Origin of the sequence: Pseudidiomarina insulisalsae, from assembly GCF_003987065.1 — a bacterium.
In the GTDB taxonomy this organism is placed as follows: domain Bacteria; phylum Pseudomonadota; class Gammaproteobacteria; order Enterobacterales; family Alteromonadaceae; genus Pseudidiomarina; species Pseudidiomarina insulisalsae.
In genome coordinates this window covers 288358-344694 of sequence record NZ_PIPY01000001.1, presented here as the reverse complement: position 1 = coordinate 344694, position 56337 = coordinate 288358, and the positions used below count along the sequence as shown (strand labels likewise).

The window sequence follows — 56337 nt, the reverse complement described above, 5'->3', positions numbered from 1 at the left end:
GTTTACCGATGTTTAAGCTGAAAGTAATGCCTCCGATCATTGTAGCAGCTAGCTTAAGTCTGGTCGCCTGTGGACAGAAAGGTCCGCTGGAAATGCCGGCACCGGCAGAAAAGAATCAGCCAGCAGCGGTAGCCCCGGTGACGCAAGCACAGGATAGCAACGTAAAATTATGAGTTTTCACTATAAAGAGACTGAACTGTTCGCAGAAGATTGTGCGGTGACGGACCTTGCTGCAAAGTACGGTACGCCGCTGTTCGTCTACTCTAAAGCTGCGATCAAAGCAAACTGGGAGCAGTTTGCCCAACATTGGCCGGCACCTCATAAGCTTTGTTATGCGGTAAAAGCCAACTCGAACCTGGCAGTGTTAAATTTACTCGCGCGTTTGGGCGCTGGTTTTGACATTGTCTCCGGCGGTGAGCTGGCACGCGTTTTGGCCGCCGGCGGTAAAGCGCAAGATGTGGTGTTTTCGGGGGTAGCGAAAAGCCACGACGAAATTGCTTATGCGCTGGAACAAGGCATTGGCTGTTTCAATGTCGAGTCGACCGCCGAACTGGAGCGCATTCAGACGATTGCCGCAGAAAAGGGCGTGAAGGCACCTGTATCGCTGCGGGTCAACCCTGATGTCGACGCACAAACCCACCCGTACATTGCTACCGGACTGAAAGCCAATAAGTTTGGTATTGCCATGAGCGAAGCGCGCGAGGTATTTCGTCGTGCCGCGCAAATGCCAAACCTCAATGTCTGTGGTGCCGACTGCCACATTGGCTCACAGATTCTGAGTCCACAACCCTTTTTAGATGCTGCTGAGCGGATGTTTGCGTTGGTGCGTGATTTGCGCGCCGAAGGTATCGCCATCAAGCATCTGGACATGGGCGGCGGCTTTGGCATTCCTTACCAACAGGAAGAGAAGCTGGAAGTAAGTGGTTACTTACGTGAGTTGCAACGTAAGGCAGACGAAGTGGGCGATCTTAAGCTCATGCTCGAGCCGGGCCGCTCCATTGTCGGTAATGCCGGCATCATGGTCACCAAAGTCGAGTACTACAAACCTGGTAGCGAGAAGAACTTTCTGCTGGTCGACGCTGGCATGAATGACCTACTGCGCCCGGCGCTTTACAACGCCTACCATGCCATTCAACCAGTGCAACGGCACGACGGTCTGGATGAGCAGCTGGTCGATGTGGTGGGTCCGGTGTGCGAAACCGGTGACTTTTTCGGTCATGCCCGGCACCTCGCGGCACAAGAAGGTGATTTGCTGGCGGTAATGAATGCGGGTGCCTATGGTTTCACTATGGCCTCTAATTACAATACCCGACCACGCGCGGCCGAAGTGATGGTCCATGGTGACACAGCAACACTTATTCGCGAGCGTGAACCGCTCGAGAGTTTATGGCAGGGTGAACACTTACTCGGAGACAACGTGTGAACTTCAGTAAGATGCACGGCTTAGGCAATGACTTTATGGTCATTGATAACGTGACCCAGAATATTTACCTTAACCCTGAGCAGATCCGACGCTGGTCGGATCGCTACCGGGGCATCGGCTTTGATCAGTTGCTGCTGGTCGAGCCGCCTTATGATCCCGATCTCGACTTTCACTACCGCATATTTAATGCCGATGGCAGTGAAGTCTCGCAATGTGGCAATGGCGCACGCTGTTTCGCTCTGTTTGTTAAATTAAAAGGTCTCAGCAATAAGCAGCATCTGAAAGTCAGCACCAAAACTGGCACGATGGTCTTGCATCATGAACGCGATGGGCGTATTACAGTAGAAATGGGCGAGCCCACTTTTACACCTGCCGAAGTGCCCTTCAAAGCTAATAAAGAAGAGCAGACTTATGTGCTACGGGTGCAGGATCAAACCGTGCTGTGTGGCGTAATGGGCATTGGCAATCCGCATTGTGTGATGGAGGTCGATGACATTCATCATGCCCCGGTCGGCACTCTGGGGCGCGCGCTTGCCACGCATGAGCGTTTTCCCGAGGGTGTGAATGTTGGCTTTATGCAGATCATCAATCGCGAACATATTAAACTGCGGGTGTTCGAGCGTGGTACCGGCGAGACTCAGGCCTGTGGCAGTGGCGCCTGCGCGGCCGCGGTCATTGGCATGAGTCAGGGTAAGCTTGACGAAGAAGTAAAGGTACACCTGCCAGGTGGCCAGCTAACCATACGCTGGCGGCCCGGACAAACTATACGCATGACCGGGCCTGCGGAACATGTTTTTGACGGACATTTGAAACTATGAGCAACGAAGCAAAAAAACAAGCTCAGACAACGGTAGTAGATGACACGCTGATTGCCGCCTATCTGGACGAGAACCCGGATTTTTTTGAACGTCACCCGCAATTACTGCAGCGCTTAACAGTGCGCCATCAAACCAAAGGCGCGGTTTCGTTAGTTGAGCGCCAACAGCAGATGCTACGTCAGCGTGTGCAGCAGCTTGAAGAAGAAATTACCGAACTGATGGTGACCGCACGACGTAACGAAGAATTGTTTCGTTACTTCAGTGAGCTGTACGTGAAGTTGCTGCAAAGTGAGAGCCTGAGCGATGTGATGGAGAGTCTGCAGGAAACGTTTTCCACACAGTTGCAGATGCCTGCGCTCAGCATGAAGTTTTTTGACAGCCCGTTGGAATTGGAGGAACAGTTTACTTTTGCGGCCGATACCCATAAGCAATTACTCAGCAAGCGTTTTCAGGACGAAACTATTTATCTGGGACGGCTGACAGCGAATGAGCAAAAACTACTTTTCCCTGATGAAACGATCGCCTCGGTCGTGCTGTTGTTGCTGGGTGAAAAAGGCGAATTAGGCATGCTGGCGATTGGTAATCATGATGCCGGCCATTTTGAGCCAGCGATGGACACCTTGTTCGTGAAACAGTTACAAGTGCTGTTGAGTCAGGTGCTGCCGCCGCTGTTACACCATCATGCATCTGCTTGAGGCGCGACAAAAGTTTTTAAACCACCTTGCCGGTGAGCGCGGCCTTGCCGAGCATACGCTGGCTAACTACGGCCGTGTACTGCAGCGCGATATCGATCACCTCAGCGAATTAGGCGCACAGCAAGTCGCGGATATTTCATTGACTGTGTTCGAACGGTTATTTATGCATTGGCGTCATCAGGGGCTGGGTGACGCGTCATTAGCGCTGCGTCTTGCCGCCTGGCGTTCCTGCTTCGATTATTGCATGCGCGAAGGTTGGCGGCTGGATAATCCGGCGCGGCAAACCAGAGCTCCAAAGCCCGCGAAGCGCTTACCGAAGAACCTGGATGTAGACAGCATCAGTCAGTTACTGCAATTACCCGAAGACGATGAGCTGGCGCTACGTGACGCCGCCATGATGGAGTTACTCTACGGTAGCGGCCTGCGCCTGGCAGAGCTGGTAGCGCTGGATATTGACGCGATTAATCCGCGTCATCAGGAGCTGCGGGTATTAGGTAAAGGCGGTAAGACGCGCATTGTGCCTTATGGTCGCTGCGCCGCTGAGGCTCTGCGTAAATGGCTACCGGTGCGCAGTCAGTGGTTACGGGGCAGTCTGACAGAAGTGGCGCTGTTTATCAGCCAGCGGCAACGGCGCATCAGCCCCCGCACCGTGCAACAGCGTCTGAATTACTGGGGCCAGCGCCAGGGACTGAACGGCAACCTGCATCCGCACAAACTACGGCACTCCTTTGCCTCACATATGTTAGAATCGAGTGGTGATTTGCGCGCGGTGCAGGAGTTATTAGGGCATGCCAATCTGAGCACTACTCAGGTTTATACCCACCTCGATTTCCAGCATCTGGCCAAAGTCTATGACGCGGCCCACCCGCGCGCGCGTAAGAAATAACGAACGGGAGCGCTATGCAGTTTTATCGTCGACCCCAGCCGGTAGCGGCGATCAGTTTTGATCTTGATGACACCCTGTACGACAATTTTCCGGTAATGCAGCAAGCAGAAGCCGAGGGTTATCGCGCACTTTGCGAACGCTTTCCGCAAGCGCAACAGTGGACGCAGCAGCAATGGGCTCAGCGCCGTTGGCAGCTCATGCAAAGCGACGCTGAACTTGGCAGCGACATGACTGCGCTGCGTTTAGAAACGATTCGCCGGGGACTGTGTGAACTTGGGCTCAGCGACAGTCAGGCGCGTTCCGGTGCCGACGAAGTTTTTGCTGTTTTTCTTGAGCATCGCAATCGTGTGCAGGTGCCGCCAGCGAGCCATGAGTTGTTACGCGCGCTTGGCGAGCGCTACCCGCTGGTAGCCATCAGTAATGGCAATGTTGATACCGGTGTGATTGGTCTCAAAGATTACTTTGATTGGGTGGTTCAGCCTGCCAAAGGCGTGCGTGGTAAACCCCACAGCGATATGTTTGCCGCTGTCGAAAAACGTTACCCGAAACTGCCGGCCAGCGCCTGGTTGCATGTTGGCGATAGTCCGCTAGCGGATATCCTCGGTGCCCAGCGTATGGGCTGGCAAACCGCATGGTTCCGCCAGGGATTATATAGCGGCGACAGCCTGGAAGTTCTCCCGACACTGGCCTTTGACGCGCTGCCACAGCTGCAGCAGTGGCTACTCAGGTAACTGGTTGCATATACAGTAGTGGCGCTTTAAACTGTCAGTCTATACCGCCCGACCCCGCACTGGCAGAAAAACGGAAAAGTGTATGACACAGCACCCCTTGCTTGAGCAATTAAACGATAAACAACGCGCCGCCGTCAGCGCGCCTGAACGCCATATGCTGGTGCTGGCAGGTGCCGGTAGTGGTAAAACCCGGGTGTTAGTGCATCGCATTGCCTGGCTGTTGCAGGAATTTCATTTATCGCCTTACAGCGTAATGGCTGTTACGTTTACCAACAAAGCTGCGGCGGAAATGCGTGGCCGGGTGGAAGAGCTGGTTGGCAGTTCAACCCGCGCCATGTGGATCGGTACTTTCCATGGTCTGGCACACCGGTTACTGCGCGCCCACTACATGGATGTCGACCTGCCACAGAACTTTCAAATTCTCGACAGTGATGATCAGCAACGTATGCTTAAACGCATCATGCGTAGCATGAACCTTGATGAGAAGCGTTGGTCGCCAAAACAGGCGCAGTGGTTCATCAATGCCAAGAAAGACGAGGGTCTGCGCGCCCACCATCTGGACGGGCACGATTTTAATGAGCGTACCTACAAAGAAATCTACGATGCCTATCAGGTCGCCTGTGATCGCGCCGGTCTGGTGGACTTTGCTGAGCTGCTTTTACGCGCGCATGAACTGCTACGTGACAACCGCATTGTTCGTGAACATTATCAACGCCGTTTCCGGCACATTCTGGTCGACGAATTCCAGGACACCAATGCCATTCAGTATGCCTGGGTGAAGCTGCTCTCTGGCGGCGGTGGCGATCATGAGAACTATGTCACTATTGTCGGTGACGATGACCAGTCGATTTACGGCTGGCGCGGTGCAAAAATTGAGAATATTCATCAGTTTACCCGAGACTATCCCAGCGTTGAGACGATCCGTCTGGAGCAAAATTACCGCTCGACCAATACCATTCTCAGTGCCGCCAATAGTGTCATTGCGAATAATAACGATCGCCTCGGCAAAGAGCTCTGGACCGATGGCAGCCATGGTGAGCCGATTGACTTGTACGCGGCTTACAATGAGCTTGATGAAGCGCGTTACATCGCCAGCCAGATTGAAAGCTGGCATGAGAAAGGCAATGCCTTACAAGACGTGGCGCTGCTGTATCGCAGTAACGCCCAGTCGCGGGTGCTCGAGGAAGCTTTGCTGCACGCGCGCATTCCCTATCGTATTTATGGTGGCCTGCGCTTCTTCGACCGCCAGGAAGTGAAAGACGCACTCGCGTACCTGCGCTTGCTCGCGAACCGCAATGATGACGCCGCCTTAGAGCGGGTGATTAATACCCCGACACGCGGCATCGGTGCCCGTACCCTGGAGATTATTCGCGATGGCGCGCGGCAGCGGGGCACCTCACTTTGGGACGCGGCAAAACAACTGGCCAGCGAAAAGGTGCTGACCGGACGCGCGGCAAATGCGGTACTGGCCTTTACCGATCTCATTCAGCAACTTGAAGATGAGACCGGCGAATACAGTCTGGGACGGCAGGTCGACACGGTCATTAAAAGCAGTGGCCTGATGGCCATGTATCAGGCCGAAAAGGGTGAGAAAGCTGAAACCCGCGTGGAAAACTTAAAAGAGCTGGTGAACGCCTGTGACAATTTTGACCAGCTGGATAACGAGCAGCCAGAGGACATGACCCCGCTCAACGCCTTTTTAGCGCACGCCGCGCTGGAATCGGGTGAAGAGCAGGCCGATGAGTACCAGGACGCGGTGCAGTTAATGACGTTACACAGTGCTAAAGGCCTGGAGTTTCCGTTGGTGTTTATGTGTGGCGTTGAGGAAGGTTTATTCCCGTCACAACAGTCGCTGGATGAGGCTGGCCGCTTAGCCGAAGAGCGTCGTTTGTGTTATGTCGGCATGACCCGCGCCATGCAAAAGCTGGTGATCACCTATGCCGAGCAGCGACGGGTATACGGGCAAGAGAAGCTACATCGTGCCAGTCGCTTCATTGCGGAAATTCCGCCGGAGAACCTGCACCATGTGCGAATGCAATCGCGTTCGCGCCCGGCTGACGACTTTGCTGGTACCCAGCAGAGCTATGGGCGTTTCCATAGTGGCGCGAGCCACGAAGCATTCGCCGAAAGTGGCTATCAACTGGGTCAGCGGGTGCGGCATAGCAAGTTTGGTGAGGGGACCGTGCTCAATTACGAAGGCAGCGGTCCGCAAAGCCGTATTCAGGTCAACTTTGATGACCTTGGCAGCAAGTGGTTGGTGGTGGCTTACGCCCGTCTTGAGCGCTGCTGATGCAGCAGCGTATCAAGGCTATACAGTGCCAATGCCGACCAGATAATGGCAAAGGTCACCAGTTTGTCAGCCGCCAGCGGCTCGCCATAGACCCACACTGCCAGAATAAACATTAAGCTGGGGCCGATATACTGAAAGAACCCAAGCGTGGCATAACGAATGCGTTGCGCGGCGGCGGTAAAGCACAACAGCGGAGCGGTGGTGACGATACCGGCTGCCATGAGCAGCAAATTGAGCTGCCAGGTGTTGGTCGTCATGTCACTCGCTGCAGAGTCGGCAAAGAAGAACAGGTAAATTACCATCAATGGCAGCAAGATGGTCGTTTCCAGCCATAGTCCCGTCATCGAGTCGACCGGCAAGCGTTTGCGAATGGCGCCATAGGTCGCAAAGCTACAGGCCAGTGCCAAAGCCACCCAAGGCACCGAACCAAACGAAACAATCTGAATCAGTACGCCCGTGACCGCAAGGCCAATGGCGACAATTTGCATGCGGCGCATGCGCTCGGCAAAAACAACAATGCCAATGGCGACATTTAATAACGGGTTAATGTAATACCCGAGACTAGCGTCAAGAATGTGATCGTTGTTAATCGCCCAGATAAATAAAAACCAGTTTCCGGCCAGCAAAAAGGTCGCTATGGTCAGTCGCAACATTTGCGCGCGATTGGTCACCACAGGTTTGATGCGATGCCAGCGGCGCAGACCCATGATCAGCATCAGCACCAGTACGAACGACCAGATAATGCGATGGGCAAGAATTTCAAACGCAGGTACCTGCTGCAGCCATTTAAAGTAAATAGGAGCAACGCCCCACATGGTGTAAGCGGCAATCGCAAACATAACACCATGGCGACTGCGCGTAGCATCATCGGTCATTCATCAGCTCTCTTTTTGAATCGTTTTTAGAAATAGTGCGAAAAATAACCAGTTACCACGGCGATTTGTCGGAAAAGCCGGCTTGGCGGTGGTGCTGGCCGCGCAGGATGCATACAATAGAACGTATTCACCTTTTCCGCAATCGGAGCCCCCGTTAATGACTGCTATTGCGCTGTCAAAAGTACTTGCCGATGTCTTTGGCTACGCCGCTTTCCGGCCCGGCCAGGAGCAGGTCATTGGTGCGGTGCAGCAAGGGCAGGACGCGCTGGTGCTAATGCCCACCGGTGGCGGTAAGTCGCTGTGTTATCAGTTGCCGGCACTGATGGCCGAGGGTGTCAGCCTGGTGGTCTCTCCGCTCATTTCACTGATGCAGGATCAGGTAGAGAGCTTAAAGACCATGGGCGTGGCTGCCGCGGCGCTGCATAATGGCCTTGCACCCGAGCAGCAACAGCAGGTGTTACAACAAGCAGCCACAGGCCAGTTAAAGCTTCTGTATGTAAGCCCTGAGCGAGCCCTGCAAGGGTACTTTATGCGTCAGTTGCAACAGTGGCAGGTGACGTTGGTCGCGATTGATGAGGCACACTGCATTTCGCAGTGGGGACATGACTTTCGCCCCGAATACGGGCAGCTGGCGCAGCTCCGTGAGGCGTTGCCGCAGGTGCCGTTTATGGCGCTCACCGCGACTGCCGATGCCGCGACCGAGGCGGATATTATTCAGCGTCTGCACCTGCACCAGCCGGAAGTGTTTAAAAGCTCTTTTGATCGGCCGAATATTCGTTACATTGTTGAAGAGAAATTTAAGCCGCAGAAGCAGTTGCGTGACTACATTGCGAAACAAAAAGGCGCTTCCGGCATCGTTTATTGTGGTAGCCGCAAGCGCGTTGATGAATTAGCCGAGCGTCTGCGTCAGGATGGTATTCGTGCCGCGGGTTATCATGCTGGCATGGCGCATGACGAGCGTGATCTGATTTTACGCGGCTTTGTGCGTGATGATATTGACGTGGTCGTGGCGACGGTCGCCTTTGGGATGGGAATCAACAAGCCCAATGTGCGTTTTGTTGTTCATTTTGATGTTCCCCGCAGTATTGAAGCCTACTATCAGGAAACCGGTCGCGCCGGACGTGACGGTCTGCCCGCCGAAGCAGTGCTGTTGTATGACCCAAGCGACGCTGGCTGGATCCGCAGTATGATCAACGAACACCCTGACGAGCAGCGACGCCAGGTCGAGTTGCATAAATTTGGTGCCATGCAGGCGCTTGGTGAAGCGCAAACCTGTCGTCGGCTGGTATTACTGAATTACTTTAATGAGTTTCGCGACGAAGCCTGTGGTAACTGCGATATCTGTCTCGATCCGCCACGCCAGTACGATGGCACGGTCGACGCGCAAAAGGTTCTAAGCTGCATTTACCGCGTGGGGCAACGCTTTGGTGCCAATCATGTCATAGATGTCTTGCGTGGCAGTCAGTCGCAGCGCCTCACCGCGTTAGGACATGAACAATTGTCGACCTTTGGCATTGGCGCTGAGCAAAGCCAAAGCTACTGGCTGGGTATTATTCGCCAGCTAATTCACCGTGGTCTGGTGATTCAGAATATTCAGCATTACGGCACCTTGCAGTTGACCGCGGCTGCCCGCCCGGTATTGCGGGGCGAAGTGGCGCTGCAACTGGCCGAGCCGCGGATGAACCTGGCGGTAAGCAAGCCGAAAGTAACCGACCGCGCCGACTACGACAAACTCCTGTTTCGCCGCTTGCGCGCCCTGCGTAAGAGCATCGCTGAAGCGGAGGACAAGCCGCCGTTTGTGGTATTCAGCGACGCGACTCTGGTCGAAATGGCCGTGCATTACCCCACCGACGAGCAAAGCATGATGCTGATCAGCGGCGTCGGGCAAACCAAATATGCCCGTTATGGTGAGGCGTTTATTGCCGCCATTACCGCGTATCTGGATGCAGAGGAAGAGCCGCTACTGCAGTTTTAAGCGGATCGGGCGAAGTAAAATTGCCACAGGTCCTGCAATACAGGAACAATTGACGCGACCAGAATCAGCCCCATGGTCACGTTAAACACACGCTGAAACACTGAGTTTGCCAGTAGCTTCCGTAATAGACGCCCAAAAAGTAACCAAATACCGACACAGGGAAACGCCATCAGCAAAAACGCCAGGGTAATGGCCAGCACTTCAGTCACCGGGTTACCGTGCACCGTGGTATAGGCGGCAACAGCGCCCGAGGCCATCATCCAGGCTTTGGCATTCACCCACTGAAATGCCGCCGCCTGCCAGAAATTAAAAGGTTTCCTCTCGCCGCGCTTAATGGCTTTGGGTTCGGCGCTGGCAATGTGCCAAGCCAGCCACAGTAAATAAAGCACCCCAACGACCTTAATCAGCTGGTGCAGATTGGGAAACTTTTCGAACACCACCCCAAAACCAAAACCGACCAGTAAGACCATCAGCGGGAATCCCAGACAAATGCCGAGAAAGTGCCGCATGCTGGCGCGAACACCGTAATTGACGCCAGATGACATGATCATGACATTATTTGGCCCGGGCGTGATAGTTGTTGAAAAAGCAAAAAACAGTACCGCGATGAAAATTTCCATAGTGAACTCATTTTCCGTGAGATCTGTATACTTAGAATAAGTGTGCCCCGAGAAGCAAGTGAAAAACAAGGAGATCTGATGCACAAATTGACAATGAAACTGACAATGGCGCTCTGTGTCTGGTCATTGCTGGCCGTGCTTACCGCCTCTGCCACGCCGCTTACCGCTCAGGCCGATAGTGCCAACCCCGCCGCCGCGCCACTGGATGTCGCGGTACGCGTCAGCCCGCCGTTCGTGACCAAAGACGAACAAGGGCAGTTCCGCGGGCTGACCATTGAACTGTGGGAGCATATCGCGACAGTGAACGGCTATGACTATAACTATCGTGAGGTTGGCCTGGATGCGCTGATTTCCGGCGTTGCGCTTGCAGATTATGACGTCGGCTTAGGAGCAGTATCAGTGACCGCCGACCGGGAAAGCATGATTGACTTTACGCTGCCGTTTTATAACGCCGGCCTGGGGATTGCGGTACCGGCTGCCGAGGGCGCTGGCTGGTGGCCAACCATCAAACGTTTTCTCAGCTTCGAGTTTATGACAGTCATGCTGGCGCTCATCGGTATTTTACTGATTGCCGGCTGGTTGGTCTGGCTGGCCGAGCGGCGGCATAACCCCGACGAGTTCAAAAACGCTTCGGTGCGCGGCATTGGTGCAGGCTTCTGGTGGGCGGCAGTGACGATGACTACCGTCGGTTATGGTGACAAGTCACCCCGTAGTTCGTTAGGCCGGCTGATCGCCCTGGTGTGGATGTTTACAAGTGTCATTATTATTTCCAGTTTTACCGCATCGATTACCTCAGCGCTAACCATTAACAAACTGTCGACCCGGGTACAGAGCAAAGATGACCTGGTCAGCGTACGCGTCGCCAGTGTGCCGAACTCATACAGCGCGTACTGGCTCGATCGCGAGAATATTGGTTATCAGGAGTACGAGAACCTGCGCGAGGCATTGTTGGCGGTGCAGCAGGGCCGGGCCGATGCCGTTGTGTATGACGCGCCATTACTGAAATATCAGTTGCGCAAAGGTTTTAAAGGCTTAATCGTACTGCCGGAAACCTTCGCCCCGCAAGACTATGCCATTGTGTTACCACAACGTGCGGAACACCGCGAAGAGGTCAACGGCGCATTATTGCGTTATGTGCGTAGTGCCGAATGGCGTGAAGCGGTCAGTCGTTATCTGGGAGATTCGCTATAATCTAAGCGTCTACCTAAAGGAGGATAAACCATGCTAGGTTTAACGTTTGCTGTACTGATGGCGGGGGCATCGGCCCCCGCGACCGTTACGATTAACGAGTGGCAGGTGCCCTGGCCCGACTCGCGACCGCGCGATCCTTACGTACAAAATGCTGAACATGTCTGGTTTGTCGGGCAACGTGCCGATTACGCCGCAATTCTGAACCCGCAGACCGGTGAGTTTCAACGCATTGACCTGCCGGCTGGCGCCGGACCGCACAATATTATCGTCGATGAGCGTGGTGCCTGGTATGCCGGTAACAAAGCCGCACATATCGGTCGGATTGATCATGCTACTTATGAAATTACCCAGTATCCGCTACCGGGCGATGGCCGCCGGGACGTGCATACCATGCAGTTTACTGAGGAGGGTGACATCTGGTTCACCGCGCAGGGCGCCAATCAGCTCGGCTTTTTCGACGTCAGCGCTAATGAGATTGAGCTCTATGACGTGGCGACACCACGGGCGCGCCCCTACGGTCTGATCATGGTCGATGGCCAGCCTTGGGCTACGTTGTTTGGCAGCCACAAACTGGTGACCTTCCGTGATGGCGCCCTCCATGAAATTGAATTGCCTCGCCCGCAAGCCAACCGACCCCGTCGTCTGGCCGAAGGCACCGATGGTGCTATCTGGTACGTGGATTATGCTGGCGGTCATCTGGGTCGCTATGACCGCGACACTGGCGAGGTGCAGGAATGGCCAATGCCGGCGGGCAACGGCTCACTACCTTACGCCATGGCAGCCGATGATCAGGGCTATCTCTGGTTTGCCGAGACCGGACCGCAACCGAACCGCTTCGTCGGCTTTCATATTGACAGCGAAGAATTCACGGAGCCCGTGCCGGTGCCTAGCGGCGGTGGCACCGTGCGCCATATGGTATTTGATAAGGCCAGCCAGAGCCTGTGGTTTGGCACCGATGCCAACACCGTTGGTCAGGCGCGTATTGAGTACGCCGACAATTAACCGAGCCACTGCGTGATCTGCGGCCACAATACCGTGGCCCAGATCACGCCAATCAACACCAGACTAAACATGACGGCGGTCGAGGCAATGTCCTTGGCTTTGCCGCTAAGTTCGTGAAGGTCAGGGCTAATGCGATCGACGGTTGCTTCAACGGCTGAATTTAACAGCTCAACAATCAGCAGAATAAAGACCGGCAGCATCAATAACGCCCGTTCGACTGCTTGATCGGTCAGCCACCAGGCTAGTGGCAGGAGTATTGCAGCCAACAACATGTCCTGGCGGAATGCGGCCTCGCTGCGCAGCGCAATGCGCAGACCACGGTAAGAGTTCACGGTAGCGCGGACAATGCGCAGCAGTCCTTTTTGCGGTGGTTTCATCGTATTACTTTTCGTTTCAGTCAGATGGTGTACAGTGTAATACATCAGTGAACTTAAGGATCGCTTAACTTTATGGCTCCTCACAATCATTGGCAACTGATTGCGCTTGATGACTTTGAACGCCCTTCAGCACCGGCCAGCACCATGGTGCAGAAAACCTGGCTACGCCTGCAGAATATGCTCGGGCTGACCCGCGATGAAGATGCCACGCCAGAAGAGCAGGACTTTCCTCATTATCGTGAATTTGACCTCGAACCTGGCGTAGCCGCTGTTGAGCAAGCCTGGGAAGACAGTGACAGCGCGCCAAGCGTACGTTTTGTCGTCAGCCCACCGTTTAGCGGCTCCGGTGCCATTCTGCGCGCCTGGGCGAAAAAGCATGGCTATCAACAATTAGATTTACCTGACAAAGAACAGCTGCAAAGCGCCGAAACGCAAAGCTGGTGGAAGCCGCAGCAATGCGAGCGCTGGTTACTCGATGAATTTTCTTCATTCTGGTTGCGTACGACCTCGCACATGCAGTTTATCCGTGCTTTATTGCCACGTCTGCTGCGCGGTGAATTAGGGCAGGGAGTCGTCGTGGTAGATAGCTGGACCTTTGCCTTTTTACAACGTGCCTGGCCGCTTAGCTTGCCACACTGTTACTGCTTTGCTGCCGCCACGCCAGAGCTGCTGCGGCAGGTCGGCATAGAAGCCAGTGATAAAGTACTGCGTAAACTCAACGCCAAGGCACGCGGCAATGTTGCCGTCGCCCTTGCCCTGTGGGCCTTAGAGCAGGAAAGCGAGAGAACATCACCGCAAATGCCCAGTGAGGCAGATGACGGCACTGCTTTCATCTTGTACGCGTTATTGCTGCACCACGGCCTGAAGGGCGAGCACCTACAGCTGGTATTGCCCATGCTGGCGCCGGATCAGCTGGACGTGCAGTTACTTAGACTGCAACAAAACGGTGTAATTGAATTTGATGACGACAATGTCTGGCGGGTCACGGTCTATGCCTATGTCGATGTGCGTGACTTCCTAGCCGGCCGCGGTTACTGGTTAGACGCATTTTAACGGGAGCGTCATGGATACGGAAAAGTTTTTAAGCATTTTCAAAGATATCGATAGCGCCGCCCTGCTTGAGATCGGCATTGTTATTGTCCTGTCCTGGGTGGTTATCTGGTGCAGCCAGAAGCTCTTACCTATGCTGGCCGACCATTTTCATGGTAAGCAAAGGTTGTTTGTGCTGGCGCTTATTCCCACGGTACGGGTTGTGGTGCTTATTGCTGCCATTGTTTGGGTCATACCGCTGATTATTGAACCAAGCGCGCGCAATATGGTAGCCATTATTGGCGCGGCAGGTTTGGCCATTGGCTTTGCGCTAAAAGACTATGTCAGCAGTGTGGTGGCCGGGGTCGTTGCGGTCTACGAAGTGCCCTATCGTCCGGGTGATTGGATCTGTGTCGAAGGTACCTACGGCGAAGTGAAGCATATCGGCATGCGCGCCGTCGAAATTGTCACTCCCGATGACACTGTGGTTTTCATTCCGCATATGAAACTGTGGTCGGCGCTGATACATAACGCCAATAACGGTGGCCCGAGCCTGATGTGCGTGGCCGACTTTTACCTGCACCCTGAACATGATGCTAATCAGGTCAAGCACTTGCTTGAGGACGTAGCACTGACCAGTCCCTATGTGCAACTGGCGAAACCTATTGTCGTGGTCAGCAACGAAGAGCCCTGGGGTACGCATTATAAACTGAAAGCCTACCCCATTGACCCGCGTCAGCAATTCCAGTTTCTGACGGACCTGACCGCGCGAGGCAAATCCTGCCTGCGTGCGTTACCGGTTAGTTTCGCCCGGCTGTCACCAGAGCACGCTGCTCAGCTAAACCCATAGACAAAACGTAGGGCACGTCTGCTTGCGTCTGGCGTTCGCTAAAGTCAGCTTTGCTGCGCAAACCCTGCCAGTTGATGGCAATCAGTGATTGCGCCACCGCGCCGCCAAGACCGCTGCCGGGGCCGAGCAGGATAATATGATCCGGCGCATACTCTTTCACCGCCACCTGCACTGCCTTGGTAAAATCAAAGGTTTCTGTGACCTGGTGGCCCAGCGTATAACGCTGCAAGGCGGTGCGATCGGTCTCAGGTGAAAGCCATTGCTGGCCGCGACCGTCGATGAGCGGCGTTTGTGGCGGCTGGAATGCTGCCACCGGCCAGGTTTCCTGTGCTTGCGCGGCAGCGGCAGCCATTAACCTGGTGTGAAATGCCGCATGGCCGGGAAGTAACAACGGAAAACGCTCATCTGCCACGGGCAGCGCTTTCATTGCTGCTGCACAGGCCTCTTCGGTACCCGCCAGAACCGCATAGCCGCCATAATTGATCGAGCGCATCAACTGGCCCTGGTGTGCGGCCAGTTGTTCCTCAACTAAGGCGATGCGCTGTGCATCAGGGCGCCATTCACTGTCCACCACCGGGTAGATAAATTGCGCACCCGCGCCGCCAGCGGTCAACAGCGCCATACTGGTGACTAAACGGGTGCTGGTTGCGACCGACCAGGCGCCGCCACACGCCATGGCGGTATACCAACCCATTGAATTCCCGGTAATGGCGGCAATATCGTAGCGCTCCCGGTCGATGCTCAGATAATCAAGATAACCGGCCGCATAGATGAGTGCGGCCGCATGCTCAGGTTTTTGGTGCAGCGACGTTTTAAACAGTTTGGCCTGATCTAATTCGCTGACCGTCGCCAGGCCTGACTGGGCGCGCTCAGCGTCTATCTGGCTAAGTACAGATTGCAAATCTTCTTTTATTTTCGGCGAAGATGCACCTAGATTCGCGGAAATAGAGCCAAGTTCAGGTTTATTATAAGTGCCACGTCCCGGGCAGATGACTAAAGCGGTTTTCTTCATTTTTGTGCTTCCTGTAACATCTTTTCGGCCGCTGTAACGATACCCTCAGCTGAGGGTAAAACCGCATAAGCCGCTTTGCCCAGCGGAATGAAGCTGTCCTCGGCGGTGAGCCGCTGCACGGTAAAGCGCCCCGGGTAGTCCTCGCACAAAGCGGTGGTCAGCTCTTCACTCAGTGAGCCGCGGCGGCGACACTCATCGACAATCAATACCCGTTTACAGTTCTCCAGCGCTGCCACAATTTTGTCGACGTGCAAGGGTACCAGGCAACGCAGATCCAGAACCCGCACCTTGTGGCCAGCCGCCGTTAATTTAGCCTCGGCCTGACGGCTCAGATAATAGCCGTTGCCGTAAGAAATAATCGCCAGTTCTTCACCGCTACCATGTACAGCCGGTTCACCCGGTTCAGGTAGTGCTGTATCCGGCTCCGGATAGTCGCAAAGCCAGCCACCGTCGCCTTCGCTATGCAGGTCGCGCGTCATGTACAGCGCAATGGGCTCAAGCATAACGACCACGCGTTGTTCGACAGCTGCCAGATGGACCGCCTGACGCATGAGCAGCGCGCCGTCGTGACCGTTCGAGGGACATAACACGATGACCCCGGGGATATCACGAAAGACTGCGAAGGAATTGTCGTTGTGGAAATGGCCGCCAAAGCCCTTCTGGTACGCCAGACCGGCAATGCGAATGACCATCGGGTTGGTGTACTGGCCATCGGAGAAAAACGATAACGTCGCCGCTTCGCCGCGGATCTGGTCTTCGGCATTATGCACGTAAGCCAGAAACTGAATTTCCGGCATGGCAATGAAGCCCTGCTGGGCCATACCAATGGCGAGCCCCAGAATACTTTGCTCGTCCAGCACGGTATTTAGTACGCGGTTTGGACCAAAGGCTTCCATCAGATGTTGCGTGACGTGGTAAACACCGCCTTTTTTCGCGATATCTTCACCACACATGACGATATTCTGATACTGCGCCATCAGGTCGTGTAAGGACCAGTTCAGCAGTTTGGCCAGGTGCTGGCGCTTGGTGAAATTGTGCTTGTCCCAGTGGAACAATTGCTGGCGCTGCTGCGACCCCGGAACTGCCGGCAGCTGCTCGGCCGGCCGCTTCGGCGGCACGATGGAGCGCATCACCTGTTCGGCTGTTTCCAGCTTCGGCTGTTGCGCTGCCTGCGCGGCTATCCTGGCAATACGCTGTTGTTGACGGCGAATATGTTCAACCAGTGAGGCATGGCTATACAGGTCACGGTTGATCAGCGCGGCGCAGCTGAAGAGCAGCGGGTCACGCTCAGCATCGCGGGCAATTTCCTGCTTGCTGCGATACGCCACTTCAGCGTCGGCACCGGCGTGCCCGAACAGTCGTATGGTGCGCAGATGTAGTACTGCGGGCTTGCGTTTTTGGCGTACATAATCAGCAGCTTGCTGCGCGACCAGATAAGTCTCAGCAAGGTTGCTGCCGTCAGCGAAAAAGTATTTTAGTGCCGGCCGCTGGCTTAATTGCTGCTGGATCCAGCCTTGCGGGGTATGGGTGGAAATACCCAGACCATTGTCCTCGCAAACCAGTAACAATGGCATCGGAATTTGCTGGTAGGCTGCCCAGCTGGCTGAGTTGATAGCGCCTAACGCAGTGGAATGATTCGCTGAGGCATCGCCAAAGCTGCACATAGCAATGGCATCATGAGGCCAGCTGCCCTGATGTTGCAGCCGTTTGGACAGTCCAATAGCAAACGCGGTACCCATGGCTTTAGGCAGGTGCGAAGCAATAGTACTGGTCTGCGGCGGGATATGCAGAACCAGACTACCCAGCACTTTGTGGCGGCCACCCGAGATCGGGTCGTGACTGGAAGCGGCGAAACTCAGCAACATGTCATAAAAAGGCGTGCCGCCGGGCCTTTGTTTTGCCCGTTGTAAGAAAAACGCCCCGCTGCGGTAATGCAAAAAAGCCGGGTCGTTAACGCGCAGTGCTTTGGCAACAGCAGCGTTGGCCTCATGTCCTGAACTGCCAATAGTATAAAAGCTTTGCCCGGCAGCCTGCATCAGACGCGACTGCAAATCGAGCAAGCGACTGGCGAGTTGCGAGTCGAACAGCTCAGTCAGGTCCGCGTCACTTAAAATGCCGCCTGCTGCCTGTGCGTGTGGCAACTGTTGTTGTTCTATACGCTGGATAAACTCGCCCAGCCATGGGTGCATTGCTGCAGCCATAAACGCCTCCCTTGGTCTGCGTAGCTGAGTGAGTTAGCAGCTAAAAGCCTGAATGCCCGTTTGCGCGCGACCCAGAATGAGCGCGTGCACGTCGTGGGTGCCCTCGTAGGTGTTGACTGCTTCGAGGTTCATCACATGCCGAATCACATGGTATTCATCGGCAATGCCATTGCCACCGTGCATGTCGCGGGCAATGCGAGCAATGTCGAGCGCCTTGCCGCACGAGTTGCGTTTTATTAGCGAGATGGTTTCCGGTGGTAATTGACCGGCGTCCATCAGGCGTCCGGCCTGTAAGCAGCCGAGCAGACCGATACTGATCTCGGTTTGCATGTCAGCAAGCTTCTTCTGGACTAGCTGTGTGGCTGCCAGCGGGCGATTAAATTGTTCGCGATCAAGGGTGTACTGACGTGCTGCATGCCAGCAGAACTCTGCCGCTCCTAAGGCACCCCAGGCAATGCCGTAGCGCGCCTTATTCAGACAGCCAAACGGACCTTTCAGACCACTGACATTTGGCAGCAACGCAGACTCAGGCACCTCAACATTATCCATCACAATCTCGCCGGTAATCGACGCGCGTAACGAAAACTTACCTTCAATCTTCGGCGCCGACAGTCCCTTCATGCCCTGCTCAAGAATAAAGCCACGGATTTCACCATCAAGTTTCGCCCAAACTACAAAGACATCGGCAATCGGTGAGTTGGTGATCCACATTTTGCTGCCCTTCAGCACATAACCACCGTCGACTTTCTTCGCTGTGGTACGCATGCCGGCCGGGTCTGAACCCGCGTCCGGTTCGGTAAGGCCAAAGCAGCCGACCCACTCACCGCTGGCCAGCTTCGGCAAATATTTCTGTCGTTGTTCTTCGGTACCATATTCGTGAATCGGGTGCATGACCAACGACGACTGCACACTCATGGCACTGCGATAGCCACTGTCGACCCGCTCTACCTCGCGCGCCACCAGCCCGTAACAGACATAATTGACCGCCGAGCAGCCATACTTCTCGGGCAACGTAGCACCTAACAGACCCAGCTCACCCAGCTCATTCATGATTTCGCGATCAAAGCGCTCTTCACGGTTAGCAGTTAATACACGGGGCATGAGCCTTTCCTGACAATACTGGTGGGCAGTATCACGGATCATGCGTTCTTCTTCGCTCAGCATGGAGTCAAGCTGAAACGGGTCTTGCCAGTCAAAAGGGAAACGAGCCATCAATAAACCTCAAATACGTTATTAGTTATTAGTTATTAGTTATTAGTTATTAGTTATTAGTTATTAGTTATTAGATATTAGATATTAGTTATTGGATATTAGTTATTGGAATGCAGTTGGCAGAGCCAATAAGTGCTCTCAATAACTAGTATCCAATAACCATCAACGTGGTTGTTTTGTATCACTTTACGATGAAATGACGTAAAGTTAAATCATATAAATTTTAGAGTAGGTATAGCTTTTAACTATGGATTTGCGTCAGTTGCAATATTTCGTTGCCGTCTATGAGCAAGGTAGCATCAGCGCCGCCGCCCGCGCCTGTCACGTGGCGCAGCCGAGTTTGTCAAAAGCCCTGCAACAGCTCGAAGATGAGTTGCAGGTGCAGCTGTTTCAGCGCCAGTCGCGGGGTGTCACCGCCACCGAAGATGGCGAGCGTTTGTATGGTCATGCCGGGCGCATGTTAAGTCAGATGCAGTCGTTGCGGGCATCGTTTCGGCACAGTGTAACGCGCGTGCAGTTCCGCCTGGGTCTGATTCGGGCCTTGGGGGTAGAGCGCATGAGTCAGTTGTTGCGCGACTTTACCGCCGGCGTCGATGGCCTTGAGTTGCACTTGGTGGAGCCTGACGAGGAAGCGGATGCCCGAATTATTACCCCGCGTATGCTCAAAGCCGGCGAGCAGTTTTTGCCGATCTGGCATGACCGCTTTGTGCTGGCCCTGCCTGCTGGCCACCCGCTGGCACTACAGGAACAGATCACGCTGGCGCAGATGCAGGGACAGGCGTTGATCAAGCGTACCCCTTGTGAAGCCTGGTCCACTTTCTATCCGGAACTGGTGCGACAGGGCATTCAACCCGATATTCGCGCCGATATTCATACCATTGAGTATGCGCTGGGCCTGGTTTCGGCCGGCGTGGGCTGCGCGCTGGTGCCTGATTTAGAATCGTTACGGGCACGCCATGACGTGGTACTGCGACCGGTCGCCGATTTAAATCTGGAGCGCACCATTGGCATGGCGTACCCCCGCAGCCAAGGCGAGAGCGGCCCGCTGCGCTGGTTACAACAGGTGTGCCGGCAAACCGCCGGGCACAGCTGACGGGAAGCGTCAGCTGTCCGGCACCAGGTGCATGCAGTCGACCGGACACACCGGAATACAGGCCGGAGCGTCATAAAAGCCTTCGCACTCGGTACATTTGTCGGCATTCACGACATAATGGGCGGGGCCCATTTCAATGGCCTCATTCGGACATTCGGGTACGCACATATCGCAGTTAATACAATCACTATCAATGATGACCGGCATGGGACACCTCCTTGATGGCAATCGCCCCGGGGGGCTTGGGTAATTCTTTTATCAGCATGGCAAAGCCGTTATCGCCAGGTGCCAGTTCGCACGGTAGCCGCAGCTGCACTTCATGACCTGAGCCAGGTGCCCGCGCTACCGGCTCAAGCTGCTGGTTGTAAAGTGTGCCGGCGACAAAGCGGACATTGCCTGACGGCTTCATCAGTATCAGCTGATCACCGCTGGCAAAGGCGTTTTTCACGGTCACCGTGGCATCCAGAGCATCGCTTCGCAAAATATCGCCGACCAGTAACTGCTCGCCCTGACTGTGGCTGGTCTGGTAGTTCTGCAATTCACTGGGCACATGGCGGCGCAAGAAGCCTTCGGTAAAGCCGCGGTTGGCCATGCCTTCCAGGTCCTGTAACAGTGCCCGATTAAATGGCCGGCCCGCAACGGCATCGTCAATGGCCTGACGGTACACCTGCGCGGTGCGGGCTACGTAATAATTGGATTTGGTGCGACCTTCAATTTTTAACGAGTGGATACCCATGGCGGCAAGCGCCTGCACATGCTGTACACCGCGCAAATCTTTGGAGTTCATGATGTAGGTGCCGTGAATGTCCTCATCCATCAGCATCAGCTCGCCGGGGCGTTGCGGCTCTTCCAGCAATACCGGGCGATCAATGGGGCGGAACTGGCCGACCGCGTCTTCGACCGCGTCATGTACCTGATACGGCCAGCGACAGGCATTGGTACAGGCGCCCTGATTCGGGTCACGCTTATTAATGTAACCCGACAGCAGGCAGCGGCCCGAGTACGCCATGCACAGCGCTCCGTGGACAAAAACCTCCAGCTCCATGTCTGGACATTGGGCGCGAATTTCAGCGATTTCTTTCACTTCCAGTTCGCGCGACAAGATCACCCGACAGATGCCTTGTTGCTGCCAGAATTTCACCGCCGCCCAGTTAATGGTATTGGCCTGTACCGACAAGTGCAGCGCCTGCTCCGGATAATGTTCGCGCAACAGCATAATAATGCCGGGGTCAGAAACAATCAGGGCGTCGGGCTTCAGTGCCACCACCGCAGCCATGTCGGCGACAAAGGTTTTCAGTTTGGCGTTATGCGGCGCCAGGTTCACCACCACGTAGAATTTTTTGCCCAGCGCATGGGCTTCTTCAATACCTACTTTCAGGTTGGCCAGGTCGAAACTGTTGTTACGCACACGCAGGCTGTAGCGTGGTTGACCGGCATAAACCGCGTCGGCGCCATAGGCGAAGGCCATGCGCATGGCATCGAGGCTACCGGCCGGGCAAAGTAATTCGGGGGCTTTCATGGTTTTGGACATACAACGACTTCTAAAAGTTGATCGGGCGCAATTTCGTCAGTCAGTTTACGGATTGGCGTCAAAAAAAACGCTGATCCGGATCAATAAAAGGCTTCTGCGTTCACGTCAATGTCACACCAGAACGGAACATTGGTTGAGAGTGGATTTCGGTTGCAATAGCCGATAATTATGAACTGTGCTTAACTTAACCTCGGTAAAGGGGAGGTTTATTTATGGACCATGCATTTTGGCACCGGCGCTGGCAGAATCAGCAAATCGGCTTTCACCGCGACGCTTTTCATGAATTGCTGACCAGCTACTTTTCTAAGCTTGGCAGTAGTGGCCGCGTCTTTGTGCCGCTATGTGGCAAAACCAAAGACATGTTATGGCTGCTTGATCAGGGCTATCGGGTATTCGGTGTGGAAATCAGTGAACTGGCAGTGGAAACCTTTTTTCGTGAGAACCAGTTGCTGCCAAAAGTCACTAAGCGTGGCGCATTTAAAGAGTATGCGCTCGATGAGCTGGTCATCTGGGTCGGCGACGTGCTTGATTTAACTTCGGAAGATCTTGCCGACATTGACGCCTGGTACGATCGTGCGGCACTGGTCGCATTACCGGATCCGTTGCGTGCCCGCTATGTGGAGGTCATTAACCAACGGCTTCCCAGCGGCAGCAAGGGGCTACTTATTACCGTGGAGTACCCCTCAGGCTTACGCGAAGGACCACCATTTTCTGTGGCTGAAGAAGAAGTGAAAGAGCGCTTTGGTAAACGTTTTAAAATACGTCGTATGGCGCAAACTCAGGCGTTCGCGAAGCAAGATGCGATAGGCGCGAGCCCAATCACTGAGCAAGCGTATCTTCTCTTTGACTAAACCACTTTAGAGTAACGGGGCGCCACCGCCTCGTTATTCAGGTAGGCATCGAAGCAGGCACAGATACTTCTTACCCATAACCGGCCTTTATCCGTCACCTTAAGTTGGTGTTCACTTACTTCCACTAAACCGTCTTCAATGAAAGGGGCCAGCTTGCTTTCTGCGTCCGCGAAATAGTGCCAGAAATCGGCTAATTGCCACTGTTCACTGAATGCTTTGAGATCCAGTTGAAAGTGGCAGATGAATTGTGAAATAAGTGCCGCGCGCATGCGGTCATCGGCGCTTAAACTGAAGCCTTTAACCACCGGCAAGGTGTCTGCATCAAGCGCGTCATAATAATCGCTCAGGTCTTTGGCATTTTGCCATAAAATACCGTTGATCTGACTGATGGAGGAAGCACCTAACCCTAAGGTGCAGTCCTGACCGGCGGTGGTGTAGCCCTGAAAGTTTCGCTGCAGACGACCTTGCTGCTGCGCCAGAGCAAGTTCATCATCCTGTTTAGCAAAATGATCCATGCCAATAAACTGATAGCCAGCCGCACTGAAGCGGGTGATCGCAAGTTGCAGCAGCTCAAGCTTAACGGGCGCTGAAGGCAGCGAACTGTCAGAAATTTTACGCTGTCCGGCAAAACGTTGAGGTAAATGGGCGTAGCTGAACAGCGAGACCCGATCAGGCGCTAAATCAATCACTTGGTCAATGGAAGAGGCGAACGACTGTGGTTGCTGGTAAGGTAAGCCATAAATCAAGTCAAGATTCACCGAAGCAAAGCCAAGTGCACGGCTGAGCTGGATTTGATGCTTGATCAGGTCCGTATCCTGCACTCGGTTAATGGCAATCTGTACTCGTTCATCAAAGTCCTGAATACCATAGCTGACGCGGTTGAAGCCGAGCTGGCGCAGATGCCGCAGTTTCTCGTCCGAGCAACTGCGCGGGTCAATTTCGATGCTGAGTTCGGCTTCGGCGGAGATGCTAAAATGCTGCTGTAATAATTGCCACAGGCGCGTCAGCTGGTCCTCGGTCAGGAATGTGGGAGTTCCGCCGCCTAAATGAATCTGATTCACCTGGCGTTCGTCAATCAGCGGCTGGTACATGGCCATCTCTTTGGCGAGCCTGTCGAGGTAACGATCGGCTTTATGCTGATGGCGGGTAACGAGCTTATTACAGCCGCAGTAGTAGCAAAGCTTATGGCAAAACGGTAAGTGTAGATACAAGCTTAGAGTTGCAGGTGCCTGATGCAGCGTGTGGGCAACTGTTGCGGTGTCAAAGTCGGGGCGCAGCGCAAGCGCGGTCGGATACGACGTATAACGCGGACCGTTGATATTGTATTTGTTGATTAACGCCTGATCCCAGGTCACCGCAGACATATGAAGCTCCAGACAGCAGCAAGTGAAAGCACTCATTTTACGTGATTCAGCGCCTGAATTTGATACTCATAAAGGGTGGTTTATTTGATTCAGATCAAGGAATTTGCCGCGAGTGGCTGGAAGTGGTTGCCGATTTACTTGCGTTGGACTCGGTGCCACGCTTCAATAGGAGAAAAAGGTGCGCCATGATACAAATTACCGATCTTCAGGTTGAGCAAAAAATGTGGCCGTTATTGCGCCAGGCCTTTCGCCCTATGTTTTTACTTGGCGCGAGCTTCAGTGCCTTAGCAATGCTACTTTGGTTAGCGGTATTAAGTGGCTATCTTCAATTGCCGGTGTACGCCAATGTCATGTTCTGGCATAGCCATGAAATGCTATTTGGCTTTGTCGCTGCCATTGTGGTTGGCTTTTTGCTGACCGCGGTTCAGAACTGGACCGGCATGCGCGCCACTCACGGGCGTACCCTGGCAATACTGACTATGGTCTGGCTGCTCGGCAGGCTTGCGCTTTTATTTGGCGGCTTTTTACCTGTTTACGTGCTCATCATTATCGACTTACTTTTCTTGCCGCTGGCTGCGGTTTTGCTCTCCATACCGCTAATTGCAGTTCGTCAGCAGCGCAATTTGTTTTTTGTGCCGGTATTACTGTTATTGGCACTATGCAATGGTTTGATGTATTTCGGCTATGAAACCGGGCGCTTTGATATTCAGCGGCTTGGTAGTCAAAATGCGGTGCTGCTCATTGCCTTGCTGATAGCCATTGTGGGCGGTCGGGTTATTCCCATGTTTACTGCGAACGGCACTATGACCAAAAAAGTGCAGCCCATCCTTTGGTTGGATCGCCTTAGCCTGGGGTCATTGTGGCTGATCTTTACATTGCAGATAACGCAATTAAATGCCTGGTTTGCAGATGAGTTCATGGCTGTACTTTATACTGTTGCGGCATTATTACTGGCGGTGCGCTGTGCGCGCTGGAAGAGCTGGATTACTTGGCGTTTTCCCTTGTTATGGTCACTACATGTAGCTTACTGGTTTCTGCCAATCGGCCTTGTCTTGTACGCCTTGCACTATTTTCTTCCAGGATTAACCTTGAGTACTGCCACGCATGCGCTGACTGCAGGCGCTATGGGCTGTATGATTCTGGCCATGCTGGCGCGGGTATCTCTTGGTCATAGCGGTCGACCTTTACAACCAAAGCGTATGATGTCACTGGCCTTTTTACTGGTGATTATCGCTGCACTGTTGCGCGTTTTTGCGCCTTGGTGGCTGCAAGCTTACACCTTTAACTGGTATGTGTACGCGGGCCTCGCATGGTCACTGGCCTATCTGATTTATGTAGTGGTGTACCTACCCATTCTTACCAGGCCACGCGCTGACGGCCGGCCGGGCTGATAAGCCCTAACTCAGGAATTATCCTACTTGGGGATCTCTTCCGGGCGTAGAATCAGCCAGATAGCAACAGTTAGCATAATGCTGATCACACCCAGCTTTAAGGCCAGATGCACCGGGCTGAAGCTTAACATGGTGGCGCTACCTGTCATCATCGCAATGGCAATCACTTTGGCACGACGTTTGACTACGCCATATTCGCGCCAGGCCATAATCTGAGGGCCGTATTTAGGATGTGCCAAGAGCTTTGCTTCGAGGACAGGCCAACCTTTACCCCCAGCCCATGCTGCCACGAGCAGAAAAGGAACCGTGGGCATGATTGGCAAAAGTAAGCCGATTAAACCTAGCAGTAAAGCTAAAATAGCTAAAGTGCGCCAGATCAAAATGCGTAAAATAACTGTCATGTGGCTTGGGTAAGGCTCAACTGGCCAGGGCGCGTAAGCGCTCTGGGTCAGTAATTTCCACCAGTTTATTCTGCACCGCCAATACGCCTTCTTGCTGCAGCTGAGTAAGAATGCGACTGATCGTTTCTACCGATAAGCCCAGATAATTACCAATATCGGCACGGGTCATCGACAAACGAAACGAGCGACTGGAAAGTCCGCGCTGCTGAAAGCGATTCGACAAGGTCATAATAAAGTTCGCCAGTCGCTGCTGCGCAGTGTGATGGTTCAAAGTGCCAAGCAATGTCTTGCTGGCATGTAGCTCGCCACTCATCACCCGCAATAACTGCTTACGCAAGCCAGGTAATTCAGCCGACAGCTGATCCAGCGACTGCATTGGTATCTCACATAACATGGTGGTTTCCAGGGCCTGTGTGAAACTACGGTGCTGGCCATCAATCAGGCCGTCAAAACCGATCAAATCACCCGGTAAGTGAAAATCGATAATCTGCTCACTGCCATGGCTATCCAGACTATAGGACTTTAACGAACCCGAGCGCACAGCATAGAGAAACTTCAGAGGCTCACCATTTTCGATCAGTACATCGCGCTTTTGCAAAGGACGATGACGCTGAATAATGGTATCCAGTTTTTCTGTTTGCTCAGGGCTTAGCTGATAGGGCAAGCATAATGTCGCCATGCTGCAATTTTGGCAATGAATGTGAGAGGTCATCGTTTTCACCACGAATCGTTGATGTATGTCAAGCTGACTGCATGGGTGAGAGTATACGCCAGCTGGTGAAAAAGTGAATGGCTCCCGACGGAGTAGTTAACGACTTCCTATTTGGGAGTAGATCGGCTATAGCTAGAGCGGATGTTCAACTTATAACAAGCAAAACAACAGGAATACACACATGGAAACCATGGGAATTAATTACGCGGCGGTTGCCGTCGCCAGTTTAATGAACCTCGTACTTGGCGGCTTATGGTATTCGCCATTGCTGTTCGCTAAGGTCTGGGAGCGCAGTGCCGGCATGACCGAGGGCCAGTTAAAGCGTTTTAATCCGGCCAAGGTACTGACGCTGACACTGGTACTGTCGTGGGTGATCTGTCTGAATCTGGCGTTTTTCCTGGCCGCGCCGGGAACCGACTGGCAGTGGGGCATGACCGCAGGCTTTTTGGCCGGCTTTGGCTGGGCAGCGATGATTTTTATCGTCATCAGCTTATTTGAACAGCGTTCACTTGCGTACATGCTGGTGCATGCTGGTTATATTACGGTCTACTTTACTCTTGCCGGCCTGATTATCGGCGCCTGGCAATAATTGAGTACAAAAAAAGCGCCCGTAGATATTTACGGGCGCCCGACGCTTCAAGTCCTTTCAGGCTACTCGTCGCTTTCGGTTTTTGGTTTCAGGTTAGCGACCACTTCGCTGGCATCATAGCTGTATTTGCTGTCAGGCTGTGGCCCTGAACCTAGTTTGATATCAAGGGAGACCTGAATGTCACTATCGGTGCGGCCACCAACGTGGATTCCCGCATGGAATGCACTGCGCGGATAATAGCGTGTGTAACAACGAACCACGCTGCAATAAGTCACCATGTCACCCGGGGCCATATAATCGTAGCCGGTGCCATAGACGGTTTCTTTGTCGACCGAGGTGGAGCGGTGGGTAATGACAAACCAGTCGTAACCGTTATTAAGTGTTACCTCGCCGGCGCGCAGCAGCGCATAGTTCATTGCTGCGCCTTTATCGGTACCTCGCGCTTTAAATTCTACCTGGTAATTCGTTTCGGTGATTTTGGTTTCGTTGTAACCGTAGCCACCGTCTTCTGCCGGCCGATAATCGGGCTGAGTGGCACAAGCCGTAAGCAGCAAGCTACAAGCTAAAACACAGTTCATACGCGTTAGCATAAGCACTCCTTTCATGTTGGTACATGGTTTTGCAAGAGTGCTTATAACTGTAGACAAGAATGTTTGATTTTTCCTGCGGTTTACTTACTTTTAGGTACCAGATCCTGTTTTACCTGGCGTGCGTCGTAAGCATAATCGGGATCAGGTAACGCTCCGCTACCCACTCTGATATTCATCTGAATGCGCAAATCACGGCGTGCGTCATTGCCGATATTCAAGCCATCGCCAGCGTATTTACGCCGCGTTTCAATATTGCCGCACAGCGGTGAGTCACAGTTACCCGCCGCGCGAAGACTATAAGCGTCGCCTTGCTCCGGCGTATTCTCAATGGCTGTGACCTGATTGTCGGTCACGATAAACCAATCATAACCGTTCGCCAGCGTGACCTCGGCAGCGCGCGCAAGGGCAAAGTTCTGCGCGGTCAGCGAGTCAGTGCGGCGCGCTTTAAAAATAATCTGGTAGCGGTCATCGGCAAGCTGCTGTTCGCTGTAACCATAACCGTCCCCCACTGCAGGGCGATAAAGTGAGGTGGTTGAACACCCTGCTAGAACTGCGCAGAGCGCGACTAAAACGAGCAGTGACTTAAATGGATACATCAGATACCTCCAGCGTTATAACGTTATAGTAACTGATACAGTAAAAGTTTGCTTGAAGTTCATTTAACAGGATAAAACGAGGACGGCCATAGGGAACCGCTGATCGGCAGCGGTATTTATTGCAGTAGGGCTGGCGAGCCTTTGGTTGGGGAAATAGGCGCGCCAGCAAACAGCTTCGTTTACTTGGGTGGTCGGCCGCGACCCACCAGGCCTAAAACCACAGACAGCAGCAACAGAATAATGAAGATATAGAAAATAATCTTCGCGATTTCTGCAGCCGCACCGGCAATTCCGCTAAAGCCCAGAATTGCTGCGATAATTGCAATAACAAGAAAGATTAATGCCCAACGTAACATGCTATGCTCCTGTTCATGGGTTCTTCCTAAATAAAGTTTAAAACGGCAAAAAATTCAAGCTTATGACCAAATTACGTAACTATGACTGGCTGCTGTTTGACGCCGACGAAACGCTTTTTTCATTCGACGCTTTTACTGGACTCAAGAAAATGTTCAGAGGTTATGGCGTTGACTTTAACGAGCAGCATTATGATGACTATCAGGGCGTCAATAAGTCGCTTTGGGACGCTTATCAGGCGGGTAGTATTGATGCGCAGACCCTGCAGCATAAAAGATTTGCGCCCTGGGCGGCGGAGCTTGAGGTCAGCACCCAACAGTTGAACTCCGGATTTATGACCGCAATGGCTGAGATCTGCGAACCACTCAGTGGCGCCCGTTCATTACTTGAGCGGGGGCGGCAACATGCCCGTATTGGTATTATTACCAATGGCTTTGCCGAATTGCAGGAAGCGCGGCTGGCACAAACCGGGTTGCGTGAGTTGGTTGATTTGGTGGTGGTTTCTGAGCAAGTGGGGGTGGCGAAACCTGACCCTGCGATTTTTGAGCATGCGTTGTTACAGATGCAGCAGGCTAATCGTTCGCGGGTGCTAATGACCGGCGATAACCCGCATTCTGATGTGTTAGGTGCTCAGCGTAGTGGTCTGCACTCTTGTTGGCTAAACCAGCATGGCGCCGATTACCCACTGGCAATCCGGCCGCATTATGAAGTCGCTAGTCTGAGCGAGCTCGAAGCGTTACTCATCCGTAGTTAGTCACTGCGTTCCAGCAGTTCCCGCCCTTGCTTGACCAGCCAGCGGAATAACCGCAGTTCACTGGGAATGTAAAACAGATATTCGGGGTGCCACTGCACACCGATAATCGGATGATGCCCGGTGCTTTCAATGGCCTGCGGGATCTCATCCAGATCATGGGCCACAATGCGAAGGTTCTCGCCGACATCGTGGACCGCCTGATGATGCAGGCTGTTCACCCGTAACTTGCGCTTTTTCACCACCTTGCCAAGGTCGGCGTCCTTTCTCACAAATACCTGTTTGGTCGGTAATAGGCCCGGCCGGTTGTAAGTGCGCTTGCGTAGCTTGCGTATGTCATCGTACAAGTTGCCGCCATGGACGACATTTATGAGCTGCGCTCCGCGGCATATTCCTAATATCGGAATGTCATCACGCAGTGCTTTTTTGATCCAGCGAATTTCCAGTTCGTCACGGTCGGGGTCATGTTTGACTTTACCCTCCAGAGTGCCACCGTAGTGCTCTGGCGAAATATCGCTGCCACCACCGATAACAATGCCATGCAACGGCAGCCCTGAGGGACGGTGATTGACACTAATCCGCTCAATTTCAGCGCCGCACAACCATAAGGCCAGCCGGGTAGTCCACCAGCTGGGTGACCATTTTTTACCGGCACCGGTTACTCCGATGCGAGGTTTTCTTCGAGCCATGCAGAAACGTGCTCCACCCAGGGTTTACGTGCCACGCCCAGCATCGGACGGTCGGCGTCTAAAAAGTCTTGTGCAAGCTCAGCCAGCGCTTTGGGCCGCTGCACCAGACGCTCAATGGTGCAATAAATTCGCCATTCATCTGCCAGTGACCAGTCGGCATCGTCAATACGACAGTTTGGCAGGCGATAATGCAAGGTCGGTCGTGACTTGATCCGCCGGTCTGTTATTTTGCTGCGCACCCGCTCGTCATCGAGATGGCTGAATAGCGGTAGCATGTCAAAGGCCCTGTTACGGGTTGGATTGGCCTCGAGATAATCTTCGATCAAGTCACTGAGGTCATCCACTTCTTCGCTCAGCAGGTGGCGCACATAAGCTTCGGGGTACAGATCGATAAACGGGCTGAGCTTGCGCGTCGGGTTCACATGGTGCTGTTCGACCAACCACCACTGCAGCAACGCGTAAGCCTGCATATAGGCATGTATCGTCGCGCATTCAAGGTCAGGCAACTCGGGGTTGATATGGGTGCCGTATGCAGCGATGAATGAGTCGTCAGTACCCTTAGCCCCGGCTTCGCGTAACTCTTTTATGATGTCACTGAGAGGCGCAAGCGCGTCAATCGCTATGGGCGGGCATACCACTTCAATTGGTACCACAAGGCTCGCCGCCTGACTAAGTGAGTCAAGCCAGGCTTCATCGTTAGCATGGGCGCCCTGTTCTTCCGCTAGCCGTTGCAAAAACTCCCAGTCGATTTCGACCTTAAAGGAACCAAGGTCGGTGTCGACCTGCCAATGCGCCGAGCTTTTCGCAAAGGCAGAACCGTTCACGGCGCGGGCCACGGCTTCGGCACTGGAGGCCACATCAAGACTGGAAAACTCCAGCTCAAAGCCGACACGGCGAGCGCTACCGTTACTTTTGTTGCTTTCAGGAGGCTGTATAAAAGGTGTCATACCTTTAAGTTAAAGCAAATTGGGGCAAGAAGAAACGGCAGAATGCTGAAAAAACCATCAGCTGGCGCTAAAACCGCCATAAATCTACCTAAAGTTTACAAAACTCAGGTGAAAGGTTACATTGTGAAAACATTTTTGCCAGGTTTTAACTTTAACTAATTTAAATGAATCAAGGATTTAAGCGATGAAATCTATTCTTTATGCATCCGTACTTGCTGTTTCAGCAATGTTAGTCTTCCCTGCTAATGCGCAAGTAGGAGAGGATGTAGTGCGTTCCGATGACCGGGTCGAAGCGGCGTTAGAGAACTCTGAGTTTGCCTGGGAGATCGACGCTGATGGCGATTTTCGCTTGTTACTGGAATTTGATGACGATCGCTCACAGGTTTTATTTGTGAACAGCCATACTAATCAGCTGGGAGACATGGAAGTGCGTGAAGTCTGGGCGGTCGCAACTGCCAGCGAGGTTGGCTTCAATGCGGAAACCATGGAGCAGCTGCTGCGCCAATCGGCCAAGGTTAAACTCGGTGGCTGGTCAATTCAGGAGATGGGCGATCAGCAACTGGCCATTTTCCGCGCCCAGGTTTCCGCGAATGCCGCCGCCGATGCATTAAACACCACCATTATCGCGGTCGCAACGACCGCCGATGAAATGGAAAAAGAGCTACTGGGCACCGACGAGTTTTAACAGTAGCTCTTGAGATAGTGCGGCGTCGGGCGCTTTAGAAGACGTAAATAAACCCGATGCCGACTTCGGTCTCGTAGTTACTGCGAGCAATGGGACTATCACGGACCTCACTGCTGTAATATTCAAATAACGCTTCGCCAAAAATCTGCCAATTCTCATTAATGTAATGGCGATAGTTGTAGTCAATACCAACAGAGCGTAATCCACCACTGAGTCGTGTCTCAGCTAAGCCAGATGCAGCGGATTGGGCTGGGGTGATACCAAAACCTCTGTTGGCGTACTCGCTGTCGTGGAAAACCGCAACCAGATTCACTTCAGAACCGCTACCGTCCATTTGCTCACCAAAGCGGCGGCCGACCCCAAACAAACCAAGGGTTCCGTCACCTCCGGTAACAACACGACCGACCAGCCAATGGCGCCAGTCGGCATCGAAGGCGCGACGCGCTTGCAGTACGACTTCAGCGCTCTCATCTTGATCACCAAGGCCATCCAGATGACCTTCGTCGGAATCAGCTTCTTCACGCCCCTCATCAAAGGCGACGGCGGCATCGAATAGCCAGGTATCCGAGCGCAGCCCACGCCAACCCAGCGCTTCCCCTGCCCAATAGAAAACATCATCACCCCGGCGCCATTGTACCGCTCCGGCAGGGCCGACCTCGAAGCCGAATTCATCTGAGCCTTCGTAGGCTGTCTCGTATTCAAGACTCAGACCCAGCCCAACGCCCCAGCCATCTTGACCCTTGGTAAAGTCCTGCACCGAAGGTAACGGTACCAAAGCTGTTTCTTGATCTTGGGCGAATGCTGATTGCATGAAAAAAGAAGGTAGGAACACAGAAAGCAGTAAACCAATAAACTTTTTCATTGAGACTCTCCCGACGTCGGTGTCGATAGCGAACCATTGTTCGGAGTAAACGTACGCAGGGCGTGAACAGATCACACCCAACCGCTTCAGATTTTTAGTATAGAAGAGCCATGACTGGTTTGCTTAACTGAGACTTTCCGCGCAGGCGTGGGCGCTGGCCCATGCCCATTGGAAGTTATAGCCGCCCAGCCAGCCGGTCACGTCCACCACTTCGCCAATGAAGAACAGACCCGGCTGTAGCTTACTGGCCATGGTTTTCGAGCTTAACTGGTCGGTATCCACGCCGCCGAGGGTGACTTCGGCAGTACGATAGCCTTCGGTGCCGTTAGGTTTGACGGGCCAGTTTTGCAATTGGCTGGCGACATTTTCTAACAGCGCGTTGCTACAGTCAGCCAAATTACGGTCAGGCCACCCTTGCTGATCTGCAAAGGTCAGCGCAAAGCGCTTTGGGAACCATTGCTGGAGCGCGGTGCGCAGACTCTGCCGGGGGTGGTGTTGCTTCAAACGCTGTAACTCGGTCAGGGCGTCACGACCGGGCAGCAGATCAACATAAAAGGTTTCACCGGGCTGCCAATAGGAGGAGATTTGCAGCATTGCCGGGCCGCTCAGGCCACGGTGAGTGAATAACATGGCCTCTTTGAAGCTGGCGCGCTCGTTAGTCGCCACCACATCGAGCGATAAGCCTGAGAGTTCACTGTAGGCTTGCTTCTGTTGTTCATGCAGCGTAAAGGGCACCAGGCCCGCGCGCACCGGCAAAATAGTATGACCAAATTGCTCAGCCAATTGATAACCCAGCGGCGTTGCGCCGAGCTTGGGCATCGACAGGCCGCCACAGGCCACGACCAACTGGGGTGCTTGTAGGCTGCCTTGTGAGGTTTGCACGCGGTACTGCTCAGCCTCATAGGTAACCGATTCTATATCGGTGCGTAACTGAACTTTTGCACCGTACTGCGCGCACTCGTCCAATAGCATATGGACAATGGCTTTGGCGCTGTCATCACAGAATAGTTGGCCGAGCGTTTTTTCGTGATAGGCAATACCGTGCTTTTCGACCAAGGCGATAAAGTCCCACTGGGTGTAACGACTGAGCGCTGACTTACAAAAATGTGGGTTGTTCGACAGGTAATTCTCGGGACTGGCGTAGAGATTGGTGAAATTACAGCGTCCACCGCCGGAAATCAGAATCTTCTTGCCCGCCTGTTTGGCATGATCTACCAGCATGACTTTCAGGCCTTTGGCTGCGGCTTGCCAGGCGCAATGCAAACCTGCTGCGCCGGCACCAATAATAATTACGTCGTAGTGCTGAACAGAACTCATGACTGCCTGCTGAGGTAAATGTCAAAGCGATGCTTTTTGCTGATCACCTGATGATCAGGTCGGCGGCCGGCCAAGAAGTCGGCATGGAGTGGGCGTTTTACCACGACGCGGCGGCGCGCCACGCGACAGGCGGGTGCGAGCAGCGCATCGGCGTCGGCGTCACTGCCAACCAGCTGCTGAAACATTTGCATGTCTTTTTTCACGGTCGCTTTTTGCTTGCGGTCGCCTTTAGGATACATGGGGTCAAGATAGACCACATCAAAACTGTCCGCGGCGAAGTCGCCAAGCGCCCGCGCCGGAGCAAGCTGTAGCCGTTGCTGATACTCAGGTTGCGCGGCGTGCAGGCGTTGCAGGGCATCGTCAAGCAGGGCACGCACCAGTGGCTGGCGCTCGTTCAAGGTTACCTTCGCGCCTAATTGCACTAATACCCAGGCGTCACGGGCAAGACCTGCGGTCGCGTCCAGCACGGTGACCGGGCGGCTGATCATACAGGCGCGAGCAATGGCTTCGTCTTTTTTATTGGCCTGTTGGCCACGGTAGGCTTGCTTACCACTTAAAAAATCAACGGTCAGCGGTTTCATTTCGGGGTGTTCATGCCAGCTTAAACCCAGCCCGGCATCGGTCACGACTAAGGAAAATGATGGCGCGGGGCTCATCAGTCGCGCTCCATATCGACGTGCGGAATATCGTCTTCAAGATATTCGTCGCTGATTTCCTTAAAGCCAAAACTCTGGTAAAAAGCGCGCAGGTAGACCTGTGCTCCAAGCCGAATGGGCGCATCAGCAGCTTGTGTCTGACACCACTCAATCGCGCGGCGCATCAGTTCTTGACCAAGCCCCTGGCGACGAACCTTGCCGGCGCTGATGACGCGGCCGATACGACTATAGGGCTGCGCGGTTGTAGGTAAAAACAAACGGGCATAGGCAACGATGTGTTGTTGCTGGTCGCGGCCGATCAGGTGAAACGCCTGATCGTCAAGACCGTCCGCGTCAAGGTACGGACAGGTTTGTTCAACCACGAAAACCTCCTGACGCAACTGCAGCAGGTCATAGAGTTCTTTTGTGGTTAGGTCGGCGAAGGCTTTCACTTGCCAATCAACATTCTGACTCATCGGGCAACCTTTCGTTTAACTTGGGCCAGAGAAATCACGTTACTTGCGGCAACGCTCGGCGTGTATAAAGCCAGTAGCTCCGCAACCTTGGTGCGGCCATCGGCTTTGGGGCTGATAAAACGCGCGACCTGCAAGGTCTTTAAGTCTGCGTCGGCATAAAGTAAGCGGGTCAGATCAGTGTCATGATTGCTGATCAAGACCGGAATGCCGCGTTTATGTGCGGCGTGGGCCGCGCGGCGGGCCAGCTCATGTTGTTGATCAAGGCTAAAGCCGGCGGTAGCATAACTGGTAAAGTTCGCGGTTGCGGTAAGCGGAGCGTAAGGCGGATCGCAGTACACCACATCACCTTTGCGGGCGCGGCGGAAGACTTTTTCAAAACTCATACAGGTAAATACTGCCCGCTGCGCTTTTTCGGCGAAGATCTCAATTTCCGCCTGCGGGAAATAGGGCTTACGGTACTGACCAAAGGGCACATTGAATTGTCCCGAGCGGTTATAACGGCATAGACCGTTGTAGCCATGTCGGTTCAGGTAAAGAAACAGCAACGCGCGCACGTAATCGTCCTGGCTGCGATTAAAGCTCTTACGCAAGGCATAATAAGCCTGATCTGAGTTAGTGCTGTCAGCAAACAGCTTACGGGCGTCGTTAATAAAGGTCTGCGGACGCCGTTTGATGATTTTAAACAGACTGATGAGATCAGGATTGACGTCGTTCAGCACGTAGCTGGGGTAGTCGGTATTCAGAAATACCGAGCCGGCCCCGACAAAAGGCTCCACCAGCTTATTGCCTTCAGGTAGCAGGGCCGTGATAGGTTCGATGAGGTTGTATTTGCCGCCCGCCCATTTCAGAAAGGCGCGATTCTTTTTCTTCACCGTAAGGGTCCAAACCTATTGAGACGATTCGGTTACCCGACAGATAGCAGCCCAAACAGCTGGCCAGTCGGTCACCGTGCGCAGTTCAGCGGCACCAATGCGGGTTGGCAGTACCAATCGCAAGCGCCCAGCCTGTACCTTTTTATCACGTTGCATGCGCTGTTGCCACAGGGTTTCGCTGAGTTGCGGCGCAAGTGTGGGTAGTTCAAAGCTACTGAGCAGGCGCTCAATACGCTCGACGTCGGTGCTATGCAATTCACCGGCTTGCTGCATAAAATGTGCGGCAATGACCGTACCCGCGGCAACCGCTTCGCCGTGACGCCAACTGTCGTAGTATTCCGCTTCAATGGCGTGACCAAAGGTGTGACCCAGGTTCAGTAAGGCACGTAAGCCTTGCTCACGTTCGTCTTGTGCCACAATTTCGGCTTTAATTTCACACGAGCGGCGAATGGCGTAGGCAAGTGCCTGTTCGTCACGGGCGGCTAACTGACTGTGGTTGTCTTCGAGCCAGGTAAAGAAGTCGCCGTCGTAAATTATGCCGTACTTCACAATTTCTGCCAGACCGCAGGCAAAGTCACGGGCTTCAAGTGTGCTCAGGCAGTCGGTGCTGATCACCACCGCTTTGGGCTGATAAAAAGCGCCGATCAGATTTTTACCACCGGGGTGATTAATGGCCGTTTTGCCGCCTACCGACGAGTCGACCTGTGCCAGCAGCGTCGTCGGTAGCTGATAAAAGTCGACACCGCGCTGATAGGTAGCTGCGACAAGACCCGCAAGATCACCGACCACACCGCCGCCTAAGGCCAAAATAGCGCAATCGCGGTTAAAGTTAGCGTGAATTAGTGTGTCCATCACCTCGCCATAGGTGCTCAGGCTTTTCGCATGTTCGCCATCGGCAATTTCATGCACCAGCAGCTGCGCTTCGGCGGGCAGTTGTGCGCGTATCGCGCCCAGATAGTGCGCTGCGACAGTGGCATTGGTGACAATACAGATTTGCCGCGGCAGGTTAGGTAGCAGGTCGGGCAGCTGCTGATACAACTGCCGGCCGATATAAATGGGGTAGCTACGCTCCGCAAGCCCTACTTGAATGCACGAGACAGTGGTTTGGCTGGTGGCTTGCGTGGAATGCATGAGTAGCTCCGGGGTTATAGCCCCACTTGTTCGATAATTTTGTCGACGACAAACTTCGCGCTTTGCTCGTCGGTGCGAACGACGACATCGGCAATTTCTTCATAGAGCGGATTGCGTTGTTCAGCCAGCTCTTCCAATACGGCACGCGGGTCATCCGCTTCAGCAATTAACGGACGGCGTTTGTCACGCTGTGTGCGCGCTAACTGCTTTTCAATAGGGGTCTGTAAATACACCACAATACCGCGGGCAGATAAGCGGTTACGGCTTTCTTTGCTCAGAATAGAGCCACCGCCGGTCGCCAATACAATACCGGTATTTTCCGTCAATTCTTCGATAACCTTTTCTTCGCGCGCACGAAAACCTTCTTCACCTTCCAGCTCAAAGACCCAGGCGATATCAGCACCGGTGCGGCGCTCAATTTCAGAGTCAGAATCGAAGAATTCCAGATGAAGTTGCCGGGCTAATTGCCGGCCAATGGTGCTTTTGCCAGCCCCCATGGGGCCTACCAGGAAAATGTTACGTTTTTCAGCCATATCTTTGCTTTACATCACCGTTTAATAGCTGTGACTCACGGAATCCGGAGTGTCTGTCTGACCTTCCTTAACCCAACCAAAAAGAGGCGGGATTATCGCAAGTCACAGCCATTTAAGCAAGGATTACGGCGTTGTCATTACAATTCGCGGCGTCACGAAGATAAGTAATTCACGCTTTTCATTAATCTGGCTATCGTTACGGAACAACACACCAACGTAGGGAATGTCGCCCAGTACTGGCACCTTGGTAATATCGTTCAGAATTTGTTGCTGATAGATACCACCTAGCACGATAGTCTCGCCATTTTCCACCAGCACCTGGGTACCGATTTCTTGCGTATCGATAGAAACCGCAGGGCCGGTCGGTGTAGAAACCGTCTCACCGCGGGTATTCTGGGTAATGACCAGATCCATGATAACGCGGTTATCCGGTGTGATCTGCGGCGTCACTTCCAGCCCCAGCACGGCTTTTTTGAATTGTACTGAGGTCGCACCTGACGAGGCGCTTTCCACGTATGGGATCTCGGTACCTTGCTCAATATAGGCTTTCTTCTGGTTGGCGGTGGTAATCCGCGGGCTGGCAATAACTTCGCCCTTGTTTTCACGTTCAAGTGCCGACAGTTCCAGGTCCAGAATACGGCCGTCGGCAAGCTTAGCAATCTGGAAGCCGATGGTTGCTGCCGGGTTGGTGACCGGCAGATTCACGTTGAGATCAGTTGAAGTATTGGTATTGGAACCCCACAGGTCTGGTCCGCCGGCATTTTCGTTGCCGATGCCCCAGTTAATACCCAGTTCGTCGCTGATATTGTCACGAACGGTAACCATACGGGCTTCAATGACGACCTGTTTAACCGCCACATCGAGAGTGCGGACCATGGCCTCAACCTCTTCGATTTGCCGTGGAGTGTCACGCACCAGCAAGGTATTGGTACGCTCATCAACCGTCACCGCACCACGCTCAGAAAGCAAATCCGAGCTCTCGGTCCGTAAAATTGCGGCAATATCAGCAGCTTTTGCGTAGTTGATCTGAATGTAGGTACTCTCCAGCGGCGCTAGTTGTGATAAACGCTGCTTAGCTTCCAGTTCCTGCGCTTCACGCTCGGCCAGCTCGTCAGCAGGCGCAACAATCAGAATGTTGCCATCCATGCGGCTCGACAGACCTTTCACCCGCAAAATAGTATTCAGGGCGCGCTCCCATGGTACGTTTTCCAGGCGTAAAGTAATGTTGCCCGAAACCGACTCACTGGCGACCAGGTTCAGGTCGTTTTCATTCGCCAGAATCTGCAGTAACTGACGCACTGGCACATTCTGGAAGTTCAGTGAAATAGGTCGCTGCGAACCGTCAGTTGCAACCACTTCGGTGGGCTCTTCAAATTTCAGGTTGAGCCAGTCATCAATTTGCTCAAGCTGATGACGGAAGTCGGTTTTACCGGTAATAGTAATTACCGCGTCATTACCCTCGCGGAAGGTTTCAATATGTGCAATTGGCGTTGCAAACTGGCTGACATCAAGCACGTAAAGCAGGTCGTTCGCAATATCTGTGTCATATAACGTTAGTTCCAGACGGTTCCCACGCACGCGAGCTTCATGCTCAATCGATTCATCGCTCAGGTTAATCCGCAACAGCGCAATGTCGTCGGGTAAACGGGTAAAGTCGATATCGGTAATGCTGGGGCCTTCGCTGGTATCGACGGTTGAAGTGGTCACCACCGCAGGTTGTGGCTCGGCTTCATATTGCTCCGGAGCTTCGGTCACCGGTGCCTGCTCTGGCTCATTTACCTCAGCCGTCGGCTCGGTGGTAGTCACTGCCGCGGTTTGTGTCTGAGTGGCCTCATCGCTTTCGACAAAGACCAGCACCATGACGCCTTCGTAGCGGCTCATCAGGTGTTCTAAAGGTTTTGTGGTAGTGACGCGTAACAAGGTGTCTTCGCGTTGCTGCTCCAGAGAGACGTCACGCAATAACGGGTGGCTGGCAAGCTGCTGCACACCGTCCTGCAGTTCATTGGCCGTGCCCATCAGCAGAAACTCATGGACTAACGGGTCCTCACTACGTCGCACCACCGGCGCCTTCACCGCCTCATCGAAGTGTACTTCCAGGTTGAAGCGATCGTTGGCCAGCGGAATCTGTTCGATACGCACTAGCTCATTGGCACTCGCTGCCAGCGGCAGCAACAGTGTGAGCATTAGAAATCGGATTGCGTACGTCATAGCTCTGAACTCCCTTGTGTACCCGGTAGGCGCAGTGCGGTATCTCGTTGTTGCCAACAGCCATCACCGGCTGGAACCCATTCAGTTATCATTATAAATTCTGGTGTAATTTGTGTGACCTGACCGAGGTTCAGGCCAATGTAATCGCCCATCGCGACGCGATAAAGGCGCCCTTGGTTGGTGCTGACAAGAGCCACCGGACCTTCGTTCTGATTAGTACGCATGGTGCCGACCAGAGTGAATTGATCTAAGCCCAACGACTCAAGCTCGGCGCGTTCACGGTCAAGATTGGGCTGCGGGCATCCGGGCGTGTTTTGTCCCGGTTCCGGTGCATTCAACGGCGCTGGTTGAAACGGATTGCGAAAGTTGGTGCCGGTATAGCTCACCCGTTCCAGTTCCGGCATTTCAGGCAATGGCGGCGCACTCGGAACCGATGTCGATTTTACCTGCTCGGTAAAGGCAACAAGATCTTGCTGCCCGCCCTGACTACATGCTGTTAATACCGTCACTGCAACACACACGAGAGAGAGTCGTTTTATCATTGCTCTGCCCTCAAGGTTTTTTGCCGATAAGTTTCAGCGGTAATGTTCAGGGTCAGTGAATCGTCAAAATCAGCTGACTGCAAGGTAAAGTCTTTGACGTTAATAATTCTGTGCAGGCCCGCGATTTGGCCAATAAACTCACCGATTTGATGATAGCCGCCGCTGAGGTCAATGCGAATTGGCAAGGCGGTATAAAATTCCCGCGGCTGTGCCTGCAACCACTCAATGCGATCAAATTCAAGCCCGCTGCGCGTGCCTACAAGGGTAATATCGTCGAGTAGTCGCGCGGTTTCGTCATCAGAGGGCAGCATATCGAGTAGTACTTCAAGATCACGATTTAATTGATCCAATTGCTCACGATATACCGGCAGGTTGACTGCAGTTTGATACTTCACCCGGTAATCATCTTTCAACTGTTGCTCTTTGGCTTGCTCACGCTTATACGCACTCCATTCATCGGCAAGCAAAAAGTAGTGGGCTAACCCCAGGCAGATGACTACCAACAATACCAGCGCACCGAATCGAAACGGTGCGGGCCAAAATGGCATTTCATTGATATCAAGCTCACGCAAGTTCATCGATTTACTCATGATGCGCCTCCATTTGCCTGCACTGCGGCGACGTTAGGCGTACGAATCGAGACGCTCAACGAGAACGCGTTGTAACGGGTCGGACCTTCGGTTTCGCCTGCATCCGAGGAAATTTCACGAAGTACCGGGTTACTGAAGGTGTCCGACTCGGTCATGGCGCGTAAAAATTCTGAAACGCGGTTATTCGACACTGAGCGACCGCGCAAGCTCAGTTGGTTGCCGCGTTTTTCAATTTGCAGAATATGCACCCCATCGGGCACTTTCTCAGACAGCTCATTAATCACCCGAATGGCGGTATTGCGGTCCTGATGAAGAGACTGGATCAGGTTCATGCGATTAACGATATCGTCTTTTTTCTTATTAATTTCCTGAATTTCAGCAATTTGGGCATCAAGAATCGTAATTTGCGAGGACAAGAACTGATTCCGCGCACGTTGCTGCTGTTGATAGTCCTGAATGATTTTGTAGGAAATAAATACCAGCAATGCCGCAACCAGCAGTGCGATAAAAGCTTGTACGCCAAACCGTTGCTTGGCGCGCTGGCGTGCAATCTCGCGCCATGGGAGTAGGTTTACGTGTGCCATTCGGTGAAGCTCCGTAACGCTAGTCCCAAAGCCTCGACAAATCGAGGTCCGTGGGGTTGCAGGTGTTCATACTTGTCGGGCAGTGGAAAGTGCTCAAACGGGTTGAGGCTAATCACCGGGTACTCCGCTTGCTCACCAAGCATGTCGACGATCATGGGCAGCATGGCGCCGCTGTTCACCAGCACAATGCCGGCAAAATCTTTTTTCGTGGCATTACTACGGTAAATCTGAATGCCACGGCTGATTTGTGACCATAAATTGCCAAGGAAATCCTGTAACACCAATGGCGAGAAGTCGTCTGTTTCCTCGGCGCGTAATTTTGCAAACAGCTCAGGATGGCTGATCTCGCCGTCGTTATCGAGGGCGCTGAAGAGGCTGCGTAGACCGCCACTCTGATAGCGGGTGAACATCACTTCGCCATTACCAATCACAATGGTTTGTACCGCAGCACTGTTAATGTCCAGAACTAATAAAGGCAGTTTGTTGTCGTAGAGGTCGGGATATAAATGGGGCATGACATGGTCACAGGCGCGTAAAATGGCCTGGTTGTCGACGTCCATGATGCGTACCTTAAAGCCAGCTTCTTCCAGCGCCTGAACACGGGTGTCGACGCTCATGGTGCGCGTGGCGGTAACAATGACCCGTTGCTGGCCAGGCATGGTAGGATGTTCACCGAGACTCTCGAAGTCGTAACGTACTTCGGCCAGCGGGTAAGGAATTAAGGCCTCGGCCTCGGTTTCAATTTTTTCCGCGATGGCTTCGTCGTCCAGGTCAAGTGACATGGCGAGTTGTTTTGAGATGGCCTGGCTACCAGATACAGCGGCAACGACATCAATAGCGCGTGTGCCCATGCTTTTTTTGGTTTGCTTGAGCGCCCGTGCAACCTTGTCGATATCTGTAATTTCATCGTCGGTGATGATGTTTTTGGGTAGTTGAGACTCAGCGACACGTGTGATTTCATAGGTGTCACCTTGTGGTACAATCTCTACCGCTTTAATCGCATCTGTACCGATATCGATGCCTAGACCAGGTTTTTTACCTAGACCAAACAGCCCCATAATGTTCTCCCGATGGGAATTGTAGATGGCTTATAGTTTGTTGTTTTCTTGCCACTTGCTGCGCACGACAGAAAGGTAAGATTCTGGTAAAGAGCATAGCAGTATTTTGCCTATGCATAGGAATCTTTACTCAACTTTCTATAATATGCAGCAGTAGATAGCAACTAATTCCATACATAATTACAAGATAGCACTTGATCCGAAAAAGGATAAATTTTGTGAAATTCTTTAAGTGGCTCATGTATAGCCTAATTATCGCCGTTGTACTAGGGGGCGTCACTGTTGGTGGTATGTATTTGTACTACCAGGACGAACTACCGAGTGTGGCGGAATTACGCGACGTGCGTCTACAAACGCCTATGCAGGTGTACTCTGCCGACGGTGAAATGATTGCCCAGTTTGGTGAGATTCGGCGTATTCCGGTGGCACTTGAAAATGTGCCACAACCGCTGATTGACGCCTTTCTGGCGACCGAGGACACCCGTTTTTATGAGCACTTCGGCATCGACCCAATTGGTGTCGCGCGGGCGTTTTTCCAGCTAATTACTACCGGTGATATCCAAAGCGGTGGTAGTACGATCACGCAACAGCTGGCCCGTAATATCTACCTGTCATTTGAGCAAACCTGGACACGTAAAGTAAAAGAAGCCTTTATTGCATTGCATATTGAGAGCCAGCTTGAGAAAGACGAAATTCTTGAGCTTTATCTGAACAAAATTACCTTTGGCCACCGTGCGCACGGGATTGGCGCCGCTGCACAAGTGTACTATGGCAAAAACCTGCATGAGCTGACGCTGGCCGAAATGGCAATGATTGCCGGTTTGCCAAAAGCGCCCTCCACCATGAATCCGATCTCACGTCCTGACCGTGCACGCGACCGCCGTGCCGTGGTGCTTGGGCGTATGCTCGACGAAGAAAAAATTACCGAAGCTGAATACCAGGCAGCGTTGGCCGCCCCGGTGGCGACCCGCTTACATGGTGCCGAAGTTACCATGTCAGCACCTTATTTGGCGGAAATGGTGCGTGCCGAAATGGTCAGTCGTTATGGCGAAGATACGGCCTATACCAGCGGCCTGAAAGTCTACACCACGGCCAGCGCCAAGCAGCAGCGCGCTGCGCAGCGCGCGGTGCAGCAGAATTTGCATGGTTATGACGAGCGTCATGGCTACCGGGGTGTCGAAGCACAGCTTTGGAAGCAGGACGAACCAATGCCAGCGCGCGAGACAGTGCTGGCCGAGTTAGCAGAATTTGAGCCGATCGGCCTGACCCGTCCGGCGGTGGTGCTAAGTACCACCGAGCAAAGCGCCACTATTTTATTTGCCGATGGTCAGCAAGGCGCGCTGCTTTGGAGTGGCATGGCCTGGGCCCGGCCTTATCTGAACCCGGAGCGGCAGGGCGCCGCACCCGAGCAGGTCAGTGATATCTTCACCGCAGGTGCAGTCATTCGCGTGCGCGCCGGTGACGAGGGCTGGCGCCTGGCGCAGGTTCCTGAGCCAAGCGCTGCCTTGGTGGCGCTACGGCCGAACGATGGCGGCGTCGCGGCCGCTGTGGGTGGTTACAGCTTTACCGTGAGCCAATTCAACCGAGCTACTCAGGCCGAGCGACAAGTGGGCTCGAATATTAAACCCTTTATTTACTCTGCGGCGTTGGAAAATGGTTTTACTCTCGCGACCCTGGTCAATGACGCGCCGATTAATCAGTGGAATCCGGGTACTGGTATTGCCTGGCGGCCACGTAACTCGCCTGACGTTTATGAAGGCCCCATTCGGGTCAGAGCAGCGTTAGCGAAGTCAAAAAACGTTGTTTCGGTACGTTTGTTACGTGCCATGGGCGTCGACACCGTGGTCGATTACCTGACCCGCTTTGGTTTTGATTACGGTGAATTACCCCGCAACGAATCATTGTCGCTGGGTTCGGCGTCGATGACCCCGCTTGAAGTCGCGCGTGGCTACGCGGTATTTGCCAACGGTGGCTTCCTGGTAGAACCCTACTTTATTGAACGTATTGTCGATGCCAGTGATGAAGTCGTGTATCAGGCACGACCAACAGTTGCTTGCCGGGAATGCGAGCCAGCCGACCGCGACGTGCGTGACGCGCCGCGGGTGATCTCAGAGCAAAACGCATTTTTGGTAACGCAGGCAATGAATTCGGCAGTCTGGGGTGGCGGTAGCTGGGCTCATGAGACGGGCTGGAACGGAACCGCCTGGCGTATTCAGCGCTCGGATGCCATTACCCGCGAAGCCGGACGCAATATCGCAGGTAAAACCGGTACCACCAATGACGTGAAAGACACCTGGTTTTCTGGGTTTGTCAGTGGTTTGGTGGCGACGGGTTGGGTCGGTTTTGATAATCTCGAGCGGGCATTGGGCAGCACCACCATGAACCCGAATCTGAGCAGCAGCGAGCAGCCTATTTCCGGTACTGAGGCTGGCGCGAAAACAGCGCTGCCAATGTGGATCGACTTTATGGAAACAGCGGTGACCGAAGTCGCCGCCGAGCCGTTTGATGTGCCACCGGGTCTGGTGTCCGCGCGGATTGATCTGGAGACAGGTAAGCTCAGCCGGGCAAATGACTACACCACGCGATTTGAGTATTTCATTCCGGGCACCGCGCCGACCGAGTATGTAGATAATAAGTCGTCACCGACGGTGTTCGGCGATGACGACTCAATTTTCTAACGAGCTTTAACTCTTTTTGCTCAGGCGGCTCAGTAACTGATTCAAATCGGACTGCACGCCGCCTGCAGTGACTTCCTTGCCAGCGCCAGGACCACTGATCACCAGTGGCATTTCGTGGTACCAGTCGGTGTAAATAACAAAAATATTCTCACCCGGGATCAGGTTCGCCAGCATGTCGCCCTCAGGAATATACTCAATACCCACCCGAGCGCGTACGCTGTCGTCGTCCTGAACCGCAAAACTTGCCAGCAAGCGCGGAACTTTACCGGTTTTTTGTGCGTCCTGATACAAGTCCTGCATGCCGTCATCAAGCTCTGGCAGGCGCTGCATAAACTCATCAAGCGGAATATCTGCCAGGTGCTCCGGCAACAGACTGTCGACGTCAATGTCTTTCCAGTCGAGCCGCAGGCCAATTTCGCGCGCCAGAATCAGCAGCTTGCGAATAATGTCCTGACAGGACAAATCTTCGCGCGGATCAGGTTCACTTAAACCGCGTTGCTTAGCTTCGCGCACCAGATCACTGAATTTCACTTCACTATTGAAGTTCTCAAACAGCCACGACATGGTACCTGAGAAAATACCCGAAATACTGCGAATACTGTCGCCAGAGTTACGCAAGTCGTTCAGCGCATAATTCAGCGGCAAACCTGCCCCGACTGTGGTGTTGTAATACCACTCGCGCTCGTATTCGCGCTGAATGGTACGAATTTCGTCGTACTGGCTCTCACTCGAGGCGCCGGCGCGCTTGTTGGCACTGATAATATGCAGGCCGTTGGCGAAAAAGCTCGGATACAACTGCGCCACCGCGGTCGCATCGGTTAAATCGAGCATGACCAGCTCGTCGTACGGCGCATTCGGTAGCTCGGGAATCAACTGACTCATCTCATAGGGACGCGCCAGGCGCTCAAAGTTATCCTGCCAGTCGGTTAAATCAACGCCGTTGTAGTCAAGCCACATGCGGGTTGAGTTGAGAATGCCGATAATGCGTACGTCCATTTGCTCGTTAATGCGCTCGCGTAAACGCCGGTAGAGCGACAGCCAGGCACTACCAATGTTGCCGCGACCGACCACGAGCACACCCAGGCTGCGACGGTAACTAAACAGCTGACTGTGGATTTTGTTCAGCAGGCGGTTGTCGAGCTTTTGCTCTAAAATGGCCACCACCGCGTTATTGTCCGGGGTAATTGCCAGACGGCGTAGTGCTTGCTCGCCGGTTTCCTGTTTGAAGGTGGCGTACTGCTCGGTTTCCTGAATACGGTTCCCCACTAACGCCAGCATCGAATAGCCGGTCAGCTTGCTGGCACTACCTTTAAGGTCCTGGGCGTCGAGCCATTGCTCCATAAACTCCAGATGGTTCTGGTGATACGCGTAATAGGCATGATGCTGCGCCACCTCGTTCCAGCTGATAAGCGGTGTCAGATCCAGCTCTTCAAAGGCTTCAATCAGCTTGGCGTCACGCAGATCAACCCGGAACAGCACCACCTCAGATAAGGCGGTTAAGACTTTGCCGGTCGGCTCCGTGTCATCGTAACGACCAATGCGCGTTTGTTGATTCTCAACTTTCAAACTGGAGCGCACGGCAATCACCATACGCTCGCGATCGACCGGCTGGAAGGTACGCGGATGCAGTACCGGACTGCCCAGGCGCGCCAGTTCTTCGGCTTCCTGCCAGTCCAGAATCGGCAAACTCACCACCCGCTCAACCTTGCGCGGGTCGGCAGAGTATACGCCAGCGACGTCTTTCCAGATGGTGACTTGCTTAGAGTCAATCAGACTACCGACCAGGGTTGCTGAATAGTCACTACCATTACGACCCAGGATCAGCGAGCGCCCCTCAGGGTCGGAGCAGATAAAACCGGTGACAATAAAGCGGGTACCGGCATGCGGCGCAATCCGGTTGAGCAGACCAATACGGGAAACTTCAGTACGAATAAAAGGTTCCGGCGCGTCGTCGGCGACTAAAAACGTACGCGCATCAATAAAGTCGGACTGAGTGCCTTGTTGCTGCAACAGAGCAGACAACAGACGCGCTGACCAAAGCTCACCGTAAGATAGTAATTCCGGACGACGCTCAATGGTTTCACCACCGGCAAGCCAATTCCACCAGCGCTCAAAATCCTCGACCGAGGCCGCCATCACGCGCTCCTGGTGTGCGCCGGTCAAAAGCCCACTGATCAGCCCTTGCTGGTATTTTTCCAATTGCTTGAGGAGCACCTCAGCCATACCGGCATCGCCGGTTTCATCGGCCTCTTGCTTAGCATCTATAATGGCGAGAATACGGTTAGTCGTGTCGCCCGCTGCAGACACCACCACCAGATCGCTGGCGCCGGCATATTCCGTAACAATACGGGCCACGCGGCGGTAACAATAAGCGTCAGCTAAGCTGCTGCCGCCGAATTTATGTACTTGAACCTGTTCTGCAACAGCCTGGATCTGATCGTCCGAAACCTCTAATTCCATGATGCGTTTGCGCTCTCCAAAAAGGTTAAAAGTCGCGATTATACGGTGCCCGTTTTACGCAATAAAGTACTCTTACGCAAGGTTAGCAGATTAAAGCCGTATAGACAGCTAAGCGTATAAAGTTGACTGTACCGTACAGCTGGGTACAATTCATCACATTATGTGGGGCTTTCAATCAGAAGGTGCGGTATGGAGTGGGATGGCGAGTACATTTACCCGTATGTAGAACATGGTCAGAAAAGCGAAAAAGTGAAGAAAATCACGGTTTCGATTCCAACGCGTGTATTGAAAGTTCTCACCGATGAGCGCACCCGCCGCCAGGTGAAAAACCTCCGTCACGCGACCAATAGTGAACTGCTGTGCGAGGCATTCCTGCATGCCTTTACCGGTCAGCCATTGCCGGAAGATGAAGATCTGCGCAAAGACAACCCGCATAAAATACCTGCCTCGGTGCGCGACGAACTGAAGCGTCGTGGTTTACCCATTCCGGCAGAAGACGACCTCGACTGAATCGAGGCCGTCTACCGACATTACAACAAATACTCGAGCGCGGTTTCGTCGCAGTTATGCTTGCGCGGGCAAAGCTCGCAGTCTTTCATGACTTTTTCCGGTAGTTTGTCCTTTACCGTCAGACGAAAGTTAAGTTTGCCGAAAAATTCCGGTACCCGGGTCAGCACGATGGTACGGGCAATGCCAAGCTCACGCGCCTTCCACAGCAGAAAAGCCACCAGTTCGGCGCCCAGTCCCTTACCCTGTGCCTGCGGAAACAGCCCCAGACTACGGATCTCAGCCAGACCGGTGCTGTAGACATACAGTGCCGCGCAGCCGACGACCTCATCATCAATTTCGGCCACCGCGAAGCTTTGAATAGCTTGTAGCACGTCGGCTTTATCACGCGGCAAGTTCTCGCCCTGTTCGGCCCAGTAAGCGATCAGATCGCAGATTTTATCGGCATCACTCAACCGAGCCTGCCGGACATGCTTGCTCGCTGCCTCAGCAGCATGCAACCAGTCGCTGGCATGTTTAATTGCGGTGCGAACCGCCGCTGGCGCGGTGCCGCCCAAGGCTTTACGTTGGCTGACACCGTAATCAAGTTCAAGAAATCTGTAGACATCGTCGCTAATATGCGTCGAAAATTCATGGAACTCTGATAAGCTCAGAGCCTCAAGTGGCTTTTCCTGCTGTTGCGCATAAAGCACTGCAGCGCCAGTAATATGATGCGCGTCGCGAAATGGAATGCCCTTACTGACCAGATAGTCCGCCAATTCAGTTGCGTTGCTGTAACCCAGCGTCGCCTGATGCCGCGCATGCGCCTCGTTAACGCTCAGCTCTGGCACTGCGAAGGTCAGCATTTGCAGGCACTGCAAATAAGTATGCAAGGCATCAAACAAGCCTTCTTTGTCTTCCTGCATGTCTTTGTTATATGCCAGCGGCAGACCCTTTAACGTGGTCTGTAGCGCATGCTGATGACCAAACACCCGGCCGGTTTTACCCCGTAACAGCTCAAATAAATCGGGGTTCTTCTTTTGTGGCATCAGCGACGAGCCACTGCTGATGCGATCGCTCATGGCAAAGCAACCCGACTCACCGGAACAGTAAAAAATAACGTCTTCGGCTAAACGAGACAAATGCATCATGCCGGTGCTGGCGCTATGCAACAGGTCGAGCGCAAAGTCACGATCGGAGACGCCATCAAGACTGTTCTCGCAGGCATAGCGAAAGCCCAATGCATGGGCTAGTGCTTCGCGATCGATGGCCGCAGTCGTTCCCGCCAGTGCACCACTGCCAAGCGGGCAGACATCGAGCCGTTTCATGGTTTCTTTCAGGCGCGCCACGTCGCGTTGCAGCATTTGCACGTACGCTAATGCCCAATGACCGGCCATAATGGGCTGCGCGCGTTGTAGGTGGGTGTAGCCAGGCAAGGCCGATGCCTGATAGCGCTCGGCGAACTGCAAGAGCACCTGAATGGCGGCTAAATTGGCGCTGATCAACTCAGTCCCCGCCGCTTTACAAAATAGTCGCAAATCGGTGGCGACCAGATCATTACGGCTGCGGCCGGTGTGTAGCTTTTTCGCCGTTGTACCTATTTTCTCAATCAGCTGGGCCTCGACCCAGCTGTGGATATCTTCTTCGTCACTTTGTAGCGGTAAACGTGGGTCGTTGGCCACGCCAACACGCAGCTCTTCCAGCGCCTGATGCAATTGTTGATGCTCTGTCGTCGTGAGCAATCCAGCTTCCAGCAATGCCTGTGCCCAGGCCTGCGAAGCCTGCAGGTCATAAGGCGCAAGCTGATAGTCAAAGCGTAACGAGTCATTAAACTGTTTGAATTCAGCCGCGTTGGGCTGGCTGAACCGCCCTCCCCATAAACTCATGACGAACCCTCACCCTTTTGCTGCAATGAACGAATGCGACTGGCCAGACTGTACAGACGAATAAAGCCTTCCGCGTGCTTCTGATTATAGACTTCGTCCTCATCAAAAGTGGCGAAGGCATTTGAGTACAGACTGTTTGGCGAGCGTTTCTGAGTAACGGTGACCTGACCTTTGTAGAGCTTCACCACAATATCGCCACTAAGCGGTTCGGCCAGCTTAGTGGTAGCGGCTAGCATGACGTCGCGCAGCGGTGTGAACCAACGCCCGTCATACAATAACTGTGCAAATTCATTGCCCAGGCGAATGCGATAGTCCTGGGTGGCGCGATCCAGCACCAAGCTCTCCAACCCTTGCAGAGCGGCGTAAAGCACGGTGCCAGCCGGGGTTTCATAACAACCCCGCGACTTCATGCCAACCAGACGGTTCTCGACCATATCAAGGCGGCCAACACCGTGTTTGCCGGCAATTTCATTGAGCTGCGCAATCGCGTCCACTGGCTCAATAGCCTTGTCGTTCAGCGCCACCCACTCACCCTTATTGAATGATAAGGTCAGATACTGGGCTTCATCAGGTGCCTGCTCTGGCTCCGCGGTCCAGCTCCAGACCTGCTCGCTGGGTGCATTCCATGGGTCTTCCAGCTCACCGCCCTCGGTGGAGATATGCCAGAGGTTAGCGTCACGGCTATAGATCTTAGTTGCTGATGCTGCACAAGGTATCTTGCGCTCAGCCAGATAAGCGAGCAGTTGCGGACGGCTACGCAGGTTCCATTCGCGCCACGGAGCAATCACCTGTAGATCGGGTGCTAAGGCCGCAAAGCATGACTCAAAGCGCACCTGATCGTTGCCTTTGCCGGTACAGCCATGGGCAAGGGCGTCAGCCCCCACTTTACGGGCAATCTCGACCTGCGCTTGCGCAATAATCGGGCGTGCCAGCGCAGTCCCTAGCAAGTACTGCCCCTCGTAAATGGCACCTGTCTTCAGCGTCGGGAAAATAACTTCTTTAACGAATTTATCTTTCAGATCGGCGATAAAACAACTGCTGGCGCCCGAAGCCAGCGCTTTTTCCTCAACGCCGGCCAGTTCTTCTTCACCCTGACCCACATCCGCAACGAAGGCCACCACTTCACAGTCATAATTCTCCTTCAACCAAGGCACAATGGCCGAGGTATCCAGACCACCGGAGTAGGCTAAAACGACTTTACTGACTGACTTGCTCATGCGTGGGCTCCTGAAAATAACTCAACTAAAACAGCGTTTTGCGCATGCAACCGGTTCTCGGCCTGGTGCAACACCAGTGACTGCGGACCATCAATCACTTCCGCAGTGACTTCGCGGCCGCGATAGGCGGGCAGGCAATGCATAAAATACTTAGCCCCGAGTTGCTTCATCAGGTCCTGATTGACCTGATAGGGCGCAAAATCATGCATCACCTGATTGCTATCCCGCTCCTGGCCCATTGAGAACCAGGTGTCGGTGTAAATAGCGTCGCTTTGGTCAAGCTCACTGAAGTCATGATGCACACTGATCACAGCGCCCGACCGTTGGGCGACTTGCTGCGCGTCCGCAAGCAGATCGGCATCGGGACCATAGCCCTGTGGCGCAATAATCTGCAGGTTCATGCCCGCTAAGGCGGCACCCGCCATGAGCGCCTGACAGACATTGTTGCCGTCGCCCACGTAAGTAAGTGTCAACTTACCTAAGTCGCCGGCATGCTCAGTTAATGTCAGTAAGTCAGCCAGCGCCTGGCAAGGATGGCAAAGGTCGCTCAACGCGTTGATGACCGGTTTGTCAGACGCCGCGGCGAGCTCGTCAAGCGTGGCCTGTGAGAAGACCCGCGCGACAATGGCGTCATGCCAGAGCGCCAGATTGGCACCGACGTCACTGGCCGGCTCGCGACTGCCCATGAGGTTACCGGCATCAAGGTAAATGCTGTGACCGCCCAAACGGTGAATGCCTGCAGCGAAGCTGGCACGGGTGCGCAGCGACGGCTTTTCAAATACCAGCGCGACGCTTTTGCCCTGCAAATGGTTCTGCCAGTCGCTCGGTTGCTTTTTAATGGTCTGGGCCAGATCCAGAATGTGATTCAGTTGTGCGCTGCTTAAATCGCGCATGGCTAATAAATCTTGCATAACTATTCCTGATAAAAATTGCGAAATCGACGACGAAAAAAGGGTTACGTTAAACGTGGATGCGGGTTCCGGCGGGTTCGCCACGCGCTAGTCTTGTCAGCGCATTGGCATCGTGCCAGCCGGCCACCGCGATCGTTCGTCGAGCGGCCGTGGGCAGTAACATTTGTGCAGCCTGCAAGGCCGCGGTCAGCTTCACCACCATGCCGTCACGCACGGTGCCGTTACTGATAAGTTCCGGCGCCTGCTCGGCAGTAATGATGTCAATAAGAAGGCCGGCGTGGTCGAGAATGCCGGCCACATCGGTCAGTAGAATCAGATCGCCATGCAACACTTGTGCAACCACTGCTGCGGCAAGGTCGGCATTAACATTCAGGCGCTCACCACTGGCACTGACGCCAAGCGAGCTCAGAACGGGTAAGTAGTTCTGTTCAATCAGCAACTGCAGCAACTTGCCTGAGCCCGGCTGTGGAATACCCACCGCACCGCGCGAGGTATCCACCTCACAACGCACGGTGTCACCGGCCTGCAGCGTCAGGCCCACGGGCTGCAAACCATGCTGCAGCGCTAGCGCGCAAAGCTGACTGTTGATATCACCGGCAAGGACGCCAGCGACAATCGGAATATGTGCCGCCGGGGTGACCCGCTGACCTTCGACTTTCACGCTGTCGTGGCCTAGCTGTTGCAGTAGGGACTGTACCTGATCGCCACCACCATGCACTAGCACCAGCGGGCGTAACGCCGCCAGTCGTTGTACCGTGGTCAGCAGTTGCTGCAGCGCCAGGCTGTCGGTTAAGACCCGGCCGCCAAGTTTAATAATTAGTGGCGAGCTCATACCACGGCTCCCGGACCAGGCAACAGCCCTGTTTGCGGCGCAAAGCCCAGATACTGATTGGCCAGCTGCACCGCCTGCGCGGCGGCACCTTTGAGCAAGTTATCAATGGCCACTGACAGGATCAGTTGCCGGCCGTGCAGCTTAAAGTAAATGTCGCAAAACGGCGTGCCGACGACTTGCTGCAATTTCGGCGGCGTGCTGACGATTCGCACCAGTTGCTTATCTTCGTAACAGTTGTGAAAAGCATCACTGACATCGGTCTCATTAACACCGTCTTTGAGTTGGACATAAATCGTTGCCAGTATGCCGCGCTTGAAGTTGCCTAAATGGGGCACGAAAACCACGTCATGGCCCACCGACTGCGCAATTTCCGGCTGATGCCGATGCTCAGCCACGCCATAGGCTTGTAAGCTCACTTCACAGAAGCTGGTGTGCAGGGCTGCTTTACGGCCTGCTCCCGAGACACCACTGACCGCATTCACAATGGGCGTGCAGTCGTCGGTCAGAAATGGCATCACCGGACGCAATGCCAACGCCGCCGCAGTCGGATAACAACCGGGTACAGCTATCAGCGACTCATTTCCGGTGAGCTCAGTAAACTCAGCCAGCCCATAAGGCACAGGTTGTTCTAACACGGGCTGTTGAAAGCCATAACACTGGTGATGTTGTAAAGGGTCGCCAAGCCGAAACGCACCAGAAAGATCAAACACCACCAACCCAGCAGCGATCAATTCTGGCGCCAGTCCGGCGCTGGCTTCATGAGGAAGCGCTAAAAAAACCACCCGGACCTGCTGCGGCAAGCGCGGCAGCAGGTCCGGATGCCAGGGTTGCAGAACAAGTTCACACCGACCCGCCAGTTGCGGGTACAGTGCAGTTATCGACTCTGCTTCACGTGCGCCTGAGGTAAAGCCATAGCTCAACGAAAAATGTGGATGATTATGCAATAGCCACACGAGTTCGGCACCACTGTAGCCACTGGCACCAAACACTGCGCATTGTATAGATTCTTGCTGGTTCATCTACGGTTAGTTGTTGAGCAAATAATGAGGCAAGTTTAATGAATATAAATGCACAAAACAAGCATAAATATATTTTTTGTGCTCAGGAAGCATTTCTTTACTTCAATCTTTATAGGTATTAACTTGGGGTTGATGATTAATTAACATCAGGACCGAAACTTTTGCGATATCTACTATCACTCATGGCAATTAGCTTAGTTTTGGCGGCATGCGCCACTAAACCTCAGTACACGCACTTTCAATGTTTTGACTCCGTTGCACAGGCTCGCGAAATGGGTCTACGGGTTTTCCACGCGGGATTTGGCGAACGCGTAGGCAATCGGCTGGGGTTAGCTGCGGGCCAGCCGGTCATAGGTTTGGGCCTGTCATGGGACGGTTTTGATCCGAGCCCGTACTGCGACGCTGGCGCACCGCTGCTTATTACTTATCAGCCCAAAACGGAGAACTACGACCCTGAGCAGGTTATGTTCTGGAGTAAAGTCATCCTGCGAGAAATGCTGAGCAATTACGGGAAGTATGCCCAGTAAATCCTATTTTGGTTATCACTGCGTCACCAATCTTTTAAGCGTAATCAGCAATATGTCCTATATTACTAAAGGACATTACGGATACTACTGAATTTTAAAGGAGAGAGATTATGAATAAATTACTCGCTTCCATGGTTGCCGGCTTGGTCGCAACCATCGTACTTTCTATATTAATGATGATTAAATCCAGTATGGGCATTATGCCTGAGCTTAATGTCATCAAAATGTTGGCAAACTATCTGAATGCCTCAATGGCTATTGGATGGCTCGTACATTTTTTGATCGGTATCGTAGCCTATGGGATCGCTTTTACAATTTTGCATCAGCTTGTTCCTGCCCAAAAGCCAGTTATTTTAGGTATTGCGCTGGCAGTTATCTTTTGGCTGATCATGATGATAGTGCTCATGCCAATGATGGGTAACGGTATGTTTGCAATCGGCATGGAACTAGGCCCGAGACCAGCTATAGCTACTCTGGTATTACACATTATCTTTGGTTTTGTTTTAGGCTATACCGCAGGGCGTCTCATCAGTCGCAGTGCCGCTTGAATTGTCGGAAGCTTAAACCACACTATAAACGAAAAAAGGCGGAGTCTTTACTCCGCCATATAATTTTTCGGTAGCTCGATGCGGGCGGCGCCCGTGGCGACAGCTGCTTCGGCGACGGCTTTGGCGACGCGGGTTTTCAGGCGTGGGTCGAGGGGTTTGGGAATAATATAGTCGACGCCGAATTCGAGTTTGTCGACGCCAGCGGCTTTAAGTACGCCTTCCGGTACCGGCTCTTTGGCGAGCTGGCGGATGGCTTCCACGGCGGCAAGTTTCATTTCATCGTTAATGGCGCGGGCGCGAACGTCCAGGGCGCCGCGGAAAATGAACGGGAAGCACAGCACGTTGTTGACCTGATTCGGGTAATCAGAACGGCCGGTTGCCATAATCAGATCGTCACGCACCTCGTGGGCCAACTCTGGCTTAATTTCCGGATCCGGGTTCGAGCAGGCAAAGATAATCGGCTTGGCGGCCATCAGTTTCAGCGCGTCGGGTGACAGCAGGTCAGGACCTGACACACCCACAAAAACATCGGCTTCGGTGATCACATCTTCTAACGTGCGCTTGTCGGTATTATTAGCAAACAGCGACTTGTACGGGTTTAGATCTTCACGGCGGGTGTGAATAACGCCTTTCGAGTCGAGCATATAAATGTGCTCGCGCTGCGCGCCACATTTGATCAAAAGTTCCATACAGGCGATGGCTGCGGCACCGGCACCTAAACACACGATTTGTGCTTTACGCAGCTCTTTTCCCTGAATTTCCAGTGCATTCAGCAGACCGGCCGCGGTGACAATGGCGGTGCCGTGCTGATCGTCATGGAAAATCGGCACGTCGCAGCGCTCAACCAGCGCTTCTTCAATTTCAAAACACTCCGGTGCCTTGATATCTTCTAAATTCACGCCACCGAAACTGTCGGCGATATTCGCCACGGTATTAATGAAGTCCTGCGTGGTGCGATGGGTCACTTCAATGTCAATGGCATCAAGGCCGGCGAAGCGCTTAAACAGTAAGGCTTTACCTTCCATAACCGGCTTCGATGCCATGGGGCCTAAGTTGCCCAGCCCAAGAATGGCGGTACCGTTGGAGATGACCGCAACCATGTTGCCCTTGGCGGTGTAGCGATACACATCGTCAGGATTCTCGGCAATCGCGCGCACCGGCTCGGCGACACCAGGACTATAGGCCAGAGCCAGATCTTTGCTGGTTTCGGCAGACTTGGTCAGCTCAATGCTGA

Annotated in this window: 57 protein-coding genes (1 of these 57 only partly in view); 22 read left to right on the top strand and 35 right to left on the bottom strand. The window is 53.5% G+C overall.

The features are described 5' to 3' along the window. Positions 1-8 precede the first annotated feature (8 nt). The 7 genes from lptM (at position 9) to uvrD (ending at position 6843) form a co-directional block, all read left to right on the top strand. Complete coding sequence (gene lptM / locus CWI71_RS01530) at positions 9-173, top strand: LPS translocon maturation chaperone LptM (RefSeq protein WP_126753489.1); 165 nt, start codon at positions 9-11, stop codon at positions 171-173. Beyond that, the gene (gene lysA, locus CWI71_RS01525) at positions 170-1423 is read left to right on the top strand and encodes a diaminopimelate decarboxylase (protein ID WP_126753488.1); all 1254 of its coding nucleotides are present in this window, start codon (positions 170-172) and stop codon (positions 1421-1423) included. The genes lptM and lysA overlap by 4 nt, the downstream gene beginning before the upstream one ends. An 11-nt stretch (positions 1424-1434) precedes the next feature. Beyond that, complete coding sequence (gene dapF / locus CWI71_RS01520) at positions 1435-2241, top strand: diaminopimelate epimerase (protein ID WP_338050040.1); 807 nt, start codon at positions 1435-1437, stop codon at positions 2239-2241. Next, entirely contained in the window at positions 2238-2936 is a 699-nt protein-coding gene (locus CWI71_RS01515) for a DUF484 family protein (RefSeq protein WP_126753486.1), read from the top strand. Before dapF ends, CWI71_RS01515 begins: the two co-directional genes overlap by 4 nt. Further along, complete coding sequence (locus CWI71_RS01510; protein ID WP_126753485.1) at positions 2923-3822, top strand: tyrosine recombinase XerC; 900 nt, start codon at positions 2923-2925, stop codon at positions 3820-3822. The genes CWI71_RS01515 and CWI71_RS01510 overlap by 14 nt, the downstream gene beginning before the upstream one ends. Before the next feature lie 14 nt (positions 3823-3836). Continuing rightward, positions 3837-4553 (top strand): HAD-IA family hydrolase, encoded by a 717-nt coding sequence (locus CWI71_RS01505; protein WP_126753484.1) that lies wholly within the window; start codon positions 3837-3839, stop codon positions 4551-4553. An 82-nt stretch (positions 4554-4635) separates the two neighbouring features. Beyond that, positions 4636-6843, top strand: coding sequence for a DNA helicase II (gene uvrD / locus CWI71_RS01500; protein WP_126753483.1), 2208 nt, complete (start codon positions 4636-4638; stop codon positions 6841-6843). Here uvrD and rarD read toward each other — a convergent pair. Continuing rightward, positions 6819-7718 carry an EamA family transporter RarD gene (rarD, locus tag CWI71_RS01495; protein ID WP_126753482.1) on the bottom strand — a complete coding sequence of 300 codons (900 nt, stop codon included), beginning with the start codon at positions 7716-7718 and terminating at the stop codon, positions 6819-6821. The genes uvrD and rarD overlap by 25 nt on opposite strands. A gap of 157 nt (positions 7719-7875) precedes the next feature. On the opposite strand from rarD, the gene recQ reads away from it, so the two are divergent. Then, the gene (gene recQ, locus CWI71_RS01490) at positions 7876-9693 is read left to right on the top strand and encodes a DNA helicase RecQ (RefSeq protein WP_126753481.1); all 1818 of its coding nucleotides are present in this window, start codon (positions 7876-7878) and stop codon (positions 9691-9693) included. Here the strand turns inward: recQ and CWI71_RS01485 are convergent. After that, positions 9690-10313 (bottom strand): LysE family translocator, encoded by a 624-nt coding sequence (locus CWI71_RS01485; RefSeq protein ID WP_126753480.1) that lies wholly within the window; start codon positions 10311-10313, stop codon positions 9690-9692. The two genes, recQ and CWI71_RS01485, sit on opposite strands and share 4 nt — an antisense overlap. A 78-nt stretch (positions 10314-10391) precedes the next feature. Here CWI71_RS01485 and CWI71_RS01480 point away from each other — a divergent pair, with 78 nt between their 5' ends. Next, positions 10392-11504, top strand: a complete 1113-nt coding sequence (locus CWI71_RS01480) for a transporter substrate-binding domain-containing protein (RefSeq protein WP_126753479.1) — start codon at positions 10392-10394, stop codon at positions 11502-11504. 30 nt (positions 11505-11534) lie between these two features. After that, positions 11535-12506, top strand: a complete 972-nt coding sequence (locus tag CWI71_RS01475; protein ID WP_126753478.1) for a Vgb family protein — start codon at positions 11535-11537, stop codon at positions 12504-12506. Here the strand turns inward: CWI71_RS01475 and CWI71_RS01470 are convergent. Then, positions 12503-12883, bottom strand: a complete 381-nt coding sequence (locus tag CWI71_RS01470) for a diacylglycerol kinase (RefSeq protein WP_126753477.1) — start codon at positions 12881-12883, stop codon at positions 12503-12505. The two genes, CWI71_RS01475 and CWI71_RS01470, sit on opposite strands and share 4 nt — an antisense overlap. A gap of 72 nt (positions 12884-12955) precedes the next feature. Between CWI71_RS01470 and CWI71_RS01465 the strand changes: the two genes are divergently transcribed. Beyond that, on the top strand, positions 12956-13936 hold the full coding sequence (locus CWI71_RS01465) for a hypothetical protein (protein WP_126753476.1): 981 nt from the start codon (positions 12956-12958) through the stop codon (positions 13934-13936). Positions 13937-13946: 10 nt separating this feature from the next. Then, positions 13947-14762, top strand: coding sequence for a mechanosensitive ion channel family protein (locus CWI71_RS01460; protein WP_126753475.1), 816 nt, complete (start codon positions 13947-13949; stop codon positions 14760-14762). On the opposite strand, the gene CWI71_RS01455 is transcribed toward CWI71_RS01460, so the two are convergent. The 3 genes from CWI71_RS01455 to CWI71_RS01445 are packed head-to-tail and all read right to left on the bottom strand — an operon-like array spanning position 14713 to position 19187. Beyond that, positions 14713-15774 carry a malonyl CoA-ACP transacylase gene (locus tag CWI71_RS01455; RefSeq protein WP_126753474.1) on the bottom strand — a complete coding sequence of 354 codons (1062 nt, stop codon included), beginning with the start codon at positions 15772-15774 and terminating at the stop codon, positions 14713-14715. The genes CWI71_RS01460 and CWI71_RS01455 overlap by 50 nt on opposite strands. Further along, complete coding sequence (locus CWI71_RS01450; RefSeq protein ID WP_126753473.1) at positions 15771-17975, bottom strand: thiamine pyrophosphate-dependent enzyme; 2205 nt, start codon at positions 17973-17975, stop codon at positions 15771-15773. The genes CWI71_RS01455 and CWI71_RS01450 overlap by 4 nt, the downstream gene beginning before the upstream one ends. Before the next feature lie 33 nt (positions 17976-18008). Next, a complete protein-coding gene (locus CWI71_RS01445) occupies positions 18009-19187 on the bottom strand; it encodes an acyl-CoA dehydrogenase (RefSeq protein ID WP_126753472.1) in 1179 nt (392 codons plus the stop codon). 247 nt (positions 19188-19434) lie between these two features. Between CWI71_RS01445 and CWI71_RS01440 the strand changes: the two genes are divergently transcribed. Then, positions 19435-20280 carry a LysR family transcriptional regulator gene (locus tag CWI71_RS01440; RefSeq protein WP_126753471.1) on the top strand — a complete coding sequence of 282 codons (846 nt, stop codon included), beginning with the start codon at positions 19435-19437 and terminating at the stop codon, positions 20278-20280. Between the two features lie 9 nt (positions 20281-20289). Here the strand turns inward: CWI71_RS01440 and CWI71_RS01435 are convergent, their stop codons facing one another. Together CWI71_RS01435 and trhP are read right to left on the bottom strand one after the other, a co-directional pair. After that, positions 20290-20487 carry a YfhL family 4Fe-4S dicluster ferredoxin gene (locus CWI71_RS01435; RefSeq protein WP_126753470.1) on the bottom strand — a complete coding sequence of 66 codons (198 nt, stop codon included), beginning with the start codon at positions 20485-20487 and terminating at the stop codon, positions 20290-20292. Next, positions 20471-21799, bottom strand: a complete 1329-nt coding sequence (gene trhP / locus CWI71_RS01430; protein ID WP_126753513.1) for a prephenate-dependent tRNA uridine(34) hydroxylase TrhP — start codon at positions 21797-21799, stop codon at positions 20471-20473. The genes CWI71_RS01435 and trhP overlap by 17 nt, the downstream gene beginning before the upstream one ends. 224 nt (positions 21800-22023) lie before the next feature. Here trhP and CWI71_RS01425 point away from each other — a divergent pair, with 224 nt between their 5' ends. Continuing rightward, positions 22024-22662, top strand: a complete 639-nt coding sequence (locus tag CWI71_RS01425; RefSeq protein ID WP_126753469.1) for a thiopurine S-methyltransferase — start codon at positions 22024-22026, stop codon at positions 22660-22662. Here the strand turns inward: CWI71_RS01425 and hemN are convergent. After that, complete coding sequence (hemN, locus tag CWI71_RS01420) at positions 22659-24026, bottom strand: oxygen-independent coproporphyrinogen III oxidase (RefSeq protein WP_126753468.1); 1368 nt, start codon at positions 24024-24026, stop codon at positions 22659-22661. The genes CWI71_RS01425 and hemN overlap by 4 nt on opposite strands. Positions 24027-24211: 185 nt before the next feature. Between hemN and CWI71_RS01415 the strand changes: the two genes are divergently transcribed. Then, positions 24212-25417 carry an NnrS family protein gene (locus CWI71_RS01415; protein WP_198678704.1) on the top strand — a complete coding sequence of 402 codons (1206 nt, stop codon included), beginning with the start codon at positions 24212-24214 and terminating at the stop codon, positions 25415-25417. Positions 25418-25440: 23 nt separating this feature from the next. Here the strand turns inward: CWI71_RS01415 and CWI71_RS01410 are convergent, their stop codons facing one another. Further along, positions 25441-25818, bottom strand: a complete 378-nt coding sequence (locus tag CWI71_RS01410) for a YbaN family protein (RefSeq protein WP_126753467.1) — start codon at positions 25816-25818, stop codon at positions 25441-25443. A 16-nt stretch (positions 25819-25834) separates the two neighbouring features. Further along, positions 25835-26530, bottom strand: a complete 696-nt coding sequence (fnr, locus tag CWI71_RS01405) for a fumarate/nitrate reduction transcriptional regulator Fnr (RefSeq protein ID WP_126753466.1) — start codon at positions 26528-26530, stop codon at positions 25835-25837. A 181-nt stretch (positions 26531-26711) separates the two neighbouring features. Between fnr and CWI71_RS01400 the strand changes: the two genes are divergently transcribed. Then, complete coding sequence (locus CWI71_RS01400) at positions 26712-27119, top strand: DUF1761 domain-containing protein (RefSeq protein ID WP_126753465.1); 408 nt, start codon at positions 26712-26714, stop codon at positions 27117-27119. Between the two features lie 62 nt (positions 27120-27181). Here CWI71_RS01400 and CWI71_RS01395 read toward each other — a convergent pair whose 3' ends face one another. From CWI71_RS01395 to CWI71_RS01385, 3 genes are all read right to left on the bottom strand, one after another. Next, complete coding sequence (locus CWI71_RS01395) at positions 27182-27709, bottom strand: CC0125/CC1285 family lipoprotein (protein ID WP_126753464.1); 528 nt, start codon at positions 27707-27709, stop codon at positions 27182-27184. Between the two features lie 80 nt (positions 27710-27789). Beyond that, positions 27790-28305, bottom strand: a complete 516-nt coding sequence (locus tag CWI71_RS01390; RefSeq protein ID WP_126753463.1) for a CC0125/CC1285 family lipoprotein — start codon at positions 28303-28305, stop codon at positions 27790-27792. A gap of 179 nt (positions 28306-28484) precedes the next feature. Further along, positions 28485-28661 (bottom strand): DUF1328 family protein, encoded by a 177-nt coding sequence (locus CWI71_RS01385; protein WP_126753462.1) that lies wholly within the window; start codon positions 28659-28661, stop codon positions 28485-28487. Between the two features lie 62 nt (positions 28662-28723). Between CWI71_RS01385 and yjjG the strand changes: the two genes are divergently transcribed. Further along, a complete protein-coding gene (gene yjjG / locus CWI71_RS01380; RefSeq protein WP_126753461.1) occupies positions 28724-29413 on the top strand; it encodes a pyrimidine 5'-nucleotidase in 690 nt (229 codons plus the stop codon). Here the strand turns inward: yjjG and CWI71_RS01375 are convergent. After that, entirely contained in the window at positions 29410-30099 is a 690-nt protein-coding gene (locus CWI71_RS01375) for a gamma-glutamyl-gamma-aminobutyrate hydrolase family protein (protein WP_126753460.1), read from the bottom strand. The two genes, yjjG and CWI71_RS01375, sit on opposite strands and share 4 nt — an antisense overlap. After that, positions 30069-31046 carry an amidoligase family protein gene (locus tag CWI71_RS01370; protein ID WP_126753459.1) on the bottom strand — a complete coding sequence of 326 codons (978 nt, stop codon included), beginning with the start codon at positions 31044-31046 and terminating at the stop codon, positions 30069-30071. Before CWI71_RS01370 ends, CWI71_RS01375 begins: the two co-directional genes overlap by 31 nt. A gap of 184 nt (positions 31047-31230) precedes the next feature. Here CWI71_RS01370 and CWI71_RS01365 point away from each other — a divergent pair, with 184 nt between their 5' ends. Continuing rightward, positions 31231-31731, top strand: coding sequence for a hypothetical protein (locus CWI71_RS01365; protein ID WP_126753457.1), 501 nt, complete (start codon positions 31231-31233; stop codon positions 31729-31731). Positions 31732-31765: 34 nt separating this feature from the next. Here the strand turns inward: CWI71_RS01365 and CWI71_RS01360 are convergent, their stop codons facing one another. From CWI71_RS01360 to pilM, 12 genes are all read right to left on the bottom strand, one after another. Then, the gene (locus CWI71_RS01360; RefSeq protein ID WP_126753455.1) at positions 31766-32593 is read right to left on the bottom strand and encodes a MipA/OmpV family protein; all 828 of its coding nucleotides are present in this window, start codon (positions 32591-32593) and stop codon (positions 31766-31768) included. Between the two features lie 123 nt (positions 32594-32716). Further along, entirely contained in the window at positions 32717-33910 is a 1194-nt protein-coding gene (locus tag CWI71_RS01355; protein ID WP_126753453.1) for a BaiN/RdsA family NAD(P)/FAD-dependent oxidoreductase, read from the bottom strand. Next, entirely contained in the window at positions 33907-34566 is a 660-nt protein-coding gene (locus tag CWI71_RS01350) for a class I SAM-dependent methyltransferase (protein ID WP_126753452.1), read from the bottom strand. The genes CWI71_RS01355 and CWI71_RS01350 overlap by 4 nt, the downstream gene beginning before the upstream one ends. Further along, on the bottom strand, positions 34566-35021 hold the full coding sequence (locus tag CWI71_RS01345; RefSeq protein ID WP_126753450.1) for a GNAT family N-acetyltransferase: 456 nt from the start codon (positions 35019-35021) through the stop codon (positions 34566-34568). Before CWI71_RS01345 ends, CWI71_RS01350 begins: the two co-directional genes overlap by 1 nt. Beyond that, on the bottom strand, positions 35018-35893 hold the full coding sequence (locus CWI71_RS01340) for a Dam family site-specific DNA-(adenine-N6)-methyltransferase (RefSeq protein ID WP_126753449.1): 876 nt from the start codon (positions 35891-35893) through the stop codon (positions 35018-35020). The genes CWI71_RS01345 and CWI71_RS01340 overlap by 4 nt, the downstream gene beginning before the upstream one ends. Positions 35894-35908: 15 nt before the next feature. Then, positions 35909-37024 (bottom strand): 3-dehydroquinate synthase, encoded by a 1116-nt coding sequence (gene aroB, locus CWI71_RS01335; protein WP_126753447.1) that lies wholly within the window; start codon positions 37022-37024, stop codon positions 35909-35911. A gap of 14 nt (positions 37025-37038) precedes the next feature. Next, positions 37039-37557, bottom strand: a complete 519-nt coding sequence (aroK, locus tag CWI71_RS01330) for a shikimate kinase AroK (protein WP_126753445.1) — start codon at positions 37555-37557, stop codon at positions 37039-37041. Positions 37558-37680: 123 nt separating this feature from the next. Next, on the bottom strand, positions 37681-39765 hold the full coding sequence (locus CWI71_RS01325) for a type IV pilus secretin PilQ (protein WP_241967573.1): 2085 nt from the start codon (positions 39763-39765) through the stop codon (positions 37681-37683). Then, positions 39762-40307, bottom strand: coding sequence for a pilus assembly protein PilP (locus tag CWI71_RS01320; protein ID WP_126753444.1), 546 nt, complete (start codon positions 40305-40307; stop codon positions 39762-39764). The genes CWI71_RS01325 and CWI71_RS01320 overlap by 4 nt, the downstream gene beginning before the upstream one ends. Next, positions 40304-40897: a type IV pilus inner membrane component PilO gene (locus CWI71_RS01315; RefSeq protein WP_126753443.1), complete on the bottom strand. Its 594-nt coding sequence runs from the start codon at positions 40895-40897 to the stop codon at positions 40304-40306. The genes CWI71_RS01320 and CWI71_RS01315 overlap by 4 nt, the downstream gene beginning before the upstream one ends. Beyond that, positions 40894-41481, bottom strand: a complete 588-nt coding sequence (locus tag CWI71_RS01310) for a PilN domain-containing protein (RefSeq protein WP_126753442.1) — start codon at positions 41479-41481, stop codon at positions 40894-40896. The genes CWI71_RS01315 and CWI71_RS01310 overlap by 4 nt, the downstream gene beginning before the upstream one ends. Beyond that, positions 41469-42539, bottom strand: coding sequence for a type IV pilus biogenesis protein PilM (gene pilM / locus CWI71_RS01305; RefSeq protein ID WP_126753440.1), 1071 nt, complete (start codon positions 42537-42539; stop codon positions 41469-41471). Before pilM ends, CWI71_RS01310 begins: the two co-directional genes overlap by 13 nt. 218 nt (positions 42540-42757) lie before the next feature. Between pilM and CWI71_RS01300 the strand changes: the two genes are divergently transcribed. After that, complete coding sequence (locus CWI71_RS01300; protein ID WP_126753439.1) at positions 42758-45217, top strand: penicillin-binding protein 1A; 2460 nt, start codon at positions 42758-42760, stop codon at positions 45215-45217. 6 nt (positions 45218-45223) lie between these two features. On the opposite strand, the gene metL is transcribed toward CWI71_RS01300, so the two are convergent. Continuing rightward, a complete protein-coding gene (gene metL / locus CWI71_RS01295; RefSeq protein ID WP_198678703.1) occupies positions 45224-47677 on the bottom strand; it encodes a bifunctional aspartate kinase/homoserine dehydrogenase II in 2454 nt (817 codons plus the stop codon). Positions 47678-47866: 189 nt separating this feature from the next. Here metL and metJ point away from each other — a divergent pair, with 189 nt between their 5' ends. After that, a complete protein-coding gene (gene metJ / locus CWI71_RS01290) occupies positions 47867-48187 on the top strand; it encodes a met regulon transcriptional regulator MetJ (RefSeq protein WP_126753437.1) in 321 nt (106 codons plus the stop codon). A gap of 20 nt (positions 48188-48207) precedes the next feature. Here the strand turns inward: metJ and argH are convergent, their stop codons facing one another. Genes argH through argC form a run of 5 tightly spaced genes read right to left on the bottom strand, consistent with a single transcriptional unit; the run spans position 48208 to position 54028 of the window. Then, positions 48208-50049 (bottom strand): argininosuccinate lyase, encoded by a 1842-nt coding sequence (argH, locus tag CWI71_RS01285; protein WP_126753436.1) that lies wholly within the window; start codon positions 50047-50049, stop codon positions 48208-48210. Then, positions 50046-51266: an argininosuccinate synthase gene (locus tag CWI71_RS01280; protein WP_126753435.1), complete on the bottom strand. Its 1221-nt coding sequence runs from the start codon at positions 51264-51266 to the stop codon at positions 50046-50048. The genes argH and CWI71_RS01280 overlap by 4 nt, the downstream gene beginning before the upstream one ends. Then, positions 51263-52177: an ornithine carbamoyltransferase gene (argF, locus tag CWI71_RS01275; RefSeq protein WP_126753433.1), complete on the bottom strand. Its 915-nt coding sequence runs from the start codon at positions 52175-52177 to the stop codon at positions 51263-51265. The genes CWI71_RS01280 and argF overlap by 4 nt, the downstream gene beginning before the upstream one ends. A gap of 49 nt (positions 52178-52226) precedes the next feature. Then, positions 52227-53009 (bottom strand): acetylglutamate kinase, encoded by a 783-nt coding sequence (gene argB, locus CWI71_RS01270; RefSeq protein WP_126753432.1) that lies wholly within the window; start codon positions 53007-53009, stop codon positions 52227-52229. Further along, on the bottom strand, positions 53006-54028 hold the full coding sequence (gene argC / locus CWI71_RS01265; protein WP_126753431.1) for an N-acetyl-gamma-glutamyl-phosphate reductase: 1023 nt from the start codon (positions 54026-54028) through the stop codon (positions 53006-53008). The genes argB and argC overlap by 4 nt, the downstream gene beginning before the upstream one ends. A 272-nt stretch (positions 54029-54300) precedes the next feature. Here argC and CWI71_RS01260 point away from each other — a divergent pair, with 272 nt between their 5' ends. Continuing rightward, positions 54301-54555 (top strand): hypothetical protein, encoded by a 255-nt coding sequence (locus CWI71_RS01260; protein WP_126753430.1) that lies wholly within the window; start codon positions 54301-54303, stop codon positions 54553-54555. A 110-nt stretch (positions 54556-54665) separates the two neighbouring features. Continuing rightward, positions 54666-55103: a DUF6789 family protein gene (locus tag CWI71_RS01255; protein ID WP_126753429.1), complete on the top strand. Its 438-nt coding sequence runs from the start codon at positions 54666-54668 to the stop codon at positions 55101-55103. A 47-nt stretch (positions 55104-55150) separates the two neighbouring features. Here CWI71_RS01255 and CWI71_RS01250 read toward each other — a convergent pair whose 3' ends face one another. Continuing rightward, a protein-coding gene (locus tag CWI71_RS01250) for a malic enzyme-like NAD(P)-binding protein (protein WP_126753428.1) crosses the window boundary here: on the bottom strand, positions 55151-56337 show its 3' portion. It continues 58 nt past the right edge of the window; 1187 of the gene's 1245 nt are visible here — the last part of the coding sequence; its start codon lies off the right edge, out of view — the gene reads right to left on this strand; its stop codon occupies positions 55151-55153.

Bases quoted from the DNA above. Each gene is read 5' to 3' on its own strand.
- uvrD (WP_126753483.1), top strand. From the start codon at position 4,636: ATGACACAGCACCCCTTGCTTGAGCAATTAAACGATAAACAACGCGCC.
- CWI71_RS01475 (WP_126753478.1), top strand. From the start codon at position 11,535: ATGCTAGGTTTAACGTTTGCTGTACTGATGGCGGGGGCATCGGCCCCC.
- CWI71_RS01515 (WP_126753486.1), top strand. From the start codon at position 2,238: ATGAGCAACGAAGCAAAAAAACAAGCTCAGACAACGGTAGTAGATGAC.
- yjjG (WP_126753461.1), top strand. From the start codon at position 28,724: ATGACCAAATTACGTAACTATGACTGGCTGCTGTTTGACGCCGACGAA.
- CWI71_RS01360 (WP_126753455.1), bottom strand. From the start codon at position 32,593: ATGAAAAAGTTTATTGGTTTACTGCTTTCTGTGTTCCTACCTTCTTTT.
- CWI71_RS01485 (WP_126753480.1), bottom strand. From the start codon at position 10,313: ATGGAAATTTTCATCGCGGTACTGTTTTTTGCTTTTTCAACAACTATC.
- CWI71_RS01395 (WP_126753464.1), bottom strand. From the start codon at position 27,709: ATGCTAACGCGTATGAACTGTGTTTTAGCTTGTAGCTTGCTGCTTACG.
- CWI71_RS01320 (WP_126753444.1), bottom strand. From the start codon at position 40,307: ATGATAAAACGACTCTCTCTCGTGTGTGTTGCAGTGACGGTATTAACA.
- CWI71_RS01440 (WP_126753471.1), top strand. From the start codon at position 19,435: ATGGATTTGCGTCAGTTGCAATATTTCGTTGCCGTCTATGAGCAAGGT.
- argH (WP_126753436.1), bottom strand. From the start codon at position 50,049: ATGAGTTTATGGGGAGGGCGGTTCAGCCAGCCCAACGCGGCTGAATTC.
- CWI71_RS01370 (WP_126753459.1), bottom strand. From the start codon at position 31,046: ATGACACCTTTTATACAGCCTCCTGAAAGCAACAAAAGTAACGGTAGC.
- CWI71_RS01460 (WP_126753475.1), top strand. From the start codon at position 13,947: ATGGATACGGAAAAGTTTTTAAGCATTTTCAAAGATATCGATAGCGCC.
- rarD (WP_126753482.1), bottom strand. From the start codon at position 7,718: ATGACCGATGATGCTACGCGCAGTCGCCATGGTGTTATGTTTGCGATT.
- CWI71_RS01505 (WP_126753484.1), top strand. From the start codon at position 3,837: ATGCAGTTTTATCGTCGACCCCAGCCGGTAGCGGCGATCAGTTTTGAT.
- CWI71_RS01310 (WP_126753442.1), bottom strand. From the start codon at position 41,481: ATGGCACACGTAAACCTACTCCCATGGCGCGAGATTGCACGCCAGCGC.
- CWI71_RS01260 (WP_126753430.1), top strand. From the start codon at position 54,301: ATGGGTCTACGGGTTTTCCACGCGGGATTTGGCGAACGCGTAGGCAAT.
- CWI71_RS01455 (WP_126753474.1), bottom strand. From the start codon at position 15,774: ATGAAGAAAACCGCTTTAGTCATCTGCCCGGGACGTGGCACTTATAAT.
- CWI71_RS01465 (WP_126753476.1), top strand. From the start codon at position 12,956: ATGGCTCCTCACAATCATTGGCAACTGATTGCGCTTGATGACTTTGAA.
- CWI71_RS01375 (WP_126753460.1), bottom strand. From the start codon at position 30,099: ATGGCTCGAAGAAAACCTCGCATCGGAGTAACCGGTGCCGGTAAAAAA.
- CWI71_RS01445 (WP_126753472.1), bottom strand. From the start codon at position 19,187: ATGGCTCGTTTCCCTTTTGACTGGCAAGACCCGTTTCAGCTTGACTCC.
- CWI71_RS01390 (WP_126753463.1), bottom strand. From the start codon at position 28,305: ATGTATCCATTTAAGTCACTGCTCGTTTTAGTCGCGCTCTGCGCAGTT.
- CWI71_RS01280 (WP_126753435.1), bottom strand. From the start codon at position 51,266: ATGAGCAAGTCAGTCAGTAAAGTCGTTTTAGCCTACTCCGGTGGTCTG.
- argC (WP_126753431.1), bottom strand. From the start codon at position 54,028: ATGAACCAGCAAGAATCTATACAATGCGCAGTGTTTGGTGCCAGTGGC.
- CWI71_RS01415 (WP_198678704.1), top strand. From the start codon at position 24,212: ATGATACAAATTACCGATCTTCAGGTTGAGCAAAAAATGTGGCCGTTA.
- CWI71_RS01345 (WP_126753450.1), bottom strand. From the start codon at position 35,021: ATGAGTCAGAATGTTGATTGGCAAGTGAAAGCCTTCGCCGACCTAACC.
- metJ (WP_126753437.1), top strand. From the start codon at position 47,867: ATGGAGTGGGATGGCGAGTACATTTACCCGTATGTAGAACATGGTCAG.
- lptM (WP_126753489.1), top strand. From the start codon at position 9: ATGTTTAAGCTGAAAGTAATGCCTCCGATCATTGTAGCAGCTAGCTTA.
- CWI71_RS01470 (WP_126753477.1), bottom strand. From the start codon at position 12,883: ATGAAACCACCGCAAAAAGGACTGCTGCGCATTGTCCGCGCTACCGTG.
- argB (WP_126753432.1), bottom strand. From the start codon at position 53,009: ATGAGCTCGCCACTAATTATTAAACTTGGCGGCCGGGTCTTAACCGAC.
- metL (WP_198678703.1), bottom strand. From the start codon at position 47,677: ATGGAATTAGAGGTTTCGGACGATCAGATCCAGGCTGTTGCAGAACAG.
- CWI71_RS01325 (WP_241967573.1), bottom strand. From the start codon at position 39,765: ATGACGTACGCAATCCGATTTCTAATGCTCACACTGTTGCTGCCGCTG.
- recQ (WP_126753481.1), top strand. From the start codon at position 7,876: ATGACTGCTATTGCGCTGTCAAAAGTACTTGCCGATGTCTTTGGCTAC.
- lysA (WP_126753488.1), top strand. From the start codon at position 170: ATGAGTTTTCACTATAAAGAGACTGAACTGTTCGCAGAAGATTGTGCG.
- CWI71_RS01385 (WP_126753462.1), bottom strand. From the start codon at position 28,661: ATGTTACGTTGGGCATTAATCTTTCTTGTTATTGCAATTATCGCAGCA.
- CWI71_RS01435 (WP_126753470.1), bottom strand. From the start codon at position 20,487: ATGCCGGTCATCATTGATAGTGATTGTATTAACTGCGATATGTGCGTA.
- CWI71_RS01400 (WP_126753465.1), top strand. From the start codon at position 26,712: ATGGAAACCATGGGAATTAATTACGCGGCGGTTGCCGTCGCCAGTTTA.
- CWI71_RS01410 (WP_126753467.1), bottom strand. From the start codon at position 25,818: ATGACAGTTATTTTACGCATTTTGATCTGGCGCACTTTAGCTATTTTA.
- hemN (WP_126753468.1), bottom strand. From the start codon at position 24,026: ATGTCTGCGGTGACCTGGGATCAGGCGTTAATCAACAAATACAATATC.
- CWI71_RS01510 (WP_126753485.1), top strand. From the start codon at position 2,923: ATGCATCTGCTTGAGGCGCGACAAAAGTTTTTAAACCACCTTGCCGGT.
- dapF (WP_338050040.1), top strand. From the start codon at position 1,435: ATGCACGGCTTAGGCAATGACTTTATGGTCATTGATAACGTGACCCAG.
- CWI71_RS01355 (WP_126753453.1), bottom strand. From the start codon at position 33,910: ATGAGTTCTGTTCAGCACTACGACGTAATTATTATTGGTGCCGGCGCA.
- CWI71_RS01480 (WP_126753479.1), top strand. From the start codon at position 10,392: ATGCACAAATTGACAATGAAACTGACAATGGCGCTCTGTGTCTGGTCA.
- argF (WP_126753433.1), bottom strand. From the start codon at position 52,177: ATGCAAGATTTATTAGCCATGCGCGATTTAAGCAGCGCACAACTGAAT.
- trhP (WP_126753513.1), bottom strand. From the start codon at position 21,799: ATGAAAGCCCCCGAATTACTTTGCCCGGCCGGTAGCCTCGATGCCATG.
- CWI71_RS01365 (WP_126753457.1), top strand. From the start codon at position 31,231: ATGAAATCTATTCTTTATGCATCCGTACTTGCTGTTTCAGCAATGTTA.
- fnr (WP_126753466.1), bottom strand. From the start codon at position 26,530: ATGACCTCTCACATTCATTGCCAAAATTGCAGCATGGCGACATTATGC.
- CWI71_RS01450 (WP_126753473.1), bottom strand. From the start codon at position 17,975: ATGGCTGCAGCAATGCACCCATGGCTGGGCGAGTTTATCCAGCGTATA.
- aroB (WP_126753447.1), bottom strand. From the start codon at position 37,024: ATGCATTCCACGCAAGCCACCAGCCAAACCACTGTCTCGTGCATTCAA.
- pilM (WP_126753440.1), bottom strand. From the start codon at position 42,539: ATGGGGCTGTTTGGTCTAGGTAAAAAACCTGGTCTAGGCATCGATATC.
- CWI71_RS01350 (WP_126753452.1), bottom strand. From the start codon at position 34,566: ATGAGCCCCGCGCCATCATTTTCCTTAGTCGTGACCGATGCCGGGCTG.
- CWI71_RS01255 (WP_126753429.1), top strand. From the start codon at position 54,666: ATGAATAAATTACTCGCTTCCATGGTTGCCGGCTTGGTCGCAACCATC.
- CWI71_RS01425 (WP_126753469.1), top strand. From the start codon at position 22,024: ATGGACCATGCATTTTGGCACCGGCGCTGGCAGAATCAGCAAATCGGC.
- aroK (WP_126753445.1), bottom strand. From the start codon at position 37,557: ATGGCTGAAAAACGTAACATTTTCCTGGTAGGCCCCATGGGGGCTGGC.
- CWI71_RS01315 (WP_126753443.1), bottom strand. From the start codon at position 40,897: ATGAGTAAATCGATGAACTTGCGTGAGCTTGATATCAATGAAATGCCA.